This is a genomic window from Alteromonas sp. ABV2_168 (genome assembly GCF_056161165.1).
On the sequence record NZ_JBSWYQ010000005.1, the window covers coordinates 1 to 57,671 of the forward strand.

Annotated in this window: 41 protein-coding genes, 1 tRNA gene and 1 pseudogene (1 of these 43 running past the window's edge); 16 read left to right on the plus strand and 27 right to left on the minus strand. The window is 49.1% G+C overall.

Annotation, left to right across the window (positions count from 1 at the left end):
• Window positions 1-275, plus strand: a pseudogene (locus ACXAH4_RS09130) (efflux RND transporter periplasmic adaptor subunit); the annotation flags it as partial.
• Between the two features lie 9 nt (window positions 276-284).
• Window positions 285-3,410 (plus strand): efflux RND transporter permease subunit, encoded by a 3,126-nt coding sequence (locus ACXAH4_RS09135; RefSeq protein WP_474881596.1) that lies wholly within the window; start codon window positions 285-287, stop codon window positions 3,408-3,410.
• Window positions 3,411-3,486: 76 nt separating this feature from the next.
• Here the strand turns inward: ACXAH4_RS09135 and ACXAH4_RS09140 are convergent, their stop codons facing one another.
• Window positions 3,487-5,517, minus strand: a complete 2,031-nt coding sequence (locus ACXAH4_RS09140; protein WP_474881598.1) for a BCCT family transporter — start codon at window positions 5,515-5,517, stop codon at window positions 3,487-3,489.
• Window positions 5,518-5,791: 274 nt separating this feature from the next.
• Between ACXAH4_RS09140 and ACXAH4_RS09145 the strand changes: the two genes are divergently transcribed.
• Entirely contained in the window at window positions 5,792-6,157 is a 366-nt protein-coding gene (locus tag ACXAH4_RS09145) for a cupin domain-containing protein (protein WP_474851249.1), read from the plus strand.
• 45 nt (window positions 6,158-6,202) lie between these two features.
• On the opposite strand, the gene ACXAH4_RS09150 is transcribed toward ACXAH4_RS09145, so the two are convergent.
• Entirely contained in the window at window positions 6,203-6,475 is a 273-nt protein-coding gene (locus ACXAH4_RS09150) for a hypothetical protein (RefSeq protein WP_474851250.1), read from the minus strand.
• 262 nt (window positions 6,476-6,737) lie between these two features.
• Here ACXAH4_RS09150 and ACXAH4_RS09155 point away from each other — a divergent pair, with 262 nt between their 5' ends.
• Window positions 6,738-9,395: an ATP-binding protein gene (locus ACXAH4_RS09155; protein ID WP_474851251.1), complete on the plus strand. Its 2,658-nt coding sequence runs from the start codon at window positions 6,738-6,740 to the stop codon at window positions 9,393-9,395.
• A gap of 56 nt (window positions 9,396-9,451) precedes the next feature.
• Here ACXAH4_RS09155 and ACXAH4_RS09160 read toward each other — a convergent pair whose 3' ends face one another.
• The 6 genes from ACXAH4_RS09160 to ACXAH4_RS09185 form a co-directional block, all read right to left on the minus strand.
• The gene (locus ACXAH4_RS09160; RefSeq protein ID WP_474851252.1) at window positions 9,452-10,384 is read right to left on the minus strand and encodes a 2-hydroxyacid dehydrogenase; all 933 of its coding nucleotides are present in this window, start codon (window positions 10,382-10,384) and stop codon (window positions 9,452-9,454) included.
• A gap of 1 nt (window position 10,385) precedes the next feature.
• Window positions 10,386-10,877: an Lrp/AsnC family transcriptional regulator gene (locus ACXAH4_RS09165; protein ID WP_119501657.1), complete on the minus strand. Its 492-nt coding sequence runs from the start codon at window positions 10,875-10,877 to the stop codon at window positions 10,386-10,388.
• Window positions 10,878-10,961: 84 nt separating this feature from the next.
• Window positions 10,962-13,094 (minus strand): TonB-dependent siderophore receptor, encoded by a 2,133-nt coding sequence (locus ACXAH4_RS09170; RefSeq protein ID WP_474851646.1) that lies wholly within the window; start codon window positions 13,092-13,094, stop codon window positions 10,962-10,964.
• A 379-nt stretch (window positions 13,095-13,473) separates the two neighbouring features.
• Window positions 13,474-13,773 (minus strand): hypothetical protein, encoded by a 300-nt coding sequence (locus ACXAH4_RS09175; protein ID WP_474881600.1) that lies wholly within the window; start codon window positions 13,771-13,773, stop codon window positions 13,474-13,476.
• Window positions 13,757-14,467: an alanine racemase gene (locus tag ACXAH4_RS09180; protein ID WP_474881602.1), complete on the minus strand. Its 711-nt coding sequence runs from the start codon at window positions 14,465-14,467 to the stop codon at window positions 13,757-13,759. Before ACXAH4_RS09180 ends, ACXAH4_RS09175 begins: the two co-directional genes overlap by 17 nt.
• Window positions 14,468-14,597: 130 nt before the next feature.
• Complete coding sequence (locus tag ACXAH4_RS09185; protein WP_349587238.1) at window positions 14,598-15,086, minus strand: MarR family winged helix-turn-helix transcriptional regulator; 489 nt, start codon at window positions 15,084-15,086, stop codon at window positions 14,598-14,600.
• Window positions 15,087-15,291: 205 nt separating this feature from the next.
• On the opposite strand from ACXAH4_RS09185, the gene ACXAH4_RS09190 reads away from it, so the two are divergent.
• The 3 genes from ACXAH4_RS09190 (at window position 15,292) to ACXAH4_RS09200 (ending at window position 17,171) form a co-directional block, all read left to right on the plus strand.
• Window positions 15,292-15,368, plus strand: a tRNA-Val gene (locus ACXAH4_RS09190).
• A 389-nt stretch (window positions 15,369-15,757) separates the two neighbouring features.
• Window positions 15,758-15,985 carry an efflux RND transporter permease subunit gene (locus ACXAH4_RS09195; protein ID WP_474881603.1) on the plus strand — a complete coding sequence of 76 codons (228 nt, stop codon included), beginning with the start codon at window positions 15,758-15,760 and terminating at the stop codon, window positions 15,983-15,985.
• Between the two features lie 103 nt (window positions 15,986-16,088).
• Entirely contained in the window at window positions 16,089-17,171 is a 1,083-nt protein-coding gene (locus ACXAH4_RS09200; RefSeq protein WP_474881605.1) for an SGNH/GDSL hydrolase family protein, read from the plus strand.
• Window positions 17,172-17,196: 25 nt separating this feature from the next.
• On the opposite strand, the gene ACXAH4_RS09205 is transcribed toward ACXAH4_RS09200, so the two are convergent.
• Complete coding sequence (locus ACXAH4_RS09205) at window positions 17,197-18,396, minus strand: helix-turn-helix domain-containing protein (RefSeq protein WP_474881606.1); 1,200 nt, start codon at window positions 18,394-18,396, stop codon at window positions 17,197-17,199.
• A gap of 302 nt (window positions 18,397-18,698) precedes the next feature.
• On the opposite strand from ACXAH4_RS09205, the gene ACXAH4_RS09210 reads away from it, so the two are divergent.
• From ACXAH4_RS09210 to ACXAH4_RS09230, 5 genes are all read left to right on the plus strand, one after another.
• Entirely contained in the window at window positions 18,699-21,149 is a 2,451-nt protein-coding gene (locus ACXAH4_RS09210) for a glycoside hydrolase family 95 protein (RefSeq protein ID WP_474881608.1), read from the plus strand.
• A gap of 61 nt (window positions 21,150-21,210) precedes the next feature.
• Window positions 21,211-24,069: a TonB-dependent receptor gene (locus tag ACXAH4_RS09215; protein ID WP_474881609.1), complete on the plus strand. Its 2,859-nt coding sequence runs from the start codon at window positions 21,211-21,213 to the stop codon at window positions 24,067-24,069.
• A gap of 212 nt (window positions 24,070-24,281) precedes the next feature.
• On the plus strand, window positions 24,282-25,859 hold the full coding sequence (locus tag ACXAH4_RS09220) for a DUF5597 domain-containing protein (RefSeq protein ID WP_474881611.1): 1,578 nt from the start codon (window positions 24,282-24,284) through the stop codon (window positions 25,857-25,859).
• Window positions 25,860-25,916: 57 nt separating this feature from the next.
• On the plus strand, window positions 25,917-28,841 hold the full coding sequence (locus tag ACXAH4_RS09225; RefSeq protein ID WP_474881613.1) for a glycoside hydrolase family 31 protein: 2,925 nt from the start codon (window positions 25,917-25,919) through the stop codon (window positions 28,839-28,841).
• A gap of 2 nt (window positions 28,842-28,843) precedes the next feature.
• A complete protein-coding gene (locus ACXAH4_RS09230) occupies window positions 28,844-30,118 on the plus strand; it encodes a GDSL-type esterase/lipase family protein (protein ID WP_474881614.1) in 1,275 nt (424 codons plus the stop codon).
• Window positions 30,119-30,135: 17 nt separating this feature from the next.
• Here the strand turns inward: ACXAH4_RS09230 and ACXAH4_RS09235 are convergent, their stop codons facing one another.
• The 7 genes from ACXAH4_RS09235 to xdhA are packed head-to-tail and all read right to left on the minus strand — an operon-like array spanning window position 30,136 to window position 38,124.
• Window positions 30,136-31,344, minus strand: a complete 1,209-nt coding sequence (locus ACXAH4_RS09235) for a urate hydroxylase PuuD (protein ID WP_474881616.1) — start codon at window positions 31,342-31,344, stop codon at window positions 30,136-30,138.
• 2 nt (window positions 31,345-31,346) lie between these two features.
• Window positions 31,347-32,639 (minus strand): guanine deaminase, encoded by a 1,293-nt coding sequence (gene guaD / locus ACXAH4_RS09240; protein ID WP_474881776.1) that lies wholly within the window; start codon window positions 32,637-32,639, stop codon window positions 31,347-31,349.
• 11 nt (window positions 32,640-32,650) lie between these two features.
• Window positions 32,651-32,974, minus strand: a complete 324-nt coding sequence (gene uraH, locus ACXAH4_RS09245) for a hydroxyisourate hydrolase (protein WP_474881617.1) — start codon at window positions 32,972-32,974, stop codon at window positions 32,651-32,653.
• Window positions 32,975-32,983: 9 nt separating this feature from the next.
• Window positions 32,984-33,490, minus strand: a complete 507-nt coding sequence (gene uraD, locus ACXAH4_RS09250) for a 2-oxo-4-hydroxy-4-carboxy-5-ureidoimidazoline decarboxylase (RefSeq protein ID WP_474881619.1) — start codon at window positions 33,488-33,490, stop codon at window positions 32,984-32,986.
• Window positions 33,487-34,338 carry a xanthine dehydrogenase accessory protein XdhC gene (gene xdhC, locus ACXAH4_RS09255; RefSeq protein ID WP_474881621.1) on the minus strand — a complete coding sequence of 284 codons (852 nt, stop codon included), beginning with the start codon at window positions 34,336-34,338 and terminating at the stop codon, window positions 33,487-33,489. Before xdhC ends, uraD begins: the two co-directional genes overlap by 4 nt.
• The gene (gene xdhB, locus ACXAH4_RS09260; protein ID WP_474881623.1) at window positions 34,335-36,692 is read right to left on the minus strand and encodes a xanthine dehydrogenase molybdopterin binding subunit; all 2,358 of its coding nucleotides are present in this window, start codon (window positions 36,690-36,692) and stop codon (window positions 34,335-34,337) included. Before xdhB ends, xdhC begins: the two co-directional genes overlap by 4 nt.
• Window positions 36,685-38,124 carry a xanthine dehydrogenase small subunit gene (gene xdhA, locus ACXAH4_RS09265; RefSeq protein ID WP_474881624.1) on the minus strand — a complete coding sequence of 480 codons (1,440 nt, stop codon included), beginning with the start codon at window positions 38,122-38,124 and terminating at the stop codon, window positions 36,685-36,687. Before xdhA ends, xdhB begins: the two co-directional genes overlap by 8 nt.
• 456 nt (window positions 38,125-38,580) lie before the next feature.
• Here xdhA and ACXAH4_RS09270 point away from each other — a divergent pair, with 456 nt between their 5' ends.
• Complete coding sequence (locus tag ACXAH4_RS09270; protein ID WP_119501618.1) at window positions 38,581-39,234, plus strand: TetR family transcriptional regulator C-terminal domain-containing protein; 654 nt, start codon at window positions 38,581-38,583, stop codon at window positions 39,232-39,234.
• Window positions 39,231-40,151, plus strand: coding sequence for an allantoinase PuuE (gene puuE, locus ACXAH4_RS09275; protein ID WP_474881626.1), 921 nt, complete (start codon window positions 39,231-39,233; stop codon window positions 40,149-40,151). The genes ACXAH4_RS09270 and puuE overlap by 4 nt, the downstream gene beginning before the upstream one ends.
• Before the next feature lie 33 nt (window positions 40,152-40,184).
• On the opposite strand, the gene ACXAH4_RS09280 is transcribed toward puuE, so the two are convergent.
• Together ACXAH4_RS09280 and ACXAH4_RS09285 are read right to left on the minus strand one after the other, a co-directional pair.
• Window positions 40,185-42,371, minus strand: coding sequence for an ATP-binding protein (locus ACXAH4_RS09280; protein ID WP_474881628.1), 2,187 nt, complete (start codon window positions 42,369-42,371; stop codon window positions 40,185-40,187).
• 5 nt (window positions 42,372-42,376) lie between these two features.
• Window positions 42,377-43,786 carry an ABC transporter substrate-binding protein gene (locus tag ACXAH4_RS09285; RefSeq protein ID WP_474881630.1) on the minus strand — a complete coding sequence of 470 codons (1,410 nt, stop codon included), beginning with the start codon at window positions 43,784-43,786 and terminating at the stop codon, window positions 42,377-42,379.
• A 135-nt stretch (window positions 43,787-43,921) separates the two neighbouring features.
• On the opposite strand from ACXAH4_RS09285, the gene ACXAH4_RS09290 reads away from it, so the two are divergent.
• Window positions 43,922-44,365, plus strand: a complete 444-nt coding sequence (locus tag ACXAH4_RS09290; protein ID WP_474844402.1) for a RidA family protein — start codon at window positions 43,922-43,924, stop codon at window positions 44,363-44,365.
• Between the two features lie 63 nt (window positions 44,366-44,428).
• On the opposite strand, the gene ACXAH4_RS09295 is transcribed toward ACXAH4_RS09290, so the two are convergent.
• Complete coding sequence (locus ACXAH4_RS09295; protein WP_474844401.1) at window positions 44,429-45,760, minus strand: NCS2 family permease; 1,332 nt, start codon at window positions 45,758-45,760, stop codon at window positions 44,429-44,431.
• Window positions 45,761-46,117: 357 nt separating this feature from the next.
• On the opposite strand from ACXAH4_RS09295, the gene ACXAH4_RS09300 reads away from it, so the two are divergent.
• Window positions 46,118-47,119 (plus strand): adenosine deaminase, encoded by a 1,002-nt coding sequence (locus tag ACXAH4_RS09300; protein ID WP_474881632.1) that lies wholly within the window; start codon window positions 46,118-46,120, stop codon window positions 47,117-47,119.
• Window positions 47,120-47,209: 90 nt separating this feature from the next.
• Here the strand turns inward: ACXAH4_RS09300 and ACXAH4_RS09305 are convergent, their stop codons facing one another.
• The 8 genes from ACXAH4_RS09305 to ACXAH4_RS09340 all read right to left on the minus strand — a co-directional run.
• A complete protein-coding gene (locus ACXAH4_RS09305) occupies window positions 47,210-48,268 on the minus strand; it encodes a purine nucleoside permease (RefSeq protein WP_474844399.1) in 1,059 nt (352 codons plus the stop codon).
• A 105-nt stretch (window positions 48,269-48,373) separates the two neighbouring features.
• Window positions 48,374-50,809: a TonB-dependent siderophore receptor gene (locus ACXAH4_RS09310; RefSeq protein WP_474844398.1), complete on the minus strand. Its 2,436-nt coding sequence runs from the start codon at window positions 50,807-50,809 to the stop codon at window positions 48,374-48,376.
• Window positions 50,810-51,004: 195 nt separating this feature from the next.
• Complete coding sequence (locus tag ACXAH4_RS09315) at window positions 51,005-52,441, minus strand: uracil-xanthine permease family protein (protein WP_474881633.1); 1,437 nt, start codon at window positions 52,439-52,441, stop codon at window positions 51,005-51,007.
• Window positions 52,425-53,897, minus strand: coding sequence for an adenosine deaminase family protein (locus ACXAH4_RS09320; RefSeq protein WP_474881635.1), 1,473 nt, complete (start codon window positions 53,895-53,897; stop codon window positions 52,425-52,427). Before ACXAH4_RS09320 ends, ACXAH4_RS09315 begins: the two co-directional genes overlap by 17 nt.
• A gap of 306 nt (window positions 53,898-54,203) precedes the next feature.
• A complete protein-coding gene (locus tag ACXAH4_RS09325) occupies window positions 54,204-54,569 on the minus strand; it encodes an AraC family ligand binding domain-containing protein (RefSeq protein WP_119501609.1) in 366 nt (121 codons plus the stop codon).
• 33 nt (window positions 54,570-54,602) lie between these two features.
• A complete protein-coding gene (locus tag ACXAH4_RS09330) occupies window positions 54,603-55,832 on the minus strand; it encodes an allantoate amidohydrolase (protein ID WP_474881637.1) in 1,230 nt (409 codons plus the stop codon).
• Window positions 55,825-57,051: a pyridoxal-phosphate-dependent aminotransferase family protein gene (locus ACXAH4_RS09335; protein WP_474844394.1), complete on the minus strand. Its 1,227-nt coding sequence runs from the start codon at window positions 57,049-57,051 to the stop codon at window positions 55,825-55,827. The genes ACXAH4_RS09330 and ACXAH4_RS09335 overlap by 8 nt, the downstream gene beginning before the upstream one ends.
• Window positions 57,048-57,671: the 3' portion of a sulfite exporter TauE/SafE family protein gene (locus tag ACXAH4_RS09340; protein WP_474844393.1), read on the minus strand. 207 nt of this gene lie beyond the right edge of the window; the window shows 624 of its 831 coding nt (coding positions 208-831); its start codon lies off the right edge, out of view — the gene reads right to left on this strand; it ends in the stop codon at window positions 57,048-57,050. Before ACXAH4_RS09340 ends, ACXAH4_RS09335 begins: the two co-directional genes overlap by 4 nt.

Genomic DNA, 57,671 nt, shown 5'->3' on the forward strand with positions numbered 1-57,671 from the left:
GCATGTTTGCCGATATCTATTTTCAGTCACCTTTTTCTGAAAAGGTTCTTGCTGTGCCTGAGTCTGCGCTGATGCGTGATGCTGACGGTGAATGGCAACTATTTGTTGCCGGTGAGGACGGCACTTTGCAGGCACAAACCGTGACATTAGGTAAAAAATTCGGTGAGTTTCAGCAAATTTCCGGTGTTGAACCCGGTGTTACCTATGTGTCATCCGGCGCATTCTTTGTGGCATCTGAAATCGCTAAAGGCGGTTTTGACCCGCACAATCACTAGGAGAGCGCCGTGTTTAGTAACATGATTGAAAATGTGGTGCGTCTGCGGGCACTGTTTTTACTTGCGCTCATTACACTGTGCGCTTTTGCGGCCACCATGGTACCGCAACTAAATCTTGATGCGTTTCCGGACGTCACCAATGTGCAAGTGGCAATTAATACTGAAGCGCCCGGCCTCGCTGCGGAAGAGGTTGAGCAACTCATTACGTATCCGGTTGAGGCCGTGATGTATGCGTTGCCCGATGTGGAAGAGGTACGGTCCATTTCTAAAACCGGTTTGTCCGGTATTACGGTGGTGTTTAAGGAAGGCACCGATATATATTTTGCCAGACAGCTGGTTTTTGAACGCCTGCAACTGGCGGCACAAATGATTCCTGAAGGTGTGGGGGAACCGGTTATCGGCCCGAATACATCCGGGTTAGGACAGGTTTATCAGTATTTGCTGGTTGCTGAACCCGGTTCCGGTTATGACAGTAAAGCATTGCGCAGTTTGAACGACTACTTGCTGAAACTGTTGCTGATGCCGGTTGACGGGATCACTGACGTGTTGTCTTTCGGCGGTGAGGTGAGACAGTACCAGGTAAACGTGTATCCAAACCGGCTGCTTTCTTACAACCTTACTCAACAGGACGTGATTAACGCACTGGAGAAAAATAACAATAACGCCGGCGGCTGGTATCTGGACCGGGGGCCGGAACAGCTTGTTATCAGAGGGACCGGTTGGCTGGGCAGTGGCGAAGACGCATTGGCGGCCATGCGCCAGATCCCGCTGAAAAATGAGGGGCAGGCGCTGGTTACCGTAGGTGATGTGGCAAGTGTCGAAATGGGCGCCGAGATCCGCCAGGGCGCAGTAACCATGTCAGTCAAAGATGACAACGGCCGGATCATCAATCGTGGTGAAGTGGTTTCAGGTGTTGTGCTGAAAAGAATGGGGGCCAACACCAACGCCACAATCAATGCGATTAATGCGCGGTTGCCCGTCATCGAAAAGGCCCTGCCGGAAGGTGTCACCTTTGAGCCTTATTACGATCAGGCTGACCTTATCCATCAGGCGGTCAGCACGGTGGTTCAGGCATTAATTCTGGCTTTCTGCTTCATTGTTGTGGTTTTGGCCTTATTCCTGCTCAGCGCCCGCGCTACTTTCCTGGTGTTGCTGTCGATTCCGGTTTCCATTGCTTTCGCACTCAGTGTACTGAGTTTACTGGGTATTTCGGCAAACTTAATGTCGCTGGGCGGTATTGCCGTGGCCATCGGTATGCTGGTAGATGGTTCGGTGGTGGTAGTTGAAAACCTGTATCAACGGCTGCGTGAAGAGCCCGGAAAATCCATGGCGGATTCAGTGGTTATGGCCACCAGGGAAGTCGCCAGGCCTGTATTCTTCGCTACCCTCATCATTCTGGTGGTGTTTACCCCATTGTTCAGCTTTGAAGGGGTGGAAGCCAAGTTGTTCCAGCCCATGGCCGTAGCCATTATGCTGGCACTGATTTGCGCGGTCATTGTGGCGCTGATTTTCGTACCCGTTCTGGCGACTTATGTGTTGTCATTCAGGCCCGTCAATGTGCGGGAAAACCGTGTTCTGAACAGTCTGGAATTGCGCTACAAAGCATTGCTTGAAAAAGCCATGCATCGACGGAAACTACTCGTTGCCGGTATGGCGGCCTTGCTGGTGATCACTGGGTTCATTATTCCACGCCTGGGCACCGAATTCGCGCCTGAGCTGGAAGAGGGGACAATTAATCTGCGGGTGACGCTGGCGCCGTCTGCCAGTTTGCAAACCGCACTGGACGTTGCCCCGAAACTGGAAGCCTTATTGCTGGAATTTCCGGAAGTCACTTATGCGGTGAGTAAAATAGGCAGGGCTGAAATTGGTGGTGACCCTGAGCCGGTAAACAATATTGAAATCTATATCGGCTTGACGCCCCAATCGTCCTGGACAACAGCAGACACCCGTACTGGCTTGCAAAAACACATGGAAGAAAAGCTGGAAATTCACCCAGGATTACTCTTTAACTTCTCCCAACCCATTGCCACTCGTGTGGACGAACTGTTATCCGGCGTAAAAGCGCAGCTTGCCATCAAGTTGTTCGGGCCGGATCTTGCAGAACTCGCCAGATACGGCCAACAAATTAACGATGTTGTTGCGCAGGTTGCCGGAACACGGGATGTAGCGTTAGAGCAAATATCCGGCGAAGCCCAGCTGGTTATCCGTCCCGACAGGCGGGCGCTAAGCCAGTATGGTCTTAACGTAGCTGATGTGATGGGGCTGGTACAGCAGGGACTTGGCGGTCAGGAAGCCGGGCAGATCATTAACGGTAACGAGCGCTACGATATTATGGTGCGGTTTGCCGGCCCCTATCGTGACAACATTCCTGCTCTGGAGGAATTACGTCTGTTATCCGCTCAGGGGGCGAGGGTACGCCTGAAAGATGTGGCAAGTATCGAAATTGAATCAGGCCCGCCTCAAATCCGCCGGGATGATGTTCAGCGGCGGGTGGTTATTCAGGCCAACGTGGAAGGCCGTGACATGGGCAGCGTGGTTGCTGATATCACCCAGCAGATCGACAGCAACGTGATGTTACCCGCCGGATACACAGTGCAGATTGGTGGTCAGTTTGAAAACCAGCAACGGGCCATGCAGCGTTTGTCGGTGGTGGTGCCGTTATCACTGGTGCTCATTGCGCTGTTACTGTTCTTTGCGTTTAAGCGTGTGGATCAGGTGTTGCTTATTATGCTGAACGTGCCGCTGGCGGCTGTGGGGGGCGTGTTGTCATTGTTTGTCAGCGGGCACTATTTGTCTGTGCCCAGTTCAGTTGGCTTTATCACCTTGTTCGGGGTTGCAGTGCTGAATGGTGTGGTCATGGTGGAGAGTATCAATCAGCGCAGGCAGAGCGGTACAGATCTCAACCAAAGTGTACTGGCCGGTGCAGCTTCCAGAATGCGACCGGTTCTGATGACGGCAGCAACATCGGCGCTGGGTCTGGTGCCCATGCTGCTGTCAAACGGTATTGGCGCTGAAATTCAGAAACCGTTAGCGTCGGTAATCGTTGGCGGCCTGATCACCAGCACACTTTTAACGCTGGTGGTTCTGCCCGTTTTCTATTCCTGGTTTATCCGTGAAAATAAAGCTGAATCCTGACGATAACAGGTAAATAAAAACACCGGTGTGCAAAGCGCAGACCGGTGTTTTTCAAAGCAGCAAATTCTCGTCTTTTTTATTGCTCAGGCTTTTTCAACATATCGTCATGATCATCCATGTTCCAGGGCAATTCACCCGGGCTGTTGTCCAGAAAGTGCAGATAGTTTTCAAACTGGTCGAGGATATCTTTAACGATGTTGTCTTTTGCGTACCCGTAAATATCGTAAGACAAGCCGCCACGGCGCAAAAATACCTCCGCACGGTAATATTTTTCCGACTCATCCTCTTCGGGTTTAAGTTCAGCGTAGCTGAAGCCCGGTACAAGATGTTCTGTCATACGGATATCGTACACAAAATCCATGTGGTCGTGACGTTCAACGGTTAACCATGCACGGTTTAATTCCTCATCAAAGGTTACACCGGCATGCCATTCCTTCGATTTAAGCTCATCACGGACATCATTCATGGCAAGTACGACGGTATCCTTAATAAAATTATGCACGGTTTGTTTATCAGGATAATCCACCATAGACGCCAGGCGGCGTTGCCACTGGGAACCGCTATGATTATTTTTGTTCAGCGTATGGGCCTGAAGACTGTTATTTCTGTAGCCCTCGATAACCAGTGCCCGCCACAGCCCGGTGGCTGCCAGCAACATAATCACAGCAAAAGGCAGTGCACTGGCAATGGTCATGGTTTGCAGTGCACTCAGGCCGCCGGCTAACAACAGTACTGCTGCCACAGTCCCTTCCAGGAAGGCCCAGAATACACGTTGCCACACCGGGCTGTGAGGGTTACCGCCGGATGCCAGCGAATCAATAACCAACGAACCTGAATCTGATGAGGTGACAAAAAAGGTAATAATAAGCACCACAGTGAGCGCCGATAGTAATGACGATAACGGTAATTGATCGTACAGCTTGAACAATGCGATGGCGTGGTTTGCCTGCACTTCCGAAATCAGACTGGTGACCCCCTCGTTCATAATGGCGTTGAGTGCTGTATCACCGAATACCGAAAACCATAAAAAGGTAAACAGGGTAGGTACAAGCATTACACCGACAACAAACTGACGGATAGTGCGGCCACGGCTGATCTTGGCGATAAACATGCCCACAAAAGGTGCCCAGGCAATCGTCCAGCCGAAAATAAACAAGGTCCAGTTGCCAATCCAGTCACTTCGGCTGTAAGCCTGAATATTAAATGTCCGGGCCACAATGCCGTTCAGGTAACTGCCGGTATTTTGTAAATAAGACTCGAGGATATGAACCGTCTCGCCAAGCACAAAAACAAAACTCATGAGAGAGACCGCCAGCACCATGTTCAGTATTGATAAGCGCTTCACACCTTTGTCCATTCCGGCAACAACCGATACTGTTGCTGCCAGTGTAATTACTGCAATGGTAATGACCTGTACGGTGGTATTGATGGGAATGTCGGATGACAGATAGTTCAGCCCGGCATTAATTTGCGTTACTGAAAGGCCAAGGGTGGTGGCAATGCCGAATAGCGTGCCCAGAATAGCGAAAATGTCCACGGCATGTCCCAGGGGACCATAAATCTTATCCCCGATAAGCGGGTACAGGGCTGAGCGGATAGACAAGGGGAGTCCGTGGCGAAATGCGAAATAAGCCAGCACCAGGCCTACAAGGCCGTAAATGGCCCAGATATGAAATCCCCAGTGAAAGAAAGCAATTTGCATAGCCTGTTTAGCGGCATCAATGGTTTCCGGAGCGCCGGCCGGTGGCGAGGCATAATGCAACACCGGCTCAGCAACGCCGAAGTAGAGAAGGGCAACGCCATAGCCGGCTGAAAACAGCATGGCAAACCATTCAGGAAAACTGTATTGCGGTTCGGCATGATCCGGCCCGAGTTTAATGTTTCCCCAACCCGAGGCAGCCACCGCCACAATGAACATAAGAAACAGTGCGACTGACAGCATGTAAAACCAACCAAAGGTTTTGGTGATCCACGCTAACGTGTTGTCAAAGGCTTCTCCGGCTAATTCCGGATTACTGATGGTGCCGGCGACCAGCAACAAGATGATGGTAACAGCCGGCAAGAATACCGGAATGAGTATGGTGGAGCGGGTCGCCTTTTCTTTCATATATTATCCTTAGCAATGACAGTGCATCTTCGTGCCTTTAAAGACAGCCTTCAGATGATGGGTACAGTGCCCGGTAAGGATTAGTTCACCTCCTGATAACATTGCCGGTTTCACCTGTTGCGTCAAAGCGTGTGAATCCCTTCAGGGTTTTCAGCGAAATAAGCAGATTTGACCGCGGATTTAACTATTTTATGCCTTCACACAGGAAGTGAAGAGGCTAATCTGCGGGAATAGCCGGGATAGAATTTCTGCCAACAATTTACAAGGAATCATTATGACTTTACTGAATACCGTTGAGCAGTCCCCTGCAGAGAGTCCTGAAGAACGTTTTGTGAATCCTGACATCCTTTTGGAAGGTAATCCGCTATTACAATTGTGGGCGCCTTATTTGTCGGCTTCTAAAAAAGTGAAAATTGGTGTGATGTCCGGCGAACCCGGTGTTAACCGTTCGGCCAAAAATGGCATGCTCGAGTTTTGCTACATGATTGAAGGTGAAATCGAACTCACTGAAGACGGTTGTGAACCGAAGCGATACAGTGCCGGCGATACATTTTTCATGGAAGACGGTTACCGGGGGACGTGGCGGACTATAGAAACTTATAAAAAAGTGTATGTGTGTGTATATAACGACGAGCAATAAAACGTAAGAGCCTGCACTTTACTTTAAAGTCCCTTTATCGGGGACTTAAGCCTGCTCTTTTTCAAACGTCCAGTCGTTACCTTCAAATTTCAGCAAGAAATTTTCAGCATTAGCACTGGAGTGTAATGATACCTTCAGCAGGTTGGCGTTTAACGATAAAAACTCAATGGTGCCTGAATCGGAAAGCGTGGCCTTGATGTGACCGGTTTTCAGGTTGCTGTTAAACTCTTTAATATGCAGTAGTTTCTTTTTGCAGAAAAAAGAGATCCCGTCCAGAACTGACATCTGCTTATTTCTCTCAACAGTATAACTTCCCATAGAACAACCTCTGTATTGCCGTCATTTGATTCTGGCAGCAAGTTTGTCTATGCGCCACTATACTTTCAGACGAAGAGGTATGCCTTACGAAGCAACGTTTTAGCGAACTATACGTTTTTTGGTTGTTGAGCGTTCAAACAAGTCACCAGGCTGATTGGCGGCCTTAATTTCCCTTTTTCTTATCTATTTGAGTGTCGGTGTGGTAGCGTGACTCCCCATGTTAGACTTTTGTCTAATAAAATCTCTTTGCAAAGGGGTATCGATGCAAACACAAAATTCGTCATTTTCATTTCAACGTTGTGAAGATGAACCTATCCATATCCCTGAAACTATTCAGAGTTACGGCTTTCTCATCGCGTTCGGAAAAGAGACGTTAGATGTAACGATAGTCAGTGAGAATATAAATAACCTGTTCATTGACTCCATTACCGGTAAAGCCTTTCTGGCTTTGCTCTCGCCGGAAACTGACAGTAAATCATTCCTGACGGATACCTTTGAGCGTGTCTCAAAAAGCAATATCAGGCTACCCATTAAGATACGGTTAAATGAAAAGTTGCTTTGTGAAGGGGCGGAAGCTGAATATCTTGCGGTAGTTTATAACAGTGGCGATCACTATGTGGTTGAACTGGAACCGGCTACTGAATTCCGTGATACGTACAGTGCAGAGCAGTTTATTAAACTGTATTCCATGTCTGTGGCTCCCCGTTTTAAAGAAATGTCCACGCTGAATGAAATGGCGGCGGAAATGGTATCAACCATCCGCTATCTCACGAATATGGACAGGGTGGTTCTGTACAAGTTTAATGACGATTTTTCCGGTAAGGTTATCGCAGAAGCAAAAGCGGACGATATGTCTTCCTATCAGGATCTCTATTTTCCGGCTACTGACATTCCCAAACAGGCGCGGGAGCTGTATAAAACTAACTGGGTTCGCCTGACACCGGATACAGAATTACCCGCCTCTGAACTCATCCCGTCGCGTGAAGAAACCGGCCGTGAACCGCTGGATTTGACCCGTTCTCTGTTGCGTCGTTTTTCTCCGATACATTTGCAGTACATCCGCAATCAGGGGCTGCGGGCATCTTTTTCCGTCTCACTGGTAACCGAAGGCGAACTGTACGGACTGATATCCTGCCATCACCGTGAACCCTGCTATATTCCTCAGGATGTGCGCCTGCAATGTGAGAACTTAAGTCAGTTGTTCAGCTGGCATTTGCGGGCGAAGGAAGAAGAAATTGCCAGGATTAAAAAAGAAGAAACGGATAAAGCCGTTGATTTGATGCTGGATAAAATCGGCCCGTCAAACCCTATTGGCAGAGTCGTGAAAAGCGGTGAGAAAGCGTTTCTCGATGCGTTAAATTCAGATGGTTTTTTGTATTTTTCTCAGTACGAAACCATCTCTTTAGGGAACGTTCTGCCTGTTGAACTGGTTAAATCTATTTTTAGTAAGGTGAGTCACAGTTACGGCTTTCCCTATACCAATGATCACCTCTATGAAGAGTGGCCGGAAGCCCGTGAGCTTGGGATCGCCGGGATTATGATTATCCCGTTGTTCGAGAAAAAACGCTACTTTACGGCATGGTTCCGGAAGGAAACGACGCGTATTCAGCGCTGGGTCGGTGTTGAGAACGAAAAAGACGAAGATGCGCCTAAAGAGGAGCGGTTAAAACCCAGAACGTCTTTTGCGGTGAATGAACGCCGTATCACCGGGTATTCTCATGCTTTTGACAAAGCCGATATTGAAACAGCAAACCGGCTGAATCGTATGTTCCTGGTGTACGCACTGGATGTGCAGGAAAAAATGCATATCAGTATTCAGGAGCTTGAAAAACAGGATCGCTACCGCAACGAATTCCTCGCTACGCTGGCCCATGAGTTGCGCAATCCGTTAGGGCCGATTACGTCCGGTGCCAGTATCCTGGAATCCGTAGACGACGAAGCAACCAGAAAGCGTGTGACAGCCATTATAAGTCGTCAGGCAAACTACATGTCCAAATTGGTCAACGACCTCATGGATGTGTCGCGGATCACGCAGGGGAAAGTAAAACTGGAGTTCGAAAAACTACTTATTCATGAAGTGATTTCCCAGTCACTGGAAATGGTCAACGAACATCTTGCTGCTAAAAATCATCATATTGATGTGGAATACCCGAATGAGCATGTCACTGTTTACGGCGATAAAGCAAGGCTCAGCCAGATATTCTCCAATATCATTCATAATGCTGCCAAATATACAGAAGATGGCGGACATATTCGCATTCTGGTGCGGGGAGAAGGCTCACTGGTTGTGGTGGAAATTGCCGATAATGGCATGGGGATCCCTCAGGAACGGCTTGCAGATGTGTTTAATATGTTCACGCAAATTGAAGCCCATTCTACCCATACTAAGGGCGGGCTGGGGATCGGTCTGACTCTGGTGAGCAAGCTTGTGGCTCTGCACCATGGCGATATCCGCGTGGAGAGTGAAGGCACGGGTAAGGGGAGTACTTTCTTTATCCGTCTTCCAATTTCGCGTATTGCCTATGATGAAACCACCGTGGGTTCTGACGAAGATGAGGTCACGTTAGAAACCAGGGTAATGTTTGTCGACGATAATGCAGACCTTGTTGATACCTATTGCATGCTGGCCGAGTCCATGGGATACAAAACCAAAGGCGTGTCAGACCCGACTAAAGCGCTGGAAACATTCAGGGCCTTCAGACCCAACTGTGTGTTTCTAGATATCGGCATGCCCGGCATCGACGGCTATGAATTATGTAAGGTGCTGAAGATTCAGCCGGAGGCGTATCAGGTTAAGTTTTATTCGCAAAGTGGCTGGGGATCAGACCGCTATCTGGAAGACTCCAAAAACGCCGGTTTTGAAAAACACCTGGTTAAACCCCTTACCAAAGATGTAATTAAAACTGCCGTGGAATCCTGAATTTTCCGCTTAGTTTGAAGAGGGGACTCTTTTCAAATTATTACATGCAGGCAGGGCTAATAGCCTTGCCTGCAATCCACTTCCCCTTCCATGGGTTCATCATTAAGCCAGCGTTTTATGTTATCAACAAGATGCAAAGCAGCTGTGTCATTGCGGGTCGATGAAGCGATGTGAGGGGTAATATGAATTTTCGGATGCGCCCAGAACGGGTGGGATTCCGGAAGCGGCTCTTTTCCAAATACATCCAGCACGGCGTAATTCAAATGCCCGCTTTCCAGTAAGGCCAGCAAATCCTTTTCAACCAGATGGCCACCCCGTCCGGTATTGATCAATGACGCGCCGGCCGGTAGTGCCGACAACGTGTCATGATTCAGAATGCCCCGTGTCTGCTCTGTGAGTGGCAGTAAGCAAACCAGCACATGACATCCGGAAAGAAATGCCGGAAGACTTTCTTCACCGTGAAATGTCGTAATCCCGGGTAAGTTTTTAGCGCTTCTGCTCCAGCCTCTTACCGTAAAGCCCAGCCCGGAAAGCATGGCCGCGACTTCATTGCCCAGATTTCCCAGGCCCAGAATACCCACTGTACATTCATGAGGCAGGGCCACAGGCAGGGGAGACCAGGTTTTACGTTGTTGCGCCTGTGCATAGTCCATATGTTGCCTGTGCAGCATTAATACGGCAGAGGCAACATAGGTTTTCATTTGCTGAGCGATGGCCGGATCGACCATTCTTACCAGCTTTATATCAGAAGAAAGTGATGCCGGAGAGAACTGGTCTACCCCGGCACCAACGGAGAAAATCGCTTTCAAATTTGTAAACCGCGACAACGCATTCTCCGGCAGCGTCCAGGTGACAATACCGTCCACGGCAGTATCATCGGGCACATCCGGCCAGGTCAGCCAGTTTACTTCCGGTAACGCATTGGCCATGGCTTCCTGCCAGCATTCCCCGCGGGTGGCGGGTCCTTTATAGAGTAGCGTCAGTGGCACGTTATTTTTCCGGTTTAAATAAAGTAGACAAAGGATAATGCAATTTTTCGATGGGGGATTTCAGCACGATGTAACTAAAATATTTGGATATCCCGAAATCGGCTTCCAGAATTTCTTCCATCAGTGACTGGTAGTGAGAAATACCCCGGGTCACAAACTTAAGTAAATAGTCGTAGCCACCACTGATCAGGTGGCATTCAATGACTTCGTCAATAGTACGGATATTCCGTTCGAACTTGGCAAAATCTTCCATGTGGTGATCTGCCAGAGTTACTTCAGTAAAGACTGTCGCCGTTTCGCCTAACTTGTGCAGGGCGATTTTTGCATTGTAACTGGTGATGTAACCGGCTTTCTCAAGTCGCTTAACCCTCGCCAGACAGGGGCTGGGAGACAATGCTACAGCATCTGCCAGGTCTGTGTTGGTAATACGGCCGTTTTTCTGCAATTCGGCCAGAATGTTGATGTCGATACGATCCAGCTTTGTACCCGCCATAAAATACTCCGTTTACTACTTAATTCGCTTTACGTTACCTGTATTAAGTAACGTAAAGCAACGCTTACCAGCAGAATCTGCTATTTAAAACGCGTATTTCACACTGATCCTTGCCGTACGGGGAGGTCCCGGCTGGGTCCACAGTGCGGAGTAGGAACTGGCGTAGTATTCCTTATCGAACAGGTTATCAATATCGGCGTTAACCGACAGCTGCTCAGAGAAGTTTATGCTGCCGAACAGCTTCACCGTGGTATAGGCGGGCAGCACATAATCCGGATCGATAGTCTCACCTAATCTGTCACTGACATAAGTAACACTGGCGCCTATTTTAGCGTCGTGTCCGGCCACATTTAAAAAGTGCATGGCAGTGAGGTTGGCTTTATTTTTAGGGATATTAATTAACTGACTGCCTGCGGGAATTTCAACACCCCAGTCAAAGTTGATAATATCATTCGACGTTTCTGCATCTACGTATGCGTAAGCAAGCGTCAGCGTAGTATCAGCGCCTATAAAAGCATTAATATCGATTTCAACACCCTGACTTTCCGCTGCACCAAGTGCGGCTGAATAGCCTGAGTTCACAGGGTCCGCTGTGAGTACATTGGTTTTTTCTGCACGGAAAATGGCAACTGTACCACTGATACTTTCATCAGCGTTGTTGAACTTCATGCCCGTTTCATAAGATTTACTTTCTTCCGGCTCGAAAGCCATACCGTTAATGTCTGCACCTGAGTTTGGTCTGAACCCTTCAGAGTAACTGGCATAAAAAGTATAAAGAGGTGACATTTCATACACCAGACCTACACGTGGGCTGAGGGCCGTTTGCGATTGCTCTGCAACTGTGTCAGTCAGGTATGTGTAAAAGGTTTGCTCGAAATCGTCAAAACGTATGCCGCCTAGAAGCTTCCAGCTTTCTGTTAAGTCAATCTGATCCTGAAAGTAAACCCCGTATGCGCTCTGTTCTTCGCGGTTGTCCCACATAGGAGATGTTTCCGGCAATTCCTGTCCATAAACAGGATTTTGCAAATCCACAGAGTAGGTAGTGTCGCCTGCGCCCCAGGCTGTTCTCCAGCGTTGCTGGATTTGATCTAACTGGTAGTCGTAGGCATCAGCACCAAAGAGAATGTGGTGGGTCAGGCCTGCGGCTTCTACGGTGCCGCTGAACTCAAAACGACCGGAGAGATCGTCCGCTTCATAATTACGGTATCGTCGCTGACGGGAAACCGTTTCACCGTCTGTGTACAACAATTGACGTCCGGCAGAAAGCTCAATATCTGTGGAATAGCCTTCGAAGGTTGACTCACGATAATTCAGACCAACCAGTAAATTCCAGTCGCTGTTAATGCGGTTCTGAATTGTTAACTGATGGCCCAGTGCCTCAATTTGCATGGGACCGTCGTTTGGTTCGCCATAAAAGTTCTCTATGGGTACAGCGCCAAATTCATAGTTCAGAACCGGAATACCTCGGTCAAACGGTGCTTCCTGATCCAGCAGTTCCATTTCGTAAGTAACACTGGTATCGCTGTCAAAGTTATAGGTTACAGAGGGGGTCAAGGCGAGCTTCTTGCTTTCTACAGTATCACGGAAGCTGCCGGCGTCCTCATAAGCGCCATTTACACGAAAAGCGGCGTCTTTGTTAATGGCATTCGTATAATCACCTTCAATCCGGTAAAGATCGTAGGATCCCAAGGTCGCCTGAATATAACCTTCTTCATCGAACTGAGGCTTTTTGGTAATGATATTAATCGTACCGCCGGGCTCACTTCGGCCATAGAGGGCTGACCCCGGGCCTTTTAGTATTTCAATTGACTGAATATTAGAGGTGTCACGGCGACCGCTGTAACCACGGCCTGCACTGAAGCCGTTAACGATATAGCCTGAAGGTAAGTTTTCATCGCCGGCAAATCCACGTATGGCAAAGCTGTCCCACAAGCCACCAAAACTGTTCTGGCGGGCGATACCACTGGTAAAGTCCAGTGCATTTTGCAGATCATTAATTCCGGTATCTTCTAACAGCGCGCCGGATACGATATCCACATTCTGGGGTAATGATTTTAACGGAACGTCGCCACGATAAGGCTGACGCTGGGTGACAACCTCAATTTTTTCAACATCATCTGCTGATGCATTTTTTTCCTGGGCATTAACACTTGCCGTCAGTGCCATGCTGACAGAGGCTGTCAGCACAGACACCATAAAAATTCCGGGTTTCTTCATCACGCGTTGTTCTCCATGTATTTATATTCAACGGCAAAAGGATTCCGGTGTTATGTTTTTACGCTGCTTATGCAGTCTGGTTGTCACCCGGATTCACCTTCCACAATCAGTATACGGGAAGGTAGTCGCTGGAAATGCGTCGAAAGGCGCTCTGCAAACAGCCAAAAATGTTAACGCGAGAGTATTCGCGGCATTTTATGCTTCTGCAGCTTCGTAGACGATTTGTGCGATGAGGTGAAGGTTATCTACGACCAGTTTCAAAAATCAATCTGAAAATTGTCATTAACACAAAAGGTTAATGACAACTTTTTACTGATTCAGCACCATTTTCATTGAAAAAGAGGTGTTACTGGTATCCGGAAATTATACGATGCATTTATTACCAGCCATAAAAACGTTGCCACTTATGAATTACTGTTAAATTCTCACCTTCTGTGACTTCATAGTGAGGGTGTTGTGCTGCTGTGGCGCAGGCGTGATTGGGTAAGATTCTTAGTCTGGTGCCTACCGGTAAATCCGGCAGGGTGCCTTTGCTGCTGTGAAGGGACAGTATACCGTGTTCCTGGTTGGCATCGACCATCAGTAAGTCTTCATAAATATGGCCGTGGATATCGCATACTACGCCGTCTCCCTGATCCACTTTTTGTTTTGATGTGCCTTTATCACGTGACATCGCCATCCAGCCTGCGTCTACCAAGATCCAATTCTTTTCTTTCCTGTTCAGCACATTCAATCAGCGCCTGTGATGTTGACTCACTGTAACTGGCACCGGCATGTGTCATCACCCCTTTGAGCTTTGCCGGCGTTCCTGCCAATTCACCGGCGATAGCGGTCAGCGTGGCTGAATCATGAGGTTTTACTCCTGAGCGGTGACCGTCGCAGTCTATTTCAATCAGCACACCAAACTCACAATCACTGGCGGTACAGTACACTGCCAATTCTCTTGCCTGTGCAACTGAGTCCAGTACCACTGTTATTCCGGTACCATTTTTTGCGAGGGCAGCCAGACGCTGATATTTACCCGGCGCAATGCCCACTGCGTACAAAATATCAGTCACACCACCGGCAGAAAATTGCTCCGCTTCTTTCAATGTGGAGACGGTTGCCGGCCCTGAAGGCGTTGACATCATCATCCGCGCGACTTCGATGCACTTGGATGTCTTCAGGTGTGGCCGGAACGAAACATTGAAGGGGGAAAGATGGTCTTTCAGCCTTTTAATGTTGGCGTTAACTTTTCTGATATCGAGGATCAGAGACGGCGTGTCTATGGTGTTGAGTGTTCGCTGTTCTGTTAGCGGACTGTCTGTCCCGGTTCTGGCTGCCTGTACATAATGGCCGCCGGGAGATGGTGCGTTTTCAGTTACGATATTCATTCACTTTAACCTTTGTCTTTTTTTCTATCATAAGCACAAATTAAAAGTGATTCGAGCTATTTGTCTTTATGTGAAGATAAAAGTGCGCAATTTGTATTAACTATTCAGCACAGTGTGCTGCCGCCGTACTTTAACCGGAACTGAGGGATATTTTTCTGAGCAGGGTAATTAACGTGGACAGTTCTGATTCATCCAGCGCACAGACCGATTTATCTGCCAGCGCAAACCGGCCGGTAATAGACTCTTCAATCAGTGTATTACCTTTTGTTGTCAGCGTGACTTTAACGCCTCTGCGATCGCCATCTGACACTGTGCGTTTCACCAGCCCTTTATTTTCCAGCCGCTTCAGACAGGCCGTCATTGCGCCTGAGGTTAAAATAACGGATTTTTGCAGTTCTCCGGGTGACAATTGAAAAGGGCTGCCTTTGCGACGTAATGTAGCGAGAATGTCGAAGTCGGTATAATTGATGCCATGTGTTTTCAGAAACTGGTTTACGTTCTGTTCAAAACGGTTGCCAAGGTGAATGATGCGCGCACTGGCTGCCATTCCCGTTCCCGCCATATCCGGCTTTTGTTTCGCCCAGTCCGCAAGCAGGCTGTCAATAATATCTGAATTCATAGGTGTGTAACGTTGCTGAAAAATGAAAAGAATCAAGGGGAAACACTAGCACAAGATTGCAGGGCAGAGTAGATGTGCGTAGAGATTGAACAACAACCGCTCATAATACCGGCGACCGCGCTTTTCTTTAAAAAATTACTTGCGCCAGCCAGACTGCATCGCTATTATACGCGCCGTTCCAAGCAATCGCGGAACGTCCTCAAATGCGTCTATAGCTCAGTTGGTTAGAGCGCTACCTTGACATGGTAGAGGTCCCCTGTTCGAGTCAGGGTAGACGCACCAAATAGCCAGGCACCAACTTTAAATTCAAATTCTACTGTTCATCCAGATTATCCCGGATATTTTGTCGCCTTAGCACCGCCATAATTTCAACGGTATCTTTTCCGGCAATGCGGTATTAGATGGTTTCATTAGCAATAACCGACTTGCGACAGCCTTGTCTTATATCCGTCGCCTTCGGATACCGGTAGAGATGTGTTGCAATTTGCTCTATGCGTTCAAACAAGGCTTTGTAGTAAGCATCGGTTCTGGCTTCACCAAATCGCTGAAATCCGTATAAATATATCCCCCGGATATCCTTTTATGCTTTATTTGAAATCTTATAATTTGCCCCACTAATCATGAATTGTGCTCACTGATAAAGTGTCATTATTCACATTGAGTGGCTGGATATGATGCTTGCACTGGTTAGAGTTGCACTGAGTAAACCCTACACCTTCGTGGTGCTGGCGTTACTTATTCTTATTACAGGGCCGTTGTCGGCCATGCGGACGCCGACGGATATTTTCCCGAATGTGGATATTCCGGTGATTGCGGTTGCCCTGCAGTGGCGGGGCTTGCCGCCTGATGGCATTGAAAATGGTGACGTGGTTCGCGTGGTAAACGGGCAGCAGGGTTAAAATAAGAAACTAAAACGGGATGTGAGTGGTTGTGTATGGTAAGTCGATGCGGGTAACGATAGTATTTCGGATTACTCAGACGCTAAGGGAATGACTTACGACAATGCGTTACTCACACCTTCTGTTTCTTTTTTTCATACTGTTTAACCCTGTACGGGCTTTCGCTGACAGTTTCGTCACTTCTGCAAATGACGGGTTTACTTATTCTGGCAGAGTGGCTTACACAGAGCTGGGAGCATTTTTAAGCTGGCCGGGTAACAGTGTTACCTTTTCTTTCTCCGGCAAAAAATTGGTACTGGCGTTAGACGATCAAACCGGCAGGAATTATTACAACGTCATTTTTAATGGTCAGGACATTTCACCCTATGTCATTCATACGAAACAGGGTCTGCATCAGTACGATCTTAGTCATAGGGTACGCAACAATACAACGCAAGTGACACTGTTTAAACGTACTGAAGGTGAAGAAGGCGGAACCTATTTTCAGGGCGTGACACTGGCAGACGGGGGGAAGCTGCTGGCAAAACCGGTGCCGCCGTCAAGACGCATCCTGTTTTATGGCGATTCGATTACCGTCGGCATGGGCAATGAAGCTGCCCATAATGACCCGGATAATAAGCCTTCTGAAAAAAATCACTATCTTTCCTATGCGGCTATCACGGCCCGGCATCTCAATGCGGAATTCCATTCAATTGCGAAAAGCGGTATTGGCTTTATGGTCAGCTGGTTTGATTTTACGATGCCGGAATATTATGACCAGCTTACAGCGGAAAGTAACAACAATTCTTCATGGCATTTTGATGACTGGCAGCCTGATGTGGTGGTGGTCAATCTTGGCCAAAATGATCGTTGGCTGATTGAAAACGAAAAGCGTTTAAACGCCGGGCCTGAGGAGATCAAAAAATCCTATGAAGAATTCATCCGCACGTTGATGAAGCATCATCCTGATGCTGAGTTTGTGTGTGCTATCGGCAGTATGGATGCAACAAAAACCAGCGTGTGGCCGGATTACATTGCCAGTGCTGTTGATGCAATTAAGGCGTCACCTGATTCACAAGGAGACGGGCAAAGAGTTCATACGCTGGTCTTTGATTTTACCGGTTACGGTGCTCATCCTCGTGTGGAACAGCACAGAGAAAATGCCACGAAGCTGACGGGTTATTTGAAAGAAATAATGAACTGGTAGCGTATTTACGATTATGTTAACCCGGTTATCCGGATGCCGTTTTGGCGTGGAAATGGTCACTTCCATGTTGGAACATGCCGGGGCTGCATCCGTATTCGTTTTTGAAAAGCTTATTGAAATAGGGCACGTTTTTATAACCTACCGAGTATGCGATTTCAGAAACGTTGGCGTCCTTGTTTTCCGTCAGCAGGCGGGCCGCTTCGTTCAGCCGCAGCTTGTTTAAATAAGTTGAAAACGTGTATCCGCACTCACTTTTCAGAATGTCGTTAATTTTATTCCGGTTAATGCCTAACGCCCGGACAATAAACTCAAGATTTAGCCCGGGATTTGCGTACTCTTTGGCAAGGAATTTCAAAATGGCCGTTTTATCTTTGTCTCTGTGGCTTTCCAGTGAAAGGTGTTCGCAGTCAATTAACGGCCGGTCCTTCTGAAGCTTATTTTTCACTTCTTTCATCAGATATTTGCTGTGGGCTTTAAACAGCCATGCGACCAGCATTGCACCTGAGGCAAGTAATATAGCAGCGCAAGTATATAAGTAAGACCAGTCTTTACCGTTAAACACAATTTCGCGGATACTGATGGTGGACTGCACATTCAGTGGACTCTGAATGGAACTGCCAAATGAAATTTTCTTTACTCTGGCCAGGCTGTATTCCTGCTCACTGAGCGCCTGATTATACCACTTGTACCACCATTCCGGTGTTTCCAGCCGGGTGATATCTATGTCGTAACGCTGCCACTCACTTTTACAGTGAAAATACCGGGTGGAAATACGATCAGACCTGGCATCATCAATTTTGCTGGCATTTTTATCGAGAGTGAATAAAGAGAAGGTCAGGGTACTTTCCGGTGAACATTTTGCCATAAACGACAAGGTATCAAACGGACTCAGGTCCACGAGATCAGGCTGTCCCTGACTGTTCAGAAACAGCATTTCGCCCATGGCAAAGGGATAGTCTTTCTGTTCGTTCAGTAACATGCTGAGTGTGTAACTGAACCCGTCATCGATAACCGAAATAGTGGATGCGCCACCTTCCTGCGAATCATCGTAAGTCAGGCTTTTCCACTTCAGTTTGTTTTCTTCAGCGGCGCGGGGGAGCAGAGGCTCTTCGGGGAAAGACTGATGATATGCAATGGCTACCAGTATTACGGCGAAAATAGCGTATGCCGTTAACGAATAAATAACCTTTTTATGGTAGCCAAACATACTTTCCGTTGTAACCACGTGCCAGTCTGCAAATAGGGATAGGTTTATATAATCAAACTCACAACCATTCGTCAATGCGCGCAAGGGGGCGACATGTAAGAATATTTACATGCTGAACATAGTTATATTTTCTGCCACAATTTCTTCTGTTTTTTGCACATTGCTAGCTTTTTTGCGTTTTCAGATATCTCAGGACCAGTATTCTCATTAGTTTTACCTCCATTAACAAAAAACAAACATTGCATCCCGATCGTGGTAACAACATGAAGGCGATACGTGTTCAAAGATGACTTTTATGTTTTGGGTTTCTGGCAAATAAAATGAAAAAAGCAAAAGACTTTAAAGAAAAAGTAAATAATGGTTTACTGTTCATCACCGTTGCCATCGCTTTCTTTTTTGCGTCCGGTTCGTCGCTAAGCTACGGGCAGAATTCGCCGGTCAGCCCTCCGGATAAAACCGCTATTAGCAAACATGAAGTCCTTATTTTTAATTCTCCCGGTGAAGATTGGGAGTCTGAGTCGCTTCCTCTGGGCAATGGTTTGCTCGGTGCAACCATTGCCGGTGGTGCAAAAGAAGACGTTATTCAGTTTAATGAGAAAACACTCTGGACAGGTGGCCCCGGCAAAAACGGTCAGAATCAATCCGGCATGCCTGACGATACATCCGGTTATGCTGAGCAGGTAGAAGCCGTCGTCAAAGAAATCACGGGAAAAGGCTCGCTGTCACCTGACTATGTGGCTGGCAAACTGGGCCATCAACAGCCGGACTATGGCAGCTATCAAAGCTTCGCTGATCTGGTGCTGTCGTTTCCTGACATGACGCAGGAGATTCACGATTACCGTCGCAGTCTGGATTTAAATACGGCTGTGGCGACAGTGAGTTATTCCGCAGACAAAATTGACTACAAAAGAGATTATTTTGTTACTTATCCCGACAACAGCATTGTCATCAGGCTGACGGCATCTGAAAAAGGCGCGCTGAGCGTATCCGGCAAGTTACGCTTTCCTGAAAACAGAACCTGGTTGGCAGAGGGGAGCGGTCAGGATACGTTACTCTACAGCGGAGCATTAACAGACAACGGGCTTGAATTTGCAGCCGGCATGCGTATTTTGCATGAAGGTGGCACCAAAAATGTGACAGACGCAGAATTCAGCGTAAGAAACGCTGACGTCGTGACCATTGTGCTTACCGCGGCCACCAATTATGCATTACGTCACCCGGATTACCGGCTGGGACATGCAAAAGATAAAGTCACCTCGCAACTCTCTCATCTTAGAAACTTCTCTTTTGATGAGCTGCTAACCCGCCACCTGAATGATTATCAGCCTTTGTTTAACCGCGTCAAACTGGACCTTGGCGATGGTGAAACCGGAGAACTGAAAGCTGCGCTCAAGGCTTATCCTTCTAAAAATGAGTCGCAGAACCGCGCGCTGGAAAGTCTCTATTTTCACTATGGTCGCTATCTTTTAATTGCCTCATCCAGAGCGGGCTCGCTGCCGGCGAACCTGCAGGGTATATGGAATAAAGACATTCAGGCTCCCTGGAGTGCTGACTATCATCTGAATATCAATTTACAGATGAATTACTGGCTGGCTCACACCACAAACCTGCCCGAAACACTGCCGCCGCTGTTCGATTTTGTAGAGAACCTCACAATACCCGGACGGGAAGCTGCCGGTAGATTGTTTGGTGCAGCAGGTTGGGTGGTCTTTCTTAATACCAATCCCTGGGGCTCAACAGGTTTGATTGACTGGCCCACCGCATTCTGGCAACCGGAGGCGGCTGCGTGGATAGCAAGACACTTCTACGAAGAAGTCGCATTCAATGCTGATGAAAGCTTCCTGAAAGAACGGGCCTGGCCGCTTCTCAAATTAACCAGTCAGTTCTGGCTGGACAACCTCGTTGAAAGCGCGGATTCAGACACACTATTGATTTCCCCTTCTTATTCTCCGGAACACGGTAATTTTACGGCCGGAGCGGCTATGTCTCAGCAAATCGTGACGGATCTGTTTGCAAACACGCTAGTACTTGCAGAACAGGTCGGAGACAGGGAGTTTGCCGCTGCATTAAAGAATGCACTTGAAAGGCTCGAACCCGGTCTGCGGATTGGTAAATGGGGGCAGTTGCAGGAATGGCGTCAGGATATTGATGATAAGGAAAACCGCCACCGTCATATCTCCCATCTGTTCGCTTTACATCCGGGCAATCATATATCACCGGTTGATACACCGGCCTTTTCGAAAGCCGCAGCGGTATCACTTAACGCAAGAGGTGATGCCGGCACAGGCTGGAGCCGTGCCTGGAAAATCAACTTTTGGGCCCGCCTTGCTGACGGGAACCGGGCCCTTATATTATTGCAGGCACAATTGCGGGACAGCACGTTAAGCAACCTGTGGAGCTCTCATCCTCCCTTCCAGATCGACGGTAATTTTGGGGCAACGGCTGGTATTGCGGAAATGCTGCTGCAAAGTCACAGGGGGGAACTGCATTTACTACCAGCGCTGCCCGATGCGTGGGAGCAGGGCAGAGTAACCGGCCTCAGGGCGCGGGGGAATCATGAAGTCAGTATGGAATGGTCTGACGGGCGCCTTAATAAAGCGATTATTAAAACCTTCACAGACGGCGAAATCCGCATTCGTTGTGACAGTTTTGACCACAAGATTATAGTAACAGCTAACGGAGAATACGTTGCTTTTACGTCGCCTGAGCAGGGCGTTATTAGTTTCACCACCTCAGCGCAGCAGGAGTATGCCGTTTCTGCTGCTGAGTAACAACAATAGCCACGAAGAGCTGAACAGTGGCATGGTTCAACGCAACATGGACTTTTAAAATATGAAAACTACACATTCAGGACTTGAACAGTTTAAGCACGCAAAACTTACCGCTTTTCTACTGGCATCCTTAGGGTTGGCCTGTCCCGCCACGGGTCTGGCACAGACTGACACAGAGGAAGAAGACAGTGAAGCGCTGGAAGTTATAGAAGTAAAAGGCATGCGGGCCAGCGTCATTTCCGCTCAGGCAACTAAAATGAATTCCAATAAAATCATGGACGGGATCAGTGCTGATGATATCGGCGCACTGCCTGACCGCAGTATCACTGAAACTTTGCAAAGGGTGGCGGGTGTTGCTATCGACCGTTACATGTCGTTAGGAGATCCCGAGCACTTTTCGGTGGAAGGTAACGGTGTGATTGTGCGCGGCCTTACCCAGGTCCGGTCAGAACTGAACGGACGGGGAACGTTCAGTGCTGACGGGGGCCGGACGCTGAGCTTTGGTGATGTGCCGCCTGAACTGCTGAATGCTGTGAATGTGTACAAAAGTCCGTCGGCGGATCAGATTGAAGGCGGCCTTGCCGGTACGATTGATCTGGAAACCCGTCTGCCTTTTCACCGCGACGGTCAGCAAATCGCGTTTGATATCAGTGCCAACTACGGCGACGTGATAAAAGAAACCAAGCCGGGCTATTCATTTTTATATTCCAACAACTGGGATACCTCTGCCGGTAAAGTCGGGTTTTTGTTTGATATTGCCGTCTCTGAATTGTCTACCCGTAACGATTCCATGTACGTAAGACCTTTTTTCTACCGTGATGACATTGCCGGATACGAAGGGTCAACAGTCTATGTCCCCAGAGGTGCAGACTGGCGTACCATGTATTTTAACCGCGAACGTAACGGCGCTTATGCGGCCCTGCAATATGCTCCGTCTGAAAAACACGAATTTACCCTGACATACTTTTCCAGCGATTATGATATGCAGTGGAATGAGGATGCCATATTCGTAGATAACTGGCCCTATGGTGTGCAGGTGGAAAGCGGTGCACAGTTCAGTGACAGCGGTGTACTGGAAAAAGGACGGCTGGTACAGGATGGCGGTATTCCCATGGGGGCGGATGTCCGGGCCTCTTCCCAGCAGGCGAAAACGGAAGATATCGCACTGCGTTACCGTTACGCCGGTGAGCAATTTCTGGTGGAAACTTCGCTGCAGCGGGTAAGTTCTGATTCTGCAGGGCTTGATAACACGGTGGCCACACAAATAAGTGTGCCTTACATTGATGTCGATTTAACCGGCAGCTTGCCCACTGTGACCTCAGATGCTTCTTATCTGGGAAACCCGGACAACTACGTCTGGAATTTCATCATGGATAACCAGTACGACCGCCAGGCGGATATGACTGCGGCAGATATCGATATTCAGTACTTTTTATCTGACGGTTTTTTCGAAGCTGTGAAGTTTGGTGCACGCTACAGCAAAACATCGTCTGATAACGCCGATACCGGTTACAACTGGAGTCCGTTAGCACCAAGCTGGTTGCAGGCTGCAATTGTGGAAGGGCAGGAGAATATTGTCCCTGATGTCAGTGAGCTGAATCTGAACTCCTTTGATAACTTCTTTGGTGGTGATGTGCCGGCGCCGGCAAACGTGTATGCACCTGATGCCAGTTTTGCGTTTGGTTATCCGCAGAGTTTTCAGGCCTTACAGGACCGGTTCGTGTATGCAGACTGGTCTGCCTGGGCGTACTGGAACCGCCGTGATTTAAATGATGATCAGTATACCAATGACCAGACAGAGGAAACGGCCGCCGCCTATGTGATGCTCGACTTCTTTACTGACGCACTGGGCAAACCCGTGTCGGGCAATGTGGGCGTGCGTTACGTTAAAACAGAAAATACCGCTCATGGTTATCTGCAATATCCGAACAATGCGCTGTTTGGCAACGGTGCTTTCACCGCCATGGATGCGGAGCACGATTACAGTAACTGGCTTCCCAGCTTAAACGTAAAAGTAGAGCTGACCGATGATTTGCTGCTGCGTTTTGCTGCCGCCAAAGCGATGGCGCGGCCAAATTTTGCAGATTTAGGCGCCAATATTGTGCTGAACGCAAATTTATCCAGTGCAGGAGAGGCCAGCCAGAATGCCGGTAATCCGCCTAAAGTGGAAGATTACGTGCTGACACTGGACTCCACACAAAATCCGTATCTCGACCCTATGGAGTCCAATCAGTTTGATGTGTCTCTGGAATGGTATTACGCCGAAGACAGTTCTGCTTATGTGGCATTGTTTACTAAGGATATCTCCGGCTACCAGGTGCCACAATTGTCTCAGGTTGAATTTGGCGGCTATACCTATAATGCCAGCTGGCCAGTCAGCAGCGCTGATGCTGAAATCACGGGTGTCGAGCTGTCGTTAAATCACTTCTTCTCCTCACTTCCTGCACCTTTTGACGGCTTCGGCGTGCAAATGAATTACACCTGGATTGATAGTGAAATTGATGCTGACTCAAGCTCTCAGCCGGTGGATACAGACGGCTCCGGCTACGGGGACATGCCATTCAGAGGCTTGTCGGAAAATGCGGCAAACCTGGTGTTAATGTACGAGAAAGCTCCGTTTTCCGCACGCCTGGCCTACAACTGGCGGGATGAATTCCTGATTGCAACCAATGCAAATGGTTTCACCGGCACGGAAAATGGCATCACTTATGGCTTACCGCTGTTCAATGCGGCGACTGCTTACCTCGACGGCTCTGTGACATATCGTATCAACGACAATTACGCCGTGGTTCTGGAAGCGAACAACCTCAATGATGCGGTGACTAAAAACGAGATGCGTCAGAACGGTCCGGGTAATCACTATAGTGCTTATCACGTGAATGACATCCGTTATGCACTGTCCCTGCGGGGCAATTTCTAGTACCCGCGCGTATCGCACTGCACCGGCTTTGTAATGGTAATACCTGCCGGTGCAGTGCAACGCTTTTCCCAACCCTGAATTGATATTTGGACACTATGAAAATCTATTATTTTGCAGGTCTTCTTCTTTGTGCAATGTGTGCGCTAAGTGCCTGCCAGAGTGCTGGGGTTAAGCCCGCCGCAGCTTCTCAATCCCGGCACGACTTACCTCAAGTGGTCACTCAAAACGGCCGCCATGCCTTTCTCGTCGATGGTAAGCCTTTTCTGATGCTGGGTGCGCAAACGAATAATTCCGCTAACTATCCCGCAGCGCTGGATAAAGTGTGGCCGGTTGTTGATGCCATGCATGCTAACACCCTGGGTATTCCGGTGGCGTGGGAGCAAATCGAACCGGAAGAAGGACATTTCGACTTCAGCTACCTTAATATCCTGATCCGCCAGGCCGCAGAACGGGAAGTGAAAGTGGTATTGCTGTGGTTTGCCACCTGGAAAAATAACGCGCCTCATTACGCGCCGGCCTGGATCAAACTGAATAATCAGCGTTTCCCCAGAGTGATCACACGCGACGGGCGAACCCTGAACTCTCTGTCGCCTCACGGCGAACACACGCTGGCTGCGGACAAGCGCGCTTTCAAAGCCCTGATGACGTATTTGCGCGATAATGATCCGGCCCATCAGGTGATCATGGTACAGGTGCAAAATGAAACCGGCACCTACGGCTCAAAACGTGATTACTCCCCGTTAGCAAATTCTCTTTTTAATGAGCCTGTCCCTGACACGTTACTGGCCCGGATGAACAAACAACCGGGTACATGGCCTGAGGTATTCGGTGATGAAGCTGATGAATTCTTTCATGCCTGGTCTATTGCCCGTTACGTCGATGAGATTGCACAGGCCGGTAAAGCAATTAAACCTTTGCCCATGAACGTTAATGTGGCGCTGAGAAATCCTTTTAATCCCGGCACGGGCTATTCCATGGGCGGCCCCACTGACAATGTTATCGACGTTTGGAAAGCCGGTGCCCCGCACATCGATATGATTTCACCGGATATTTACTTTCGAGACCATAAAACGGTAAAGCGGGTACTGGAATTGTACAGCCGTGAAGACAACCCCTTGTTTGTGGCAGAGATTGGTAACGACCAGCCCTATGCCCGCTACTTTTTCAGTACCCTGGGGCATCAGGGGATCGGGTTTGCGCCATTCGGCATGGATTACACTGGTTATGCTAATTATCCGCTGGGCGCGAAAACCGTTAACGACGACACCATCGCTCCCTTCGCTGAAATTTACGGGCTGATGCAGTCATGGTCCGGCGTATGGGCAAAACTCAGTCTTGAACATCAGGTTTGGGGAGTGGCAGAGCCTCACGACTCGTCAAAAGATGAAAAAGTGTGGAATGCCAATGTGTCGCAAGCAAAAGAGGAGTCTCCCGCCTACAGTCAGCAACTGGATCTCGGAAACTGGAATGCAGAAGTGTCCTACGGACGACCCATGTTCTGGATTGACCCGCCTGCTGGAAATCATCCGGCGTCCGGTGGCGCACTTATCGCTAAATTATCCGACGACGAGTTTTTAGTGACTGCGCTGCGTGCACGCGTCACCTTTACACCGTCAAAAGAAATCGCATCACTCCCAGTGATGATTGAAAGGGTAGAAGAAGGCCATTTTGACGAGCAAGGTAACTGGATATTTGAGCAGGTCTGGAATGGCGATCAAACTGACTGGGGACTTAATTTCAACGATGAGCCGCATATTCTCAAAGTAAAAATGACCACCTGGCAAGAATGAACACCTTGTCACTATGAATACCTTGCAACCACGAACAAAGGTAAAAGGAATAACACCATGAAAAAAATACACCGAATTGCAGCCAGTGTGGCCGTTGCGTTAATGTCAGCAACCGTACTCAGTGGCTGCGAAAACAGTACCGGCAGTGCTGAAGTTGTTCGCGCGGGAAGCTATCAGGCGACAGAACACGGCCTGCTTGTTTTGCCTGCTCAGGGGCAGGCTAAAGCCGTGCGCTTACAAGTATTTGATGAAGGAATCATCCGCGTCACGGCGCTGCCACACGACGATTTCAGTCGGATTGCAGAGAGCCTGATGGTGACTGCCTCTGCTGGAAATACCCCTTACGACATAAAAGAATCAGCCGGTACTGTGACTCTGTCTACGCAGGCGATGACAGCCTCAGTATCGCTGACAGACGGCAATCTGGTGGTAAAAAACCGTGCCGGAGAGGTATTGCTGAAGAGTGTGAACAGCGGTGAATTTGCGCCGGTGACCGCCGACCCTGCCGGTGCCGGAAAGTACAATTTTGCTATTCACCAGCAGTGGAATACCGGCTCAGATGAGGGCTTTTACGGGTTAGGGCAGCATCAGGATGGCCGGATTAATCATGCCGGAGATAATGTAGAGTTGAGCACCCATAACCTGCAAATCTCGATTCCCTTTGTTGTCTCTACCAAACATTACGGGATTTTATGGGATAACGCCGCCATTACCCGGTTCGGCAATCCGGTGGAATCAGCGCCGCTGAACGCAGGCTTTGCGCTTTATGATGAAGACGGCAACGCCGGGGGATTAACCGCTTATTACTACGATAAAGACAAATTGCTGCTTAAACGCACAGAAGCTGATCTTGATTATCAGTTTCTTGCTCACAACACCACCCGGGAAATACCATTTCCTGCAGAGCTTGGTGATGTCAGCCAGCCCCGGATAGTGTGGAAAGGGCAGATAAGCGCGAAGCAGAGCGGACTTCACAAGTTCCGTATGTACTCGAGTGGCTATGCCAAACTGACTATAAACGGTGAAAAGCTGCTGGACCGGTGGCGGATGAACTGGAATCCCTGGTTTCACAATACTGAAATGATGCTCACCGCCGGTGAAAAGGTGAACATTGAAGTCGACTGGGATTCGCAGGGCGGATACTTCCGCCTGTTACACAATAATCCTCAATCTAAGGCCGACGAGAACAGCCTGTCGCTGGCATCAGAAACCGGCAAGTCGCTGGACTATTACATCGTAGCCGGTGACGACACCGACGAGGTAATAAGTGGGTATCGCAAACTTACTGGCAAAGCCGTCATGTTACCAAAATGGGCCTATGGATTCTGGCAAAGTCGTGAGCGATACAAAACGCAGGATGAACTGTTAGGAGCGCTGAAAACCTACCGTGAAAAACAGATCCCCATCGATAATATTGTGCTCGACTGGTCTTACTGGTCGGAAGATGCCTGGGGAAGTCATAAGTTCGATTTGGCCCGTTTCCCCGATCCTAAAGGCATGATAGATGAAGTTCATGCACTAAACGCCAATATTATGATTTCCGTCTGGCCGAAATTTTACAGCACAACCGGCAATTACAAAGAGCTGGATGCCAAAGGCTACATGCTGAATAAGAACGTGGATCAGGAGGGCAATCTGGACTGGATTGGCAAGGGGTATCTGAACGGGTTTTACGACCCTTACCCTGAAGAATCACAGGAAATTTTCTGGCGGCAACTGGACGAAAATCTGAATGTGCTGGGCATAGATGCCTGGTGGCTGGACGCGTCCGAGCCGGACATCCATTCGAACCTGTCGTATACCAAACGAAAAGAAATAATGACGCCGCTGGCGATAGGTTCAGGTGCTGAATATTTTAACTCCTATGCGCTGGCAAACGCCGAAGGCGTGTATGAAGGTGAGCGGCAATCAGACCCTGACAAGCGCAGTTTTATTCTTACCCGCAGCGGATTCGGCGGTATTCAGCGCACGGGCAGTGCCATCTGGAGCGGAGACACTGTGCCGCGGTGGTCAAATCTTAAAGAGCAGATTGCAGCTGGTGTGGGTACAGGATTGTCCGGTATGCCGAACTGGACCATGGATATCGGTGGCTTCACACCGGAAGATCACTACCGGTACAACGGCGATGTGGTTGTGGGTCACTACAGTGAAATGGCTGAACAGTATCAGCAGGAATGGCAGGAGCTGAATATGCGCTGGTTCCAGTTCGGCGCATTTGTGCCGCTGTTCCGCTCCCATGGTCAAAACCCTTTCAGGGAAGTTTTCAATCTGGCCGATGAAGGATCGGAAGTGTATAACGCACTGATTTCCACCATCGAATTACGCTACCGCCTGATGCCTTATATTTATTCGCAGGCAGGGGACATGTTCCATAAAGATGGTACGTTAATGCGCGGTCTGGTGATGGATTTCCCTGAAGATGAAAAAGCGCAGGATATCGATGATGCCTATATGTTCGGGCCGGCCATTCTGGTGAACCCTGTGTATGAGTACAAGGCGCGGGAACGGGATGTTTATCTGCCCGCAGGTGTGAGCTGGTACGACTTTTATTCCGGTGAAACGTATCAGGGAGGGCAAACGGTTACGGCGAGTGCGCCGTTAACGCAAATGCCGCTATACGTAAAAGCTGGATCAATTATTCCGGCGGGTGAAGCCATTCAGTATGTTTACGATAAGCCGGATGGCGCCTATACCATAAACGTGTTTACCGGTGCTGACGGCGAATTTGAGCTCTATCACGACGACGGCAAGTCATACGATTACGAGAACGGTGCGTATTCGTACACCCGTATTGAGTATGATGACAGTGAAGGTAAGCTCACCATCGGCAAACGTGAAGGGCATTTTGATAGTATGGTCACTTCCCGTACCTGGCATGTCAGGTTTATTTCCGAAGGTGAAACACTATTGAATTACGAAGCGAAGCCGGACGTCACTGTCACTTATTCCGGTGATGCCCTTACTGTAGAACGGACGAATTAACCATGCGGACGTTAATTTGTCTTAGCGGGGTACTGCTCCTTTGCGCCTGTGCGGCGCAAAGGAGTGTTGACGAAGCACCCGAAGAACTCACCTTTTCGTTATCCGATTTGCAGATAAAAAACGGCGGTGAGAGCGTGGCGGTATCCGGCCTTTCCACTGAAATCCCCGGAGTGACCGTTACACAGGAAAGCAGTCATCCGGCCGGACAACCGGTGAGCAGGCTCGAGTTTAATGAAGCCTGGCAGGGGCGGGCTTATTTAAAAGTGAACAGCCCGGTTAACCTGAATCAGTTACCTGAACCGGCAGCCTTGACGTTTGATTTAAGGGTAGACGATGTCAGCAAGGCCGGATTGCAAGTGGGCATAGATTGCGGTGAAAACTGCCACTATGTCGTCGATTTATGGCCTGATGCAGTAGAATGGCAAGGTGCAGGATGGCAGCACGTTAGCATCCCGGTTAAGTGTTTTTCCGGCAAATTTGCCGACTTTTCAAAAGTTAGCGAGCCTTTCAGATTATTCTTTTACGGTTCCGGTGATATTGCGGTGTCAGGGGTAAACATTACCGCGAAAGAGCCGGGAAATATCCTGTGTCCGGATCAGGATACCCAAAGTATTACGCCGGCCCCGCTGCGGGCATTCTGGGCTGATGACTGGTGGATGAAGCGCCATCACCAGAAACTGGCAGAAAAGCAGACGGTCTGGCCAGAGGTTGTGCTGATTGGTGACTCAATTACCCATGGCTGGGAAGACAAGGGCGCACCGGTTTGGAAAGCGTATTTTCCGGATGTCCCCACGTTAAATCTGGGGTTTGGCGGCGACAGAACAGAAAATGTGCTTTGGCGCATTGAACAGGGTGAATTAGACGGCCTGTCTCCGGCCATCACGGTTGTGATGATCGGCACGAACAATACAGGCCACCGGATGGATCCGCCGGAACACATTGCCAGTGGGGTAAGTCACATTATTGACCGGATAAAGCAGAAAATGCCGGACAGTGCTGTATTACTCACCGGCATATTTCCCAGGGGAGAAAATGCCATGTCTCCCGAACGGATTAATAATGAGAAAACAAATGGTCTTCTGGCACATCTTGCTAAAGAAAAAGGCGTTCATTATACCAATATAAACAATGTTTTTTTGAGCGAAGACGATATATTGAGTAAAGCTATTATGCCCGATTTACTCCACCCGAATGAAGCCGGATACCGGCTTTGGGCACAGGCGCTTGTTCCCTGGTTTTCTGCGCTGAAAAAGAAGGATTTGAACTACGCCCGCTGAAAAGCGGGCGTTTTGCTTTATTGCGCTTTGAACCATTTAGCAATGACCTGACGTTCTTCGTCTGTCATGCCGGTTTTATTCATAAAGGGCATGTCTTTACTCACGGCTGAGCGCTGATAAATTTGCGGCGCATAACGCTTAATATCCTGCCAGCTGTCAAATTTCACTCCCAGTGGCGCAACCTTGAAAATATCATCTGCAGGGCTTGCGGCATGGCAACTGGTACAATGCGTGGCAATAAGCGCCTGAACGGCTTTGTCATCAGCAGACAGTGCCGTCTGGTCAACCTGTGGCGCTGAAGCCGCTGCCCTGTTTTCCTGCTGGCTGACGGGCATAGATACCCAAATTGCCAGTAACAACATGCCCGCCGCACCGGATACCAGAATAGACGGCTTTTTAATGTCCTGATGTTTCAAATTAAAAAAGTGTCGTATCCAGGCAGACAGGGCCATGATGGCAATGAGTACCAGCCAGTTTTGCGGATGCTGATATGTCATCGGATAGTGGTTACTGATCATAATGAACAGCAACGGTAGCGTCAGGTAGTTGTTGTGCACAGAGCGTAATTTTGCGCTGGCGCCCCAGGCAGGGTCGATTTCACCTTTTGCTGCCACCGCTGCAACCATTTTTCGTTGATTGGGCATGATGTTTAAAAATACATTTGCCACCATGATGGTGCCCACCAGTGCGCCTACATGAATATAAGCGCCCCGGCCACTGAACAGCTGGGTGGTCAGCCAGCTGGCAAAGCAAATCATCATGATAAGAAACAGTGCAAACAGTTTGGGCGATTTAGCCAGCGGACTGCGGCATGCCAGTTCATACAGGGCCAGCCCGCCAAAAATGATCCCGAGGCCCGACAAAATTGCCGTTTGCGGACTCAGTGCATTTACTGACGGATCGATAAGATAGGCAGACGCGCCGAAGTAATAAACGATGATTAGCAGGGCAAAGCCACTTAACCAGGTAGTATAGGCTTCCCATTTAAACCAGTGTAATGTCGCAGGCATGCTTTCAGGGCCATAGGCATATTTAGCGACTTCATAAAAGCCGCCGCCATGTATCGCCCAGAGATCGCCCTTAATACCTTTTTCCTGCTTCCATTCAGGTGGTGTGCGCAAACTGTTATCTAACCAGATAAAATAAAACGATGCGCCAATCCAGGCAACGCCTGCAATCACGTGAAACCAGCGGACAAAAAGGGATAACCAGTCGAGTCCTTCCATACTTATCTCTCCTCTTTGCGGTATTGCGCAGTGCCGGCAACCCGTGTTTCTATTATCATCCGGTCATCACCGAGCATGGACAGTGCAAACAGCACCTCTTCTGCGGTATCACGGTCATGTAACCGGTGGGACGTCAATTCATCAAAGGCGGGGTCGACAATAATAAAATCGGCGAAAGTGCCGGGGTTTAAATTGCCAATTTCGTGCTGAAGTTTATGTGCCACGGCTGCACCTTGGGTCATCAGGTATAAACCGGTTAAAGGGCACAATGCCTGTTGCTGCATCTGACACACTTTGTAGGCTTCACCGTAGGTTCTGAACAGGTTAAAGGTTGTGCCTGCGCCCACATCAGTGGCCAGGGTAACGGGGACTTTCAAGCTCTTCGCTTTTTGATAATCAAACAAGCCACTGCCCAAAAACAGGTTCGACGTGGGGCAGAAGGCGATAGTCGCCCGCGCGTCTGCCATGCGTTGCCATTCCTGCTCTGTCAGGTGAAGACAATGTCCGAACACGCTGCGCTCACGCACCAGACCATAATGGTCATATACGTCCAGATAGCCGTTACGTTCGGGAAACAGTTGTTGTACCCACTGAATTTCTTTCTGATTTTCAGACAAATGGGTCTGAATAAATACGTCGGTGTATTCATCGGCCAGTGAACCGAGTAAAGACAATTGCTCACGGCTGCTGGTGGGCGCAAATCTGGGGGTGATCGCGTACAGATTACGCCCTTTATTGTGCCAGGATGAAATCAGTTGCTGTGATGCTTCATACGCTTGCTGAGGCGAATCGGCGAGGCCGGCAGGACTGTTCTGATCCATGCACACCTTACCGGTTACCATCGCCATATTTTTTGTTGATGCTGCAGCAAAAAGGGCATCAACGGAACCAGCGTGCACGGTGGGGTAAACTAAGCCGGTTGTTGTCCCGTTTTTTAAAAGCTGACGCAAAAATACTTCCGCCATCGCGGATGCATAGTCGGGGTCGGAGAACTTCTTTTCGGTGGGAAAGGTGTAATTTTCCAGCCACGTGAGCAACTGTTCGCCATAACAGGCCAGCATTTCTGTTTGCGGAAAGTGCAGATGGCTGTCGATAAGACCCGGCATGATCCAGTGATTTTTGTGATCGTGCAATGTGGCATCGGGGTAGTCGGACATTACATCGGCAAAGTTACCAATAGCCAGGATCCGCTCGTCTCGAACCGCCAGAGCGCCGTCGGGGTAGCACACCGCATCCTGTTGCGGTGAATCTGTTTGCAGCGGGAAATGCAGTATCTTCGCACGGAATAGTTGAATCGTATTACTCACTAACTACCCCGGTAACTGCTGAAGCCGAAGGGTGAAATGAGCAGAGGTACATGATAATGACCGCCACTTTCCTGCATGGTAAAAGCAATATCGACAAACGGGTAAAAGCTTTCGCCGTGTTGTTCCGTCAGGTAATCCCGGCAGTGAAACCGTAATGAGTAAGTCCCCTGAGGGAAATCTGCGTCACCCCAGCTTTTACAGCGACCGTCGCTGTCAGTCATGCCATTAACCTGTTTTCCGTCGGGAAAAGTCAGTGTCAGTGGTAACTGGCTTACGGGTTTACCTGATGTGGTGTCCAGAACATGACTGGATAAAGAAATCATAACCGTTCCTTAACTGTTAATCGCTTTGCTGATACGCAGGCAGGTAATTTTAATCTGCTCTGCTGCGGCATGTTTAAGCTCTTCTTCCGTGCTGTTGTTCAGCCTGTTTACCAGCGCCTCCAGCATAGTTGTTGCCGGCAGACCTGAGGCACAAATAATAAAAATAAAGCCGTGCCTGGCCAGATACGCTTCGTTTTTTTCTTTCAGCGCATAAAGGGTGGCATCGTCAGCGTCAGCCGTGCCGCTTTGTTCTCCGGCAGCTAAAGCGCGGGTGCTGGCATATTTGCTGCGTAATGAATTAATGTCACCAATCATGGGGTGGGCGGCAAATGCCTGCAACAAATCGTCCTTTTCCATGGTTTCCCAGACTGCCTTCCCGTGATTTTGTATATCGGCCACATCACAATAAGGGCGTTTGTCCGTCATCATGGATGCCCATTTTTCTGCTGCACAGGTTTGTGAAAACCAGCGCATGGCGTCCTGCCAGGGCAGGGCGTTTAGCGTGTTTACGTTCATGCTGATACGTTATCCTTGTTATCGTTTTCCAGCGTACGGCTTTGTGTGACGTCAGGTGCAACGGGAGCCGGCCGGCTATGCAGGCGTTCAATAATCTGGGCGCTGACCGACACAGCAACTTCTATGGGCGTTTTGCCCGGAATAGCCAGGTTACCTACCGGTGAAACAAAATGGTTATCTGCAGCTTCGCCAAGTCCGCGATGGGCGAGTTTGGTACGAAAGCGTCTGGCTTTTGTGTCAGATCCAATCATGCCCACATAAGGAAATTGATTTATCTTAAGCGCTGTTTCTGCCAGTAAATAATCCAGCTGATGATCGTGAGTAAGAATAAGCAGCCAGCTTTGGGCCGGAAGAAGTGGGATTTCACCTTCTGGCTGGGGATCGCAGACTGTCGTCACATTTGGCGGTACATCCAGTTCATCAAAGGCATCCGGGCGGCTGTCTATCCACTTAATATTCAGAGGCAGTTGTGCCAGAACAGGGATCAGCGCCTGAGCGACATGTCCGGCACCGAAAATGGCCAGTGTCTGACAATGGCTGACGTTGATTTCAAACAGCACCTTAACGGCTCCGCCACAGCATTGCCCTAATTTACTTGAAAGCGGGTAGGATTCGATATGTTGTTGTGACTGGCCGGTGGCTAAAAAAGTACGGGCTTTTTTTACCGCATCAAATTCCAGATGACCACCGCCGATGGTATCGAACTGACGGTCGCCGGTAACCACCATTTTCGCGCCTTGTTCTCTTGGCACAGAACCCGCCACCGTGAGTACGGTGATCAGTACATAGCCCTGCGCATGCCGGTGGCACCAGCTTACGGCATCAAACCAGTTACGGGGATGTCTCATATTAATGTCTCCGCTTCAGCCTGCTGCAAATCAGTAATGGCATTGAGCACATTTTCCGGGGTAGCAGGCACCGGCAGAACAGGGTCAACGGTGTAATCACTGAGTGATGAAATGGCATCTTTCAACGCACACCACACGGATATTGCCAGCATAAAGGGGGGCTCGCCCACCGCTTTTGAATGATAAATACTGTCTTCGTCGTTAGGACGGTCGAATAAATCCACGTTCATCACCGGCGGTGTATCACCAATGGCAGGGATTTTGTAGGTCGCCATATTATTCGACAGCAATCTACCTTTTTTATCCCATTTCAGGTCTTCCGATGTCAGCCAGCCCATGCCCTGAATAAAGCCGCCTTCGATCTGGCCTTTGTCGATAGCCGGATTCAGACTGGCGCCCACATCATGAAGAATATCTACGCGGTCCACTTTGTATTCTCCGGTGAGGGTATCAACGGAGACTTCTGATGCGGCAACACCATAAGCAAAATAAAAGAAAGGACGACCGGAACCTGTGGCGCGGTCGTAGAAAATTTTAGGAGTTTTGTAATAGCCCGTTGAAGACAGAGAAACCCGGCCAATGTAAGCCGCCTGAATGAGCTCTGAAAATGCAATACGTTCATCACCCAGTATCAGGTGCCCGTCGGCGAACACCGCCTCTTCTGCAGGCAGACCCTTTTGTTTCCCCCAAAAGGTAACAAGTCTGGCTTTTAATTCAAGACAGGCATTTTGCACGGCTTTACCGTTCAAATCGGTGCCCGATGATGCGGCAGTAGGTGAGGTATTCGGCACCTTATCAGTGCGTGTAGCGGTAACTTCAATATCTGCGAGGTCGATGCCAAACTCATGGGCTGCGATCTGGGCAATTTTGGTGTGAAGTCCCTGACCCATTTCCGTACCGCCATGATTAACCTGTACGCTGCCATCGGTATAAATATGCACCAGCGCACCGGCCTGATTCAGGTGTTTGGCTGTAAACGAAATACCAAATTTTACCGGCGTCAGAGCCAGCCCTTTTTTAATTACCGGACTGGACTGATTAAAACTGGTAATAGTTTCTCTGCGCTGCCAGTATTCGCAGGATGTTTCCAGTTGGCCAATCATTTCCGGTAGCAGATTATCGCCAATATCCATGCCGTAAGGGGTGATATTACCCGTCGCTTTGGCATAGAGGTTACGCTTGCGGATAGTGAGCGGGTCTTCTTTTAAGGTTCTGGCGATGCCATCTATCATGGCTTCGGCCACAATCATGCCCTGAGGACCGCCAAATCCCCGGTAAGCGGTATGGGATACATAAGAAGTTTTCAGGCGGTGACCAACAACATGACTGTCACCTAAAAAATAGCCGTTATCCACATGAAACATGGCGCGGTCGACAATGGCATCAGACAAATCAGCACTGTAACCGCAGTTGCCGTTAACAGTGATATCTGCGCCCTGAATAATGCCGGCTTCATCAAAACCGGTCTGCCAGTGGTTTTCAAAGGGGTGGCGTTTGCCGGTGACACTCATGTCCTGTGAACGGGGCAGGCGGCATTTCACTGCGCGCTGATTGCGCTGCGCAAAAATAGCGGCGATGCACGCCCATTGTGCGGCCTGGCTTTCTTTACCACCAAAACCGCCACCCATTCTGCGCATATCAACCGTCACCCTGTGAAGCTTTACACCCAGCACTTCTGCCACCAGTTTTTGCACTTCGCTTGGATGCTGGCTGGAGGTGTAAATCATCATGCGATCTTCTTCTTCCGGCACGGCCAGTGAGACCTGACCTTCCAGATACATGTGTTCCTGACCACCAATGTTCAGGCTGCCGGACACTTTGTAAGGTGAAGCGTTAACCGTATGGATGGCGTCCGGGTTACCGAAAGCATGGGTAGGGCGCACAAAGGACTGTTTCCCGAGAGCTTCATCCACTGACAGCACAGCAGATCCCGGCTTCACAGTAATGGTGCCCTTAAGTGCTGCACGCCGGGCTAGCTCCGTGGTTGTGGCTAATACTGCAAAAACAGGCTGGCCGTGAAACAGGATTTGCTTGTCTGCAAGCACAGGGTCGCCGTCAAATACCGGCGCGATATCAGTATGTCCGGGTACATCGCTGACGGTAATAACATCAATAACACCTTCACTGTCACGGACGGCCTGTAAATCAATATGTTCAATTTCACCGGCAGTGCAGTTGCTTACGCCGATGGCCGCGTACGCGGTGTTGGCCGGTTCGGGCATATCGTCAACATACCTTGCCTGACCGCTTACCTGACGTTCTGCACTTTCATGCGCTTTGTTTTTACCTAACGGACTGGATGCCGGTGCCTGACGGGCGTCTGCAACAGCCGGGGTTTGAATGAGTTTACGCATGATGTACCACCCGCGTCGGAATAAGGTTGTCCTGCTGATTCTCCAGCCAGAACCGGTGCCATAAATTGCCCAAGACCTGCTTTCTGTATGCTGCCGTAGCGCGTACATCATCAATAGGATTAAAAGCGTGCGTCAGAAGATTTTTCCCCTCTGACAGTGTTTGTGCGTTGCGCCAGGGCTTACCCACCAGAGACGCAGCTAAAGCGGTACACTCCACAGGTGTGGCTGCCACACCACCGAATCCGCTGGCAACAGAGGTGATCACACCATCGCTGATCCCCACGTTAAATACGGCAAGCACGGCGGAAATATCATCTTCCATCCGCTTCGAGATTTTATACGCAGCCAGATGCTGGTCCGGCTGAGGTAAGGGGATATGAATGGCGCTGATCCATTCATTGCTTTGCAGTGCAGTTTGGCGGTAGCCGGTAAAAAAAGCGTTTGCCGGAATGCTGCGGGTTTCGCTGCCATTATCCGCTACAATATCAGCGTTCAGCGCCAGCAGCAGTGGCGGTGTATCGCCGATGGGGGAAGCGTTAGCAACGTTTCCGCCCATGGTTGCCTGATTACGCACAGGCAGAGAAGCAAAACGGGTGAATAATTCCTCTAATGCCGGATAGTGGCTCACCAGCGTTTTCATTGCCCGGGACAAAGGCACAGCCGCGCCGATAATGATATGCGATTCGGTAACGTCAACCTCCTGCAGGCAACGCATCTGACTTAAACTGATGAGTGTTTTGAAAGACTGATGCTTTTGCGTGATCTCAAGGGCCAGGTCGGTACTGCCGGCAACCAGCGTTGCATCCGGGTTGCCGGCAATGGCTTTTTTCAATGCTTCGCGGCTGTCAGGCATAAGTAACTGACTGTCCTCTGTGACGTCTTCCCGGCTAAGCGCATATAACCTGGCAAGGGTTGTTGCCTGTTGTGCATCGAACTTGTCTGCGGTTTTATTTGAACAGGCATCAATGGTGGCATCAATAATGGGACGGTAACCTGTACACCGGCAAAGATTTCCGGATAAGGCGTCTATCACATTTTCCCGTTCGGGAGCATTATCAGAATGGTAAAAAGCAAAGGCCGACATCACAAAACCCGGCGTGCAGAAGCCGCACTGGGAACCATTATGTTTCACTATCGCAGTCTGAACAGGATGCTGTGCTTGCAAAGAGGCCAAATCTTCTACGGTGATAAGCTGTTTTCCGTGCAGCGAAGACATCAGCGCTATACAGCTGTTGATGGTGGTGTAGTTAAGGCTGTTACCATCGTCTGAAGGACTGGCAACCACTACCGTACAGGCGCCGCAGTCGCCGGCTGCACAGCCTTCTTTTGTCCCCGTTTTTCGTTGCTGTTCCCTAAGGTAATTCAGCACCGTCATATTCGGGTTGCTCACCTGCAATTCGACAGGTTCATTGTTCAACAGAAAACGGACCATACCGAACTCCATGTAGATTTCAAAATGCTTGAATGCATTACTATATCTGTATTCTAAATTAAAAAGTAGACCATATGGTCAGATTTTTGTGTTAAAAAAAGGCCATTGCGAGTGGCGTGTATTTTTGCGGTGCAATTTGCACGATTTTGTGCACTTTTATAGTGCGTGCCAACAAAGTTGGTTGTTCTTTAGTCAGCGTATCGCCAGCGGCTAAAAATCAGGTTCTGTTAACAAACTGCTGTTCAGAAGCTGTTTAAAAAATGAGTACGCAGCATTTAACTCACCCTTACAAAGCCCGTCTGACCTTTGTTTTAAAAATCGCTGCAAGATGTATGCGCAATGTTTTATACGCGCAAGAATATTCTATAAATGAAAAATTTATCACTGATTTAAGCAACTGTGGCACTATGACTGAATAGTCAGGTTTGACCATTTCAAAAGGAACAAAAAGGCGTCATGACTCAAGCATCAAAAGTGGATGCCAGTGTGGGAGCCCGTAACAGGGCGATCATTCTGGCAGCAGCAGAGAAAGCATTTGCTGCTCAGGGATTCAGAGGGACATCTGTTCAGCAGGTAGCAGATAAAGCAGGACTCCCTAAAACCAATGTTTTGTATTACTTCAAGTCCAAGCAGGAACTTTATCTGGCAGTCCTCAAGGAAACCATGTCGTTATGGAATTCCAGTTTCGATAAAGCCACTGCAGATGATGATCCTGCGCAAATGCTGGCAGATTACATTGCCGAAAAAATGGAGTTATCGAGAACACACCCGCTGGCTTCGAAGATTTTTGCCATGGAAATTATCAATGGTGCGCCAAACCTGAATCACTATTTTGATGATGAACACAGCGACTGGATGGCCGGTCGTGTGGCTATTTTGAAAGCCTGGACAGAGCAGGGGAAAATGCAGGCCATTGACCCCCATTATCTGCTTTTCAATATCTGGGCAAGCACCCAGCACTACGCTGACTTTTCAACGCAAATTACCCGTCTTCGCGGCGCGAAAATGAAAAAAGCAGATTTTGAAGAAGCCACCAGACATCTGGTAACCGTTACGTTAACCGGTTGTGGTTTAACGGTACCGGAAAAATACAGGATTGTGACAGCATGAGTGATGTTAGCAACAGTTATCCCCGTGATCTGAAAGGCTATGGTACCAATCCTCCTGATCCACAGTGGCCGGGTAAAGCCAGAATTGCAGTACAGTTTGTCCTGAATTACGAAGAAGGTGGTGAAAACTGCGTGCTTCACGGTGATGCCCATTCAGAAATTTTTCTGTCAGAAATTGTCGGTGCGCAGCCGTATCCTGACCGCCACATGAGTATGGAATCTATTTATGAATACGGCAGCCGGGCGGGTTTCTGGCGTCTGCACCGGTTGCTGACAGAGAAAGCGGTACCGGTCACTGTATTTGGCGTAACGATGGCAATGGAGCGTCATCCGGAAGCGGTTGAGGCAATGCTGAATGCCGGTTGGGAAATCGCCAGTCATGCCATGCGCTGGATTCATTTTCAGGATATGGATATTGATACCGAGCGGGCGCAAATTGAAGAAGCGGTAAACCTGCATGAAAAACTCACCGGCAAAAAACCTGCAGGCTGGTATACAGGCCGCACCAGCCCCAACACGTTAAAGCTGATTGCAGAGCGGGATGATATTCTCTACTGCGCAGATTCTTATGCGGATGATTTGCCCTACTACGATACCCAAAACGGTGCGCCGCTGCTGATGGTGCCTTACACGCTGGATACCAACGATATGCGGTTTGCCACGCCGCAGGGATTTAACAGTGGTCAGCAGTTCTTTGAATATTTGAAAGATGCTTTTGATGTTCTCTACGAAGAAGGCGCCAGCCAGCCTAAAATGCTGTCCATCGGCTTGCATTGCCGTATCGTGGGTCGTCCGGCCCGTATGGCAGCTTTGAAGCGGTTTATTGAATACGTGCAAAGTCACGACAAGGTATGGCTGGCAACGCGGGAAGAGATTGCAAAACACTGGCAAACACACTTTCCGTACCGCGGAGATTAAAGTGTTGTGACTGCATAACGGCGTCTTACCGCTTCAGTCTGTAACGCCGTTATCTGTTTGATTCAGTCTGACCGGAAAACAAATCTCAAATTTGGCTCCCATACCCGGAGAGCTTTCCACTTTTATTGTCCCCTGAAGAGCATTGGTGACAAGATTGTAAATAATATGGGCGCCAAGCCCGCTGCCGCCAGCACCCAGTTTGGTGGTGAAGAAAGGCTCAAAGATGCGCTTTAACTGCTCTTCATTCATACCACAGCCGTTATCACTGTAAATCAGCTCAATGGTGCTTCCAATTTGTCTGGCATGCAGTGTAATCATGCCCTTTTCATTAGATGAAAAGGCGTGGGTGAGGGAGTTCATAATGAGATTTGTCAGAATTTGTGCGATGGCACCGGGTCTGGTCTCACTGACAATATTTTCTGCGCAACCGGATACGATTTCATGACCGGACTTTTTGATCTGCGGCTGTAACGAGGTGAGGACTTCATTGAGATACTGGTCAAGTTCAATGGTTCTCACTGAATCCTGGTTGTGGTCCATAGAGATGTTTTTGAAGCTTTTTACCAGGTTTGCTGCACGGGATAGATTCAGTGACGTGGCAAGGCTGCCTTCCTGCGCTTCTTTGATAAACCGTTGCATGAAGGTTTTGGTCACCTTGTTGCTGTCAAAACGCTGTTCAAGTTCTGCGAGGAGGTGTTCAACATGACTGATTGCCGTTACCGATATGCCAAGGGGCGTATTAATTTCATGAGATACGCCGGCGACCAGGCTGCCTAACGATGCCATTTTCTCCTGTTCAAGCATCTGTTTTTGTGAAAATTTCAGTTCTGACAGTGTGTCTTCAAGAGACTGATTCGTATTCTCCAGCTCTTTCGTTCTGGCAGATATCTGGGCTTTAGCCTGGCTCAGCCTTCGATTCGACAAATAGATGTAAAAGATGACAGAGCAGGCCAGTAGAGTGGCAGGCAGCGCCCACATAACAATGGTCAGGGTATCGGTGCCGATCTCAACGTTCACACGCAGCCATTTATTCTTTATCGCTTCCCGTTCCTGCATATCCATCGCAGCAATGGCTTTATTCAGCATGCTGACAAATTCAGGCCAGTCACTTCTTACGCCAATGACTATTTCGTCTGCATAACCAGTGGCTCCGGTTATTGCAAAGCTTTGATTTTCGCTGTCAGCCGCTGCTGCACTGATCACCGCAAGATTGCCCAGTACAGCATCAATCTTACCGGCTGAGAGCGCAGAGAACGCCTGACCAGTTGTTTTAAAGCGTCTGAATGTGAGGTCTGCGTGCTCTTTTTCCAGCTTCTCTGCGAGATGGTTATTCGTAATGCCTACTTCTTTTCCGGCAAGTTGCCACAGATTGTTTACCGGCGGTTGACTGGTGCTGGTGGCTATGACCACAGGAAAAAGCAAGTACGGATCGGTATAAAGGATATCTGTGGCAGGCTGCAGAGGTTTAATCAGAGCCGGCATGATGTCCAGAGACTTTTCTTTCAGACGCTGCTCTGCCGGCACACCAGTTTTAGTTATGGTCAGTTCTGCCGGTATTCCTAACTGGCGAGTAAAATGTCGGATGAAATCTGCACTTAAACCACTGAAGTCTCCGGTTTTGTTAAGGAAGCTTAACGGCCGGGTTTTAAAGTCATCGCCTAACCTTATGGTGTCTTTGGTTTTTAACCAGTCACGCTCTTCTCTTGTCAGGCTGATTTGCTTTACGGCATAAAATGAATCGTTGGAGTTTTCTCTCAGCCATTTATAAATCAGCGCACTGCGCGTACTGGCTGGCATTGTGGCGAGGGCTTTATTCACAACCTGCATAAACGGTGCGGCCTCAGGACCGGCAGCCATATGAAGTTCCGCATGGCCATTTTCAGTCAGAAGACCATTCACTTTAATATTGGAGATAAAATGTTTGTCCAGATACCAGGCGACAGATGCATAATTGCTGACTAGCAGATCCGCTTGTCCTGAGGAAACAGCCATAATGGCTGCCTCTAAATCCGGCACTTCGATAATGCGAAGTTCAGGGAACAGGGATACACGGGCCGCAAGGACTTCATCGTCTTCAGGTACTGCCAGTGTGCGGTTTCCGGTATCCTGCAGACGACTTATTTGCGCTGTATTTGGTCTTGAAAAAAAATACTGCGATAAAGACAAATAACTGTCGGACAGCAGCAGACTATCGGGCCGGGTATCTTTTGGATTTATCACCGGCATCACATGGATTTGCCCCTTAGCGGTAGCCCCTTAGCGGTAGCCTCTTTGAGGTATTCGGCGCTGTCACTGCGGATTATATTAATTTGCGAACCTGTCTGGCTGGCCACATAGCGCAGCAACTCAATGGCAAAACCTGTGCTGTTGTTGCTTTCATCTGTGTAATTGAATGGCACATTGTTGGTTTCACCTGCAACGTTTATCACCGGATTTGCCGTTAACCATGCTTTTTCCTGGTCAGTCAGCCGGAGCGGTTCTGAAACGGCATCTGTGTTCAGGATCTCGCTGATGGTAAAATCGTGGCTGATCAGGCGCGGGTTTCTGATCAGTGAGCGACCGTCAAAATGAATACCGTCCGGTTGCAGTTGAAAAAAGGGCAGGTAACGGGTGAGATCATCCGGTGTCGCTGTAATCATTAAAGAATCAAATTCAATTCTCTGGCTGTCAAAATCCACTCCATTAAGATAATCATGCAACATCACCACTGCCCAGGCGCCATCCATAAAGTGACCACCTATACTGACCACTATCTGGCCTGATTCGAGATAGTCAGCCGTTGGTGTATCCCAGTCGACACCGCCGACTGCCGGCGGGTCAGCGATCCCCATTTCAGCTATTTTATCCGCCACGCCTTTTGCCATAAGATCACTGGCACACCAAACTTCCGTAATATTAGGGTCATTCAGCCACGCTTCTTCAAATATCCGGCCTGCTTCTTCGTCACTCCAGTAAGCATATTCTTTTTGGACGCGGGTGATTTCTGAATGTCTGGCAACGTATGCATCTAATCCACTCAGGCGGCGGGAGGACGATGCATCAACAGGGTCACCACCAATGGCGAGTATCCGGTGGGTATCGCGTTTGCGATGGAGGTGTGTATGCCGGGTAAGAGCACTTGTTAATCGCTCGCCAATGGAATAGTCGTCGGCCGTAATACTGCCAATCCAATACCGGAACTGCTTGCGGGGCTTAAGGGTTGTATCCTGCATGCGGTTATTAATTAAAATTGAAGGTACTTTGTGTGCTTCAGCCAGAGTTAACACGTCTTTTTCGGCACCAGTCCACACTTGGAATATCAGACCGTCTACATTGCTGTTGAGGGCTTTCTCAGCTTGCTCACGCATTTTATCAGCCGACAGAGCGTAGGGATAAATGGCAAGCTCAATTCCCAGATCAGTAGCGGCCCGCCTGCTTATACTGGCAACTCTGTTCCAGAACGGGGTGCTGTCAGGGATGAGTAAAGCGATTCTCAGAGGGGCGAGGTCGATGTTGTTTGCAGAAGGCGCAATCTTTGCATCCTGTGCCGGTGCAAAGAATGGTAAACAGATCAGAAATAATAAAAAAGACGGAATAAAAAACGGTATGTATTCACATTTGATGAATGTACCTGCTCCCGGATTTTTGCACTGCACGATTAATCCTGTCTGTTTGACTTGTATCCCTGTTGCTAACTTTTAAACATAGTTCTACTTATCAAAAATTAAAAGTTTATTTAGATAAGGTTTAATTAAAAGCTGACAGTACTTCTATTTCATCAAGGAAAATGTATGTTTAAAACTCGCAGTCTGGTCACCTTACTTCTCACTCTTCCTCTGGTAACCAGTTCCATGGCAGCGGGTATTACCCGTTTTGCCTCTGCATCGCCGGATGCGCCTTTCTCTGTTGCCACTCAGGTGGGCAACACCGTGTATCTGTCCGGTCAGCTCCCTTTGGATAAACAAGGAAAAATGGCCGATAACATGACGGCGCAGGCCCACCAGGTCATGGATAATGTTAAGTCGGCGGCAGCGGTTGCCGGCCTGACGATGAATGATATTTTTAAATGCACGGTAATGATTGACGACATCAATCAATGGGGAGACTTTAACAAGGTATACGTCACCTACTTTGAAAAAGGCAAGTTACCTGCGCGCAGCGCTTTCGGCGCTGACGGTCTGGCGATGGGAGCTATGCTGGAAGTGGAATGTATGGGCTACAAGCACATGGAATAAACGCGTTGCCCGCGACGGTGGGCTGAGAACACAAAGGAGTCCGCAGAGGGACTCCTTTTTCTTTTATTTCAAATCAAAGATGTATCTGAGCAGGAAAACCAGCGCGAGAATATAGGTTATTTTACTCACTTCTTTGTATCTGCCACTGCCGGCCATGGTGACCACATAGGTAATGAATCCCAATGCAATACCTTCTGAAATACTGAATGTTAGCGGCATTGCCAGCAAGGCTACGGAAGCGGTTGCCAAAGCGCCGAGATCATCGAAATCAAGCTGGCGGATGGAATCCATCATCAGGATCCCCACCATGATGAGTGCCGGTGTCGTTGCCATGAGAGGGATGACTTTCATCAGCGGAGTCAGGAATAACGCTAACAGAAAACACAGTGCAGTAACGATGGCAGTTAAACCTGTCCGGCCTCCTGCGGAAACACCCGCAGCCGACTCCACATAACTGGTGACCGGTGATGTACCCAGTGCTGCACCGGCTACACTGGCGGTCGCATCAGCGGTCATCGCACTGCCAATTTTAGGCAATTTGCCTTTTTCATCCAGCAGATTTGCACGTCGGGACACGCCGATGAGGGTGCCGATAGTGTCGAACATGTTTACAAACATTAATGCAAAAATCAGGTCCCAGGTTTCACCAAAATGTTCGATGGGATACCAGATATCCATAGCAAAGAAAGTATCGTCAATAGGATCCGGCATGCCAAAGAAAGCATCGGGATGGTTGGTGAGATAACCGTCACCGGACGGGATGAACGCACCGGCAACGGAAAGAATAATGATAGAGAGCAGAATGCCCCCTGTAACATTACGCATTACTACCACGATGGTCAGAAGAATACCGGCAAAAGCAAGTAGTACAGCAGGATCGGATAAATCTCCTAAGCTGACGAACGTCGCCGGATTATCCACCACCAGACCGGCATTTTTTAATCCGATAAAAGCGATAAACAGACCGATACCGCACTGCACGCCGACTTTCAGTGAGGGCGGCACAGCCTCTGCAACCTTCGTCCGGACGCCGGTCAAGGTGAGCAGAAGGAACAAGATGCCGTTCCAGAATACGATACCCAACGCCGCTTCCCAGGGGACATCACGACCCATACAAATGGTAAAAGTAAAAAACGCATTCAGGCCCATGCCGGGAGCCAGTGCCACCGGGTAATTTGTCATGGCAGCCATCAGCAAACTACCCACGCACGCGGCGAGGGCGGTAACAGTAATAAGGCCTTCTACGGGCATACCGCTCAGCCCCAGAATGCCCGGGTTTACGACCAGAATATAAGACATCGCAGCAAAGGTTGTTAAACCGGCGATGACTTCGGTTTTAACATTTGTACCATGTGCCTGCAGCTTAAACAGGCGTTCTAATAAAGCGTGTGACATGGGGTCTCCCCGGATTATTCTATTTATGCGTATTATCTGAAGCCGGATAAAGCAAAATCCTGACCACTTAGTCAGAAATGGTTCGTTTTGTGCTTGCTTTTCAGCTTGATACAGTAGTGCAGTCCGGCCAGTGATTGATTTGCCGGAAGTTTATGGAAGGCGGTGCCGGAAAGGAGCAGGCATTTCATAAACTTAAGGGGCGGGATTGTAGCAAATTTTCAGTTGTTACAGATACAATACTGTCACGACAAAAGGTGAAGTTGCACCACGAGTGCAATAGTGTGTTATTTTGGTGCAAACCGCTAAGAAAAAATACTCCGTGCATTGCCGTTATGCCAACGGAGAGGAAAATCCATTATGTCGCTAAAAACGTTAATCCGTGCACTGCCTAAAGCAGAACTGCATTTACATATCGAAGGTACATTGTCACCGTCTCTGATGTGGGAGCTGGCACAACGCCATGGCGTAGAATTGCCGTATCAGTCTGTTGCGGATATCGAAGCTGCTTATCAGTTTTCAGACTTACAGAGCTTTCTTGACTTGTATTACGCCGGTGCGGATGTGCTGCGTACTGAGGACGATTTCTATCAACTGATGATGGCATACCTGCTGAAATGTAAGGAAGAAAACATTGTTCACGCTGAGATCATGTTTGATCCGCAAACTCACACGGAACGTCATGTATCTTACCGGACATTTATGACGGGTTTCCTGAAAGCCATCAGGGAGGCGCAGGAAGGCTGGGGAATGAGTGTGAAACTTATCCTCTCATTTTTACGCCATCTGAGTGAAGAGTCGGCCATTCAGACATTGCAGGATGCCGAGCCCTGGTACGACAATATTGATGCTGTGGGTCTGGACAGTTCGGAACTGGGACATCCTCCTGAAAAATTTGAACGGGTTTTCAGTCAGGCCCGCTCCCTTGGTTTTAAAGTCGTTGCCCACGCCGGTGAAGAAGGGCCGCCTGAGTATATCTGGCAAGCTATCAATCTGCTCAATATCGACAGGATTGATCACGGTGTGCGGTGCAGCGAAGATGACGAGCTGCTGGCGCTCATCAAACACAGGCAAATCCCCCTGACAGTTTGTCCGCTGAGTAACCTGAAACTGTGTGTCATAGATGATATGGCGAAGCACAATATTCTGTCGTTACTGGAAGAAGGACTGCTGGTAACAGTGAATTCTGATGACCCTACGTATTTCGGTGGTTTCATGAATGAGAACTTTGACGCACTGGAATCTGCACTGGGGATGAATGAAGAGCAGTTACGTAAGCTGGTGAAAAACAGTTTTACGGCCAGTTTCCTGTCTGAGGAAGAAAAACTTCACTGGCATAATACAGTGGATGCAGTGCAGTAGCACGACAGCGGGATCAACAATCAAAAACGGCGCAGTAATGACTGCGCCGTTTTTCATTTTATTGCCTGACGTTCAGGTTTAGCGGGCCGTTTATTCTCCCGGGATGTGTTTCTGATATTTATCCCAGTTTTCAACCAACTCATTTATCACTGTACTGCCAGCAAGATAGGCCGCTTCCAGCGACGGTACCATTGCCGCATAGCCGCCGTTTTCACGTTCCATCGCCAGGTTCTCTGCGGCGGTCAGTCCTTCCGGCTGCATAGTGAAGTTACTTGCCGTGCGCAACACCATAAAACGGTTCTTGTCGGCTTTACCCGCACGGTCCAGATAAATCATCGACTGGTAACTGCCAGTATCTTCCATACCGGAAGTCATGAAGTTGCCTTCACCACGGGTCCATAATGATACCCAGTCGTTAGCCCAGTCATTCAGCAGTTTACCATGCCAGAAAGTGGAAGCCGCCAGATGATCACCGATCATGACTTTTGGCGTGGTCCGCGCGTTGGGATAGTTTTTATAACGTGCACGCAATTCAGCCATGGCTTCAGTGTCCATGAGTTTCAACGATTTCGTCATATTGAATGCCCATTCACTTAAACCGGTATTCAGCTTGTACATTTCGCCGTTAACAGCCGGGCGGCCAGCATCGGTTTGCGGGCCGTTAGCGAATAAGGGAAAATAGCCTGAAGGCCAGTCAGCGGATATTTCTCTGGCATCAATTTCATGGGCAAGATCACCATCCACCAGATGGCGTGTCCAGACTGCGGATCCGATTGTACCGTCCTGCGGATCCATACCGGCAATACCGGCAACCAGCCAGTAGGCTTCGGTTAAGTCAAAACGGGGGTCCAGCCCCAGTGCCATAATGGCTGCAGAAGCACGTGCTGTGCCCATACCTGTTACGATGGCAAGCACACCTTTATCTTCATTGGCGTAGATGTCGTGGAAAGACTGGGGGAAAGGAAAACGGGTATCCAGGCCATAACGTTCTTTCCACATTTGAAATTCACCGGCTTTGTCACCTTCGTCTTCACCGATTTCAAACATCGTAACGACCACGGCTTTTACCTTTAACGGGGCAGCAGCGTGGCTGAGGGTGGTAAGACTGAGCAGGCAGAAACCAAGGATGGCTGACACAGTATTTTTCACAAATAACTCCTTGTTGATGCAGCAATCGCCTCAGAATAAATTGAAGGTACTGCACATATTAAAACGGCATGCGAATGCATGCCGTTGCGGTACGTGTCAGTTTGATCAGAACTTATAACCAAACTTCACGTTGAAGTGACGAGGCAGTTCAGGCAAGACGATTTGGCTGCCGAACAGGTCAGGGAAGTTCGCGCGGAAGTAGCGCTCATCCGTTAAGTTTTTAACAGTGAAGTTAATATCCCACTGCTCTGTCTGGTATGACAGACCTGCGTTCACCAGCGTGTAGGCTGGCAACATCACTGAACCTGAGAAACCGGAAGGTGCTTCATCTGCATCAATGATGCTGACACTGCTGGCAAAACCATTCTGGAAGTCATAGGTGGCTGTCAGTGTGTAGATGTTATCCGGAATACCGGCTTTCTTGGCTTTCGGGTTGCTTGTACCTTCACCAACCAGGTTCAGGCCGATAACGTTACCACCCAGTACCAGTGAAGGATCTTCCAGACCGGTGAGATCTTCCAGGCCCAGGAAGCCAAACTGGCTGCCATTTTCACGGGCAGTCAGGTTGATAACTTCAACATTGGTGTAACCGGCAGAAACAACCAGGTTTTCATTGACTACCCAGCGCAGTTCTAACTCGACACCTTCGTTGTGAGTTGTCGCATTTGTTACGATGGCCTGGCTGTTGTAGTCAGTACGTTCCTGCTCATATACAGATAATGCAAAATACAGGCTGTCGTCCAGGAATGAACCTTTAATACCGTATTCGAACAGATCTGACGTGTCAAATGCACCACTGCCATCAGCATTGTTGAGCTGGCCCACGGTAATTTCAGCACCCTGACCGGCAACCAGTGTCGCCTGTTCAGCCACAGTAATGTACGGGATCAGGCCCCATGGGGTAGTGTATGAGATACTGGTGTTCCAGGATACGCCATCAACGGTTTCTTCCTCATACACCGGTGTGCCTTCGTTTCCTTCAAGGCGGGCGCCCGGCAGTAACAGATCCTGTCGTGAAGTAGATTCAATATCGATGGTATCGTAACGCAGACCCAATACGATGTTCAGACCGAAGTCCCAGGTCAGGTCTGTCATTGCTGCAAAACCTAAGTCCAGGTAGTTACCTTCGTCATAGTTGTCGTAGTTCATGCCACTGCGGGTTGCCAGTAAACGGCGGTCCAGTGCAGAAGACGGCATGGTCAGATCGCGACGGTTGAAATATTCATAAGTGAAATCATCACCGTGCAGGAAGTCGGTATAGCGGATTGAAGGCGATACCTGGAACTGTGCAAGCAGTGAGTTGGTTTCATATTCCGTAGAGAATACTACTTTGTCTTCAATTACCCAGCTGTCGTGGAATTGAGAGAAACCGTAGGCATTTTCGTTGATGTTGTCATAGCCGTCGTAGAAAAACTGGTTCTTAATTTCCCAGCTGTCAGCGTAATAGATAACATCGAAATAGAAGGTGTTGGCTTCATTGACCAGCTGGTCGTCAGGCGCTACCAGCGTTTGTGAACCACTTAGTGTGGTAGTACCCACGTTTTCCAGCGCCATCAACTCTGTGGCTTCTGAATCAGTGAAAGAAGCTGCCGGTACATAGAAGAAGCTGTTACCCGCCAGATTCACTGCGCCGTATTCTTCATGGGAGATAGAACCGTCACCGTCTGTATCCAGAGGTTGAGCAGTACCGGTAATATAAGTACCGTTGTCTACCAGTTCCTGAGTCAGGCGGTTCCAGCCTGCTACCTGGTTACCATCGTACTTATGGTACATGCCACCGAATTCAACACGCAGATTATCAGTTAAATCAATGTTGAATGAAGCCTGCAGGATAGATTGATCAGTGGCTGAATTTTCGTAATAACTTCCTGAATTCTCAACTTCACCATATACGTAATAACCCATTTCTTTGCCTGCGATAGAAGCCGGACCGCCAACTTCAGCAGTTACAATGCTTTTATCCCATGTTCCGTGGGTATACGACATAGCGCCGGTAGGTGCATCCAGATACTGACCGGATGATGCACGGGCTGATTTAGGGTTAAAGTTCAGGTAACCACCAATTTTAGACGGGCCGTAGATAGGGGAAGCAGGACCACGAACAATATCGATACGGCTTGATGCACCGATAGGAGTCGGATAGTTACCCGGGTTATCAAGACGCTTCATGCCACGGAAATAAGCTTCACCCGGGTTACCACGCACATCCAGTGAACCTGCAACACCGAAGAATGACTGGGTGAATGTACCCGGTGCGAAGGCCACAAGTTCATCAATGTCTGACACATTGAAACGCTCCATTTGCTCAGAGCTGATGGTTGAAGCCGAACGCGGTGTCTCTAAAATTGATTTACCGAAACCGAATACGGCTTCAACGTCCTGGCCAGGTAAGCTGCCCAGTGAACCGGTCACTTCAATTTTTTCAACTTCTTCATCGGAGGGGGTATTTGCTTCCTGAGCAAATACCGACGCCGGGGCTAAAACCAGGCCAAATGCAATGGCTTTAGCAAGCGGAGATACCGCAAAAAGAGTGTGTTTCATGTTTTTCCTCTGTTTTAGTAATCAGCCTCTACGGGCGGCTTAAACGTTGCCAGACCAGCAGAAGCACATTAAGTGCCAATAAGTTGTCCGATTGGTCAAGAAGGTTTTTAAGTTTAAGTTATTGATTTTTATATTTATTTTATGGTTATTATTATTTTGGCAGAAAATTTATCGTGCAAATTGATTTCAGATGCGCTAATTTGCACCCTCATGGTGCGAAAGGCGCGTATTTTGCACCAGATCGGGACCTAATTTCTTTTGTTCTTTTGGTGAATTGTCAAAAACGTGTTTTTTTGGTAAGGGTTTGCCAGTTTCCGGCAAAATCAAATCTAGAAATACCGCAGTGATCCCCGCCATGGTGACCGGTGAGGCAACGATGTTTGCCAGCCATTCCGGAAAACCATTCGTCATCGCCGGTACCATCATCACTCCCATACCCATTCCCAGCGCCGACGCTGTTATCAAGCTGGTTCGTCTGTCCAGGGTTTGCTGCATCAGAATTTTCAGACCGCCCACTGCCACCATAGCGAACATGACCAGAGTGGCGCCGCCAAGCACGGCTTTAGGAATCGCCTGAAGAATACCGCCGATAACGGGAAAGATGCCGGACAGCAGATAGAAAATGCCGATAGCTATGCCGACGCGTCGGCTGGCAATTCCGGTTAACTGAATCACACCGTTATTCTGACCGAAAGTGGTATTAGGAAATGTGTTGAAGCAGGCTGCCAGCACTGAGTTTATGCCATCACCCAATATGCCGCCCTGAATACGTTTGATATAGACCGGGCCTTTAATAGGTTGGTTACAAAATACGCTGTTAGCCGTGAGATCGCCGGCGGTTTCCAGCGCACTGAACAGGTATATTAATGCAACGGGCAGGAACAGGCTGAAGTCGAAAGCAATACCGTATTGAAAGGGAGCCGGAAACGCCAGAACGGGCAGGTCTGACAAATGAGCAAATGAGACATTGCCAAAGCTCCACGCACACAAAGTGCCCAGCGCCATGCTGATAAAAATGGCACTTAGCCGCAGCCATAAGTTTGATGATGCATTAAGGAAAATGATGATGAACAGCACGGATAAACCAAGACCAACATGGTTGAGCTGACCGAAATCAGTTGCACCGAAACCGCCGGCAAGGTCTGTCATGCCTACTTTAATCAGCGACAAGCCGATAGATGTAATCACAATGCCGGTGATGACCGGGCTCAGCAGACGTTTAAGACGGTGTATAAAAAAGCTTAAGCCCACCTCTACCAGCGCGCCGGCCATAGAAATGCCCATCAGCATAGCCATTACATCATCGTCGCTGCCCCCGCGGCTGCGCACTGTTGTGCCGGCCAGTATAAGCGCACTGACAAAAGCAAAACTGGTGCCCTGAACGGCAACCAGTCCGCTGCCGATGCAGCCAATTCGTTTGGTCTGGATCACCGTTCCCAGGCCAGAGACAAACAACGCCATACTGACCAGAAACGGGATGTGTGATTCTAAACCCAGTGCAGCGGCGATAATCAGTGTGGGCGTAATAACCCCTACAAAGCTCGCCAGCACATGCTGAAATGCTGCCGTGGAGGTTTTCAGCAGGTTAGGGCGGTCTTCAAGACCATACAACAATTCAGGGTTTGCTGACACTGTCCTCTCCTTGAGGTGACGTGCATATTTGTGGTTCAAATTTACAAATGAACTGGCGGGGGGCGGCATAGACGGGCAGAGCTTGCTGACTGATGACTTTTTTCTCAAATGCATCCAGATGCTCGTTTAGACGGCTAAGCAGAGGTGTCTTTTCTTCATCTGTCAGGAAACTGAACTGAACAGAGTTATTTACCAGAACACGCAGTTCCTGCCATGAAAGGTTAAACTGAGACACGGCGACATAGAATTCATCGGTGAGCGTTGAATCCCACATACCACGGTCATCCGTTGATAAGGCAACCGGAATACCGGTGCGGAGATATTCGGCGAAGGGGTGCTCGCTGTACTGGCTTACATATTCAAGTAAAAAATTCGAAATCAGATTAATTTCAATCAGGTAAGGACCGTGGCGCATCAATAGCAGGGTGTCCGGATCGGTAATGGTATTTAAACCGTGGCCAATTCTGTCAGCGCCCAGTAAGAGCGTATCGCGGACATGGCGGTTAGGTTCATCCACTTCACCGGCATGAATTGAGAGGGGGATAGCAGGATACTGTTGGCGCAGTGCCCGGAAGACAGACAGGAAACGCAGGGGGTAGCCTTTGTCGTTGTCTTCACGGCCGACAAGGTTAATGCCTCTGTAGATATCCCGGTGAGCGTCGACAAATGCGTAAAGCGACTTCAGGGTGTCTTCAGCGTCGGGCAGAAAGCGCAGCAGCGCATACTGGAATTTCACTGTCACGCCGGTTTTGACAGCCCGTTCACTGCTAAGGGCTGCCTGCATAATGGCTAAAGCCTCTTCGGCAGAATAGCCGGTCCCGTCGGGTTTGAGCATGCCGTGCACGCCGGCCTGCGTTTCCAGATACTGCACATTTTCTCTGGCATAGGCTTCCATGTTCAGCAGCAATAATTCACTGATCAGAACAGGATTGCGGGTCAGATCATTTAACCGTTGCCAGTGGGTCTGAAAGAACTCATCACGGCCTTCACCATCTTTATCCAGTCGCAGGCTGTCGAGGAAAGCTTCTTTCTGACTGGCGGTTAATGCAGCAAGGGGCGTATAACCTTTCTTTTCGCATTCACTGAGGGATGCGAAAGTTGATGCCTGTATGGTTTTAAACAGTAGGTAAGGGGATGCCGGCGAAAAGGCATTGGCGTCGAAGCCATCACATAATGTCAGACGGGTGCGGGTGAAGTACTCATAGCCACCGTTACGCTCAGTATCAGTCGCCAGTTCCCACCACCACTCACTAAAAGCAGCGCCGGTGAGATGATGATGTAAATCGCCGCCTTTGGGCATGGCATGAAGAAAGCGGTAAAGTTCTGCGGGCGTAGCGGTTTGTTTAAAATTTCTGAACCAGTTGTTCATGTCCGCAGGGAACGATTGCGCAAAAGACAGGCTTGCCTGCAGAAGAATAATCAGACAAAAAACAATGTGATAAGAACGACGAAACACAGTAGCAAATTCTCGGGTAATTGAGCGTTAATTTGCATGACAGGATTGCAATAAACTGACCAAGTGGTCATGTTATGGTGTAAGTTTTTATCTCATTGAAAAATATAAGTAAATTTTTTATTTAATAAGTCAATTCAGGTAAAGGGGGAAATGCATAGAAAACGTGTGCACTTGTTTGGTGAATTTGCTCTTCTTTGGGGAGTTTGCTCTACTTTGGACATGTAAAGGCGTTGCAGGGCGGAAATAATAAAGCCCCGGCTCGATTTCACTTCTTTGCGCGGGGCCCGGCGATTAATAATCCGTTGATCAGAATGTCACATGATCCGGCAGGGTGACAAAAATAGAATGGCGTACTTCGTTGTACATAGCGCGGCTGCAATGGCCTTCACCTTCTGTATCTTCCAGCAGCAGTACATCGCCTGCACCGAAAACATGGCGCTCACCGTTGGAGACTTTAAATTCTGCGCGACCTTTGATGATAAACAGCAGTTGCCGCGCAGGGGCAGGGTGCCATTTAAAATCGTAATCGGCGGGGGTTTCCCTGAAAATCACAGTACCGGCGTCAAAACGTTCAGATAAAAGGCCAATGGGGCCACCGTCTGACAATGGTATTTCCACTTCTCCAAAGTGACTTTTCCCTTCTTCATCATTATAGATACGTTTAATAATCATCGTCACTCCAACGTGGTTTACGGTCAAAAAATCTTAGTTTGCTAAATGCTTAATGGTTGCATGTAACGCTGCAAGCGCCACTGCCACATCCTCTGTTAAAATGGACTCCCCGGGATGATGGCTTATCCCTTTTTCGCAGCGTAAAAACATCATGGCAACAGGACACATAAGGGCCATTGCCATGGCATCGTGTCCGGCACCGGATGGCAGAGAAAAGGGGGGGATCCCGCATTCACCGATGGCCGTTTTTAAAATGGACTGCAACCGGTGATCGCAATGCACGGCGCCGGCACTATGGGTTTGCTCGACATGCAGAGTCAGTTTTCTGCGGGCAGCAATCTGATTAAATTGCTGCATGATTTGTTCCAGCACAGCATCACGGTGGCTGTCGTCTTCACTGCGGATATCCAGTGAAAAACGGGTATTCCCTGATATAACGTTTACGCCATTCGGGCGGTTTTCAATTTTTCCAACCGTCGCGACAACGCCGTGAGTCCTGGCCTGACTTTCAACGGCCAGAATCATTTCACTGGTAGCTGCCAGCGCGTCCAGCCGCATGTTCATAGGCACGGTACCGGCATGACCCGCCATACCGGTAACATCAATATTGAATCTGCGGGCACCGGATATAGCGGTTACCACACCTACCGGCAGATTGGCACTTTCCAGCACCGGCCCCTGTTCAATGTGCAGCTCCAGATAACCCAGCGGGCGGCTGGCGGTAATGTCTGCCTGCTTCACTTTGTCGAAATCCAGTCCGAAAGACCGGAGAGCATCCGGCAGGCTCAGGCCATTTTCGTCTTTAAGCTTCGACCAGGAGTCCGGCCATTGTCCTGTAAGTGCCCGGCTCCCCAGTAACGTAGAACCGAAACGGGTGCCTTCCTCATCGCCGAAACCGACTATGTCGAGGTGAAACGGCAGTGAGAATTGTGTGCCCTGAAGCATTTGCACAATGGCAACAGGCGCAATGACACCCAGCATGCCATCGTATTTGCCGCCATTTGGAACGGTATCCAGATGACTGCCGATAATAAACCGGGGCGCATCGGGGACTGAACTTTCCAGTCGCCCCCATAAGTTGCCGGCGGCATCCTGCCAGGTAATCATGCCGGCTTCACTCATCCAGGTGGCAACAAGCCGGTTTGCCTGCTGGTGTTCGGCTGTCAGATAACGTCTGTCAAGGTAGTCTGGTGACTGACTGATTTGCCCGAGTTCGTCCAGTCTGGCCATCACAAGTTGTGCAAGACTCTGATATTCAGACATGTTGCTGACCTGCATAAACGTCCATGGCTGCGTCTACCGCGGCGCCCGGCTGCAGGGCAAATCCGGCACGGCGAAGTACGGTTTCTAAAGACTGAAGAGTGTGATAGACCGCATCTTCACGGGCGTTATAGCCCATTGTACCGATACGCCATATTTTGCCTTTCAGAGGGCCGAAACTGGTGCCAATCTCAATATTAAAGGTGTTAAGCAACGTATGTCTTATCCCTTCGCCATCCACGTTGTCAGGAATGGTCACGCCGACGACATTGGTCATTTTGTTTTTCAAATCACCAAAAGGCTTCAGAGACATTGCCAGTACGCCGGCCAGCATGGCGTTACCCGCCAGTTGATGGCGTTTAAGCACCTGATCCTGTCCTTCTTCCAGCAAATTCACAGCGCATTCGCGGGCACAAAAGAGCATTGATGCTGCTTCAGTATGGTGATTCAGGCGTTCTTCCCCCCAATAATCCATGATCATAGGCAGGTCGAAATAGTTAGAACGGATCCTGGAGCCGCTGGCCGCCTGATGATGACTGTCCCGTATTCCGGCTTCAACGTGGTGACGCTTGCGCACGCAGGCTACGTATTTTTCACTCAGCGTCACAGGTGCACTGCCACTCGGGCCGCCTAAACATTTTTGCAGTCCCACTGATACCGCATCCAGACCCCAGGCGTCAGTCTCGAAAGGGTTGCCGCCAATGGATGCTGTGGCGTCACTGTAGAACAGTACATCGTATTTCCGGCAAATTTCACCTAAATGCTCCAGAGGCTGTAACATCGTTGTGGATGTATCGCCTTGCACTATTGCCAGTACTTTCGGGCGGACTTCACGAATCGCTGCTTCAATTTGTTCAGGTTCAAACACCGTGCCCCAGGGCGTTTCGATAGTATGAACTTCCGCGCCGGCCCGCTCTGCAATTTCAGCCAGTAAGTGGCCGAAGCGGCCAAATACCGGCACCAGCACCTTATCACCGGGTTCGATACAGGACACCAGAACAGCCTCAATACCGGCCCGTGACGTACCGTCAACTAACAGCGTTTGTTTATTTCGGGTATTAAACACCTGCCGGTACAAGGCCATCACTTCGTTCATGTAGCCTGTCATCACAGGGTCATACTGACCCACCAGTTGGGTAGACATGGCCTGCAATACACGCGGATAGCAGTTTATCGGGCCGGGGCCCATGAGTAAGCGGGGAGGGAGAGACAACGGTTTCATAGGAATTCCTGGATGAGCGTCTGCGCGAGCATGCGCACGCCGGTGATGATAAGAACAAGGGCAAAGACTTTTTTAAGCATTGCAGGATTGAGTTTGTTCGCGATGCCTGCGCCTACAGGTGCAAACAACACAGTAAGGGGAACAATACAGGCAAAGCCCAGAAGGTTAACCAGCCCGAAAGTGGCAAATGGTGCGTCTGCAGGGCGTTCACCCGCAATCAACATAGTTAACGCTGCGGGGAGAGAAATGATCAGTCCTACGGCTGCGGCTGTTCCTACCGCACGGTGAGCGGGATAGTTACAAAATGTCAGTGTGGGAACAGTTAACGTACCTCCTCCGATGCCAACCATGCTGCTGAAAAAGCCGATACAGGTAGCCATAATACTTTGACCGCCCTTACCGGGCAGCGATTGTGCGATGGCATTTTTCTTACCAATCAGCATGTTCAGCGCCGACAGGGTAGCGATGATACCGAACATCATGGCAAGCCATTTTCCGTCGGTTTTTGTCACCAGATAGCTGCCGGCCAGTACACCAAGTAATATGAAAATTGCCCAGTGTTTAAGTAACTCAAAGTCGACATTGCCTTTCCTGTTATGGGCCATAATTGAACTGACCGA

Excerpts from the sequence above, each read along its gene's own strand:
- ACXAH4_RS09140 (WP_474881598.1), bottom strand. The coding sequence starts at position 5,517 with ATGAAAGAAAAGGCGACCCGCTCCACCATACTCATTCCGGTATTCTTG.
- ACXAH4_RS09295 (WP_474844401.1), bottom strand. The coding sequence starts at position 45,760 with ATGTCACACGCTTTATTAGAACGCCTGTTTAAGCTGCAGGCACATGGT.
- puuE (WP_474881626.1), top strand. The coding sequence starts at position 39,231 with ATGAGTGATGTTAGCAACAGTTATCCCCGTGATCTGAAAGGCTATGGT.
- ACXAH4_RS09185 (WP_349587238.1), bottom strand. The coding sequence starts at position 15,086 with ATGAATTCAGATATTATTGACAGCCTGCTTGCGGACTGGGCGAAACAA.
- ACXAH4_RS09170 (WP_474851646.1), bottom strand. The coding sequence starts at position 13,094 with ATGAAGAAACCCGGAATTTTTATGGTGTCTGTGCTGACAGCCTCTGTC.
- uraD (WP_474881619.1), bottom strand. The coding sequence starts at position 33,490 with ATGAACGTAAACACGCTAAACGCCCTGCCCTGGCAGGACGCCATGCGC.
- xdhA (WP_474881624.1), bottom strand. The coding sequence starts at position 38,124 with ATGGTCCGTTTTCTGTTGAACAATGAACCTGTCGAATTGCAGGTGAGC.
- xdhB (WP_474881623.1), bottom strand. The coding sequence starts at position 36,692 with ATGCGTAAACTCATTCAAACCCCGGCTGTTGCAGACGCCCGTCAGGCA.
- ACXAH4_RS09290 (WP_474844402.1), top strand. The coding sequence starts at position 43,922 with ATGTTTAAAACTCGCAGTCTGGTCACCTTACTTCTCACTCTTCCTCTG.
- ACXAH4_RS09195 (WP_474881603.1), top strand. The coding sequence starts at position 15,758 with ATGATGCTTGCACTGGTTAGAGTTGCACTGAGTAAACCCTACACCTTC.
- ACXAH4_RS09225 (WP_474881613.1), top strand. The coding sequence starts at position 25,917 with ATGAAAAAAATACACCGAATTGCAGCCAGTGTGGCCGTTGCGTTAATG.
- xdhC (WP_474881621.1), bottom strand. The coding sequence starts at position 34,338 with ATGAGACATCCCCGTAACTGGTTTGATGCCGTAAGCTGGTGCCACCGG.
- uraH (WP_474881617.1), bottom strand. The coding sequence starts at position 32,974 with ATGATTTCTTTATCCAGTCATGTTCTGGACACCACATCAGGTAAACCC.
- ACXAH4_RS09145 (WP_474851249.1), top strand. The coding sequence starts at position 5,792 with ATGACTTTACTGAATACCGTTGAGCAGTCCCCTGCAGAGAGTCCTGAA.
- ACXAH4_RS09325 (WP_119501609.1), bottom strand. The coding sequence starts at position 54,569 with ATGATTATTAAACGTATCTATAATGATGAAGAAGGGAAAAGTCACTTT.
- ACXAH4_RS09175 (WP_474881600.1), bottom strand. The coding sequence starts at position 13,773 with ATGGCGATGTCACGTGATAAAGGCACATCAAAACAAAAAGTGGATCAG.
- ACXAH4_RS09165 (WP_119501657.1), bottom strand. The coding sequence starts at position 10,877 with ATGGCGGGTACAAAGCTGGATCGTATCGACATCAACATTCTGGCCGAA.
- ACXAH4_RS09230 (WP_474881614.1), top strand. The coding sequence starts at position 28,844 with ATGCGGACGTTAATTTGTCTTAGCGGGGTACTGCTCCTTTGCGCCTGT.
- ACXAH4_RS09300 (WP_474881632.1), top strand. The coding sequence starts at position 46,118 with ATGTCGCTAAAAACGTTAATCCGTGCACTGCCTAAAGCAGAACTGCAT.
- ACXAH4_RS09215 (WP_474881609.1), top strand. The coding sequence starts at position 21,211 with ATGAAAACTACACATTCAGGACTTGAACAGTTTAAGCACGCAAAACTT.
- ACXAH4_RS09180 (WP_474881602.1), bottom strand. The coding sequence starts at position 14,467 with ATGAATATCGTAACTGAAAACGCACCATCTCCCGGCGGCCATTATGTA.
- ACXAH4_RS09270 (WP_119501618.1), top strand. The coding sequence starts at position 38,581 with ATGACTCAAGCATCAAAAGTGGATGCCAGTGTGGGAGCCCGTAACAGG.
- ACXAH4_RS09150 (WP_474851250.1), bottom strand. The coding sequence starts at position 6,475 with ATGGGAAGTTATACTGTTGAGAGAAATAAGCAGATGTCAGTTCTGGAC.
- ACXAH4_RS09200 (WP_474881605.1), top strand. The coding sequence starts at position 16,089 with ATGCGTTACTCACACCTTCTGTTTCTTTTTTTCATACTGTTTAACCCT.
- ACXAH4_RS09210 (WP_474881608.1), top strand. The coding sequence starts at position 18,699 with ATGAAAAAAGCAAAAGACTTTAAAGAAAAAGTAAATAATGGTTTACTG.
- ACXAH4_RS09235 (WP_474881616.1), bottom strand. The coding sequence starts at position 31,344 with ATGGAAGGACTCGACTGGTTATCCCTTTTTGTCCGCTGGTTTCACGTG.
- ACXAH4_RS09335 (WP_474844394.1), bottom strand. The coding sequence starts at position 57,051 with ATGAAACCGTTGTCTCTCCCTCCCCGCTTACTCATGGGCCCCGGCCCG.
- ACXAH4_RS09330 (WP_474881637.1), bottom strand. The coding sequence starts at position 55,832 with ATGTCTGAATATCAGAGTCTTGCACAACTTGTGATGGCCAGACTGGAC.
- ACXAH4_RS09155 (WP_474851251.1), top strand. The coding sequence starts at position 6,738 with ATGCAAACACAAAATTCGTCATTTTCATTTCAACGTTGTGAAGATGAA.
- ACXAH4_RS09310 (WP_474844398.1), bottom strand. The coding sequence starts at position 50,809 with ATGAAACACACTCTTTTTGCGGTATCTCCGCTTGCTAAAGCCATTGCA.